Source organism: Mesorhizobium sp. B2-7-3, from assembly GCF_006440715.1.
GTDB classification, from domain to species: domain Bacteria; phylum Pseudomonadota; class Alphaproteobacteria; order Rhizobiales; family Rhizobiaceae; genus Mesorhizobium; species Mesorhizobium australicum.
In genome coordinates this window covers 54,962-108,627 of record NZ_VFTY01000012.1, presented here as the reverse complement: position 1 = coordinate 108,627, position 53,666 = coordinate 54,962, and the positions used below count along the sequence as shown (strand labels likewise).

Below are 53,666 nucleotides of genomic sequence, written 5' to 3'. Positions count from 1 at the left end.
TCGGGCGAGCAGCGTGTCGTTCACGGCTCCTGCATGGCCACCGTCGGTGCCGTGTCCAATCCGGACCACGGCAACATCAACGACGGCAAGGCCGGCCGCACGGTTTGGCGTGGCAAGCGTCCGCACAATCGCGGCGTGACCATGAACCCGGTCGACCACCCGCATGGCGGTGGTGAAGGCCGCACCTCCGGTGGCCGTCATCCGGTCAGCCCGTGGGGCAAGCCGACCAAGGGCAAGAAGACGCGGTCCAACAAGGCGACCGACAAGTTCATCCTGCGCTCGCGCCATCAGCGCAAGAGCTAAGAAGAGGTAACGCCAAGTGACTCGTTCTATTTGGAAAGGCCCCTTCATCGACGGCTACCTTCTCAAGAAGGTGGATAAGGTTCGTGAAGGCGGTCGCAATGAGGTGATCAAGATGTGGAGCCGTCGCTCCACCATCCTGCCGCAGTTCGTCGGCCTCACCTTCGGTGTCTACAACGGCCAGAAGCATGTTCCCGTTTCGGTGAACGAGGACATGGTCGGTCACAAGTTCGGTGAATTCGCTCCGACCCGGACCTATTACGGTCACGGCGCGGATAAGAAGGCGAAGAGGAAATAATCATGGGCAAGGCCAAAGCTCCGCGCAGGCTTGCTGACAACGAAGCGCGCGCCGTGTTGCGCACGATCCGTATCAGCCCGCAGAAGCTGAACCTGGTTGCCGCGCTGATCCGCGGCAAGAAGGTCGCGACAGCGCTTTCCGATCTCGAATTCTCGGCCAAGCGGATTTCCGGCACGGTCAAGAAGACGCTGGAATCGGCAATCGCCAACGCGGAAAACAACCACGACCTCGATGTCGATGCGCTGGTGGTGGCGGAAGCCTATGTCGGCAAGTCGATCGTCATGAAGCGGTTCCACGCTCGTGGCCGTGGTCGCGCCAGCCGTATCGAGAAGCCGTTCTCGCACCTCACGATCGTCGTTCGTGAAGTCGAAGAAAAAGGGGAGGCCGCATAATGGGCCAGAAAGTCAATCCGATCGGTCTTCGCCTCGGCATCAACCGCACCTGGGATTCGCGCTGGTTCGCGAACACCGGCGAGTACGGCAAGCTGCTGCATGAGGACATCAAGATCCGCAAGTATCTTGAGAAGGAACTCAAGCAGGCCGCGATCTCGAAGGTCGTGATCGAGCGTCCGCACAAGAAGTGCCGCGTCACCATCCATGCCGCGCGCCCGGGTCTGATCATCGGCAAGAAGGGCGCCGACATCGAGAAGCTTCGCAAGAAGCTGATGGAGATGACGAAGTCCGAGACGCACCTCAACATCGTTGAAGTGCGCAAGCCGGAAATCGACGCGACCCTGGTCGCCCAGTCGATCGCCCAGCAGCTCGAGCGCCGTATCGCGTTCCGCCGCGCCATGAAGCGTGCCGTGCAATCGGCCATGCGCCTCGGTGCCGAAGGCATCCGCATCAACTGCGCCGGCCGTCTTGGCGGCGCCGAGATCGCGCGCATGGAATGGTACCGTGAAGGTCGCGTGCCGCTGCATACGCTGCGCGCCGATGTCGACTACGGCACGGCCGAGGCGAACACGGCGTATGGCATCTGCGGCGTCAAGGTCTGGGTATTCAAGGGCGAGATCCTCGAGCACGATCCGATGGCTTCGGAACGCCGCGCGACCGAGGGTGATGCCGCGCATGGCGGTGGTGGTGATCGCGAACGCGGTCGTCGTCGCGAAAACGCCTGAGACATTTAGGAATTTGGAGTTAGAACGATGCTGCAGCCAAAGCGCACAAAGTTCCGCAAGCAGTTCAAGGGCCGTATCCATGGTACCGCAAAGGGCGGCACCAACCTGGATTTCGGTGGTTTCGGGCTGAAGGCGCTTGAGCCGAACCGCGTCACCGCGCGTGAGATCGAGGCGGCCCGCCGCGCGATCACTCGCGAAATGAAGCGTGCCGGCCGCGTCTGGATCCGCATTTTCCCGGACGTGCCGGTCACGTCGAAGCCGACCGAAGTCCGCATGGGCAAGGGCAAGGGCGCGGTCGATTACTGGGCGGCGCGCGTCAAGCCGGGCCGCATCATGTTCGAGATCGACGGCGTCAATGAAGAAACCGCCCGTGAGGCGCTGCGTCTCGGCGCGGCCAAGCTCTCGGTCAGGACGCGCTTCGTACAGCGCATCGCAGAATAAGGACGGGCTGATCATGAAAGCCGAAGACATCCGGACCAAGACCCAGGACCAGCTGACCGACGACCTGGCCAGCCTGAAGAAGGAGCAGTTCAACCTGCGCTTCCAGAAGGCCACCGGCCAGCTCGAGAAGACCGCGCGCGTGAGGCAGGTTCGCAAGGACATTGCGCGTATCAAGACCATCGCTGCGGAAAAGTCCGCAGCCAAGAAGGCTTAAGGACGAAAACCATGCCAAAGCGCATTCTGCAGGGCACCGTCGTCAGCGACAAGAACGAGAAGACGGTTGTCGTCAAGGTCGAACGGCGCTTCACGCATCCCGTGATGAAGAAGACCGTGCGCATGACCAAGAAGTACAAGGCGCACGACGAGAACAACGCCCACAAGGTCGGCGACCAGGTGTTCATCCAGGAATCGAAGCCGATTTCGAAGGATAAGCGCTGGATCGTCGTATCCTCGGATCAGGCGTAAACAAACGAATTTTGGACAGACCGGGGAGGGGCTTCGAGCCCATCCCGTTAGAAAAGAAGAAGGCGGCCAGTCATGATTCAGATGCAAACAAACCTCGACGTGGCGGATAATTCCGGCGCGCGTCGTGTCATGTGCATCAAGGTGCTGGGCGGCTCGAAGCGGAAATACGCTTCCGTGGGCGACATCATCGTGGTGTCGATCAAGGAAGCCATTCCGCGCGGCCGCGTTAAGAAGGGCGATGTGATGAAGGCGGTCGTGGTTCGCACGGCCAAGGACATCCGCCGCCCGGACGGCAGCGTGATCCGTTTCGACAAGAACGCGGCCGTTCTCGTCGACAACAAGAAAGAGCCGATCGGCACGCGTATCTTCGGACCGGTTCCGCGCGAACTTCGCGCCAAGAACCACATGAAGATCATCTCGCTCGCGCCTGAAGTGCTGTAAGGAGCCGGACCAATGCAAAAGATTAGAAAAGGCGACAAGGTCGTCGTGCTGGCTGGCAAGGACAAGGGCCGTTCGGGCGAAGTCCTCTCGGTTCAGCCGAAGGATGACACCGCGCTGGTGCGCGGCGTCAACATGATCCGTCGTCACCAGAAGCAGTCCCAGTCCCAAGAGGGCGGGATCATCACCAAGGAAGCGCCGATCCAGCTGTCGAACATCGCGCTGGCCGACCCGAAGGATGGCAAGCCGACCCGCGTCGGTTTCGTCTTCCAGAAGGACGGCAAGAAGGTGCGCGTCGCCAAGCGCTCGGGAGAAGTCATCAATGGCTAAGGCTCAAACCAAGCAGGCGACTGCCAACAACACGCCGCGCCTCAAGCAGGTCTACAACGAGACCATCCGCAAGGCGCTGCAGGAGCAGTTCGGCTACGACAACGAGATGCAGGTTCCGCGCCTCGACAAGATCGTGCTGAACATGGGTGTGGGCGAAGCGACCGCCGATTCGAAGAAGCCTTCGGTCGCGGCCGAGGACCTGGCGATGATCGCCGGCCAGAAGGCCGTCGTCACCCGCGCCCGCAATTCGATCGCGGGCTTCAAGGTTCGCGAGAAGATGCCGATCGGCGCCAAGGTCACGCTGCGCAAGGAACGCATGTACGAGTTCCTCGACCGCCTCGTGAACATCGCGCTGCCGCGCGTCCGCGACTTCCGCGGACTGAACCCCAAGAGCTTCGATGGCCGTGGCAACTACGCCATGGGCATCAAGGAGCACATCGTGTTTCCGGAGATCAACTACGACAAGGTTGATCAGATCTGGGGCATGGACGTCATCGTTTGTACGACTGCGAAGACGGACGACGAAGCCAGGGCTTTGCTCAAGGCTTTCAACTTCCCCTTCCGCCAGTAACGGCAGCGAGAAAAGGAAAAATCTGAAATGGCAAAGACCAGCTCAGTCGAGAAGAACAACAGGCGCCGCAAGCTTGCCGACCAGTACGGTCCCAAGCGCGCTGCGCTCAAGGCGATCATCATGGATCAATCCAAGCCGATGGAAGAGCGCTTCCGCGCTCAGCTCAAGCTTGCCGCCATGCCGCGCAACTCGGCCAAAATCCGCATCCGCAACCGCTGCGAAGTCACCGGCCGCCCGCGTGCCTACTATCGCAAGCTCAAAGTATCGCGCATCGCGCTTCGGGACCTCGGCAATAACGGCCAGATCCCGGGCCTGGTCAAGTCGAGCTGGTAAGGAGGACATAACATGTCATTGAGCGATCCTCTCGGCGATATGCTGACCCGCATCCGCAACGCCTATGGCCGCAAGAAGTCGAGTGTCTCGACGCCGGCCTCGCGTCTGCGCACCCGCGTCCTCGACGTGCTGAAGGCTGAAGGCTATATCCGCGACTACAGCCAGACCGATTTCGACAACGGCAAGTCCGAGATCGAAATCGAGCTGAAGTATTTCGACGGTGCCCCGGTCGTGCGCGAAATCGCCCGCGTTTCGAAGCCCGGCCGCCGCGTTTACGTCTCGGCCAAGTCGATTCCGCACGTTGCCAACGGCCTCGGCATTGCCATCCTTTCGACACCGAAGGGCGTGATGGCCGACCATGAAGCACGCGAACAGAACGTCGGCGGCGAGATCCTCTGCCAGATCTTCTGATCCGGCAGCTTATCGCACGTGGAATTCGGTCTTCGGATCGTTCCCGAAGACAGAGACCTGAAACAAGAGAAGTGACGAGGACAACCTGATGTCTCGTATTGGAAAGAAACCCGTTTCGCTGCCGCAGGGCGTGACCGCGACCGTCAATGGCCAGACCGTGACGGCGAAGGGCCCCAAGGGCGAGCTGAAGTTCGTGGTGAACGACGAAGTCCTGGTCAAGATGGAAGGCAGCGAAATCGCTGTCCAGCCGCGCGACCAGACCAAGACCGCCCGCTCCAAGTGGGGCATGTCGCGCACGCAGATCGTCAACATCCTGCAGGGCGTGAAGGACGGTTTCGAGAAGAAGCTGGAGATCACCGGCGTCGGCTATCGCGCCGCCTTGCAGGGCAAGAACCTGCAACTGGCCCTTGGCTTCAGCCATGATGTCGTCTACGAGACGCCGGCCGGCATCACGATCACCGTGCCGAAGCCGACCGAAATCACCGTGGCCGGCATCGATAAGCAGCAGGTCGGCCAGGTCGCGGCGGAGATCCGCGAATACCGCGGTCCCGAGCCCTACAAGGGCAAGGGCGTCCGCTACGCTGGCGAGAAGATCGTCCGCAAGGAAGGCAAGAAGAAGTAATCGGCTTGGTCCTGAAAAGTTGCAGACTTTTCGGACAGGGACCAAGCCACGGAAGTTAACGCCGCGGGGAGCGGTCGCGGGAGGCGCTTCGCCTACCGCATATGGCGGCCCCCGTTTTTTGAAGGCAAGGAACTGTCATGGCTATCAAGGAATCCATCCAGCGCCGCGCGCAGCGCGTGCGCCGTCAGATCAAGAAAGTCGCCGGCGAGCGTCCGCGTCTGTCGGTTCATCGCACGTCGAAGAACATCTACGTTCAGGTCATCGACGACGCCAAGGGCCACACCATTGCCGCCGCCTCGACGCTCGAGAAGGACCTCAAGGGGTCGCTCAAGACCGGCGCTGACACTGCCGCCGCCGCTGCGATCGGCAAGCTGATCGCCGAGCGCGCCACCAAGGCCGGCGTCAAGGAAGTCGTCTTCGATCGCGGCGCCTACATCTATCACGGCCGCGTCAAGGCGCTGGCTGAAGCGGCCCGCGAAGGCGGTCTCAGCTTCTAAGCATGACCCCGAAAAGTTGCAGACTTTTCGGATAAGATCATGCAAGGGAAGAAATAGTTTTCACCGTCGGCGACCCAAAGCGGCGCCGGCAATCAGCAACCCGTGCTTCCGGAAAAGAACAAGGAACAGGATATGGCACAGGAACGTAGGGATGGCGGCCGCGGCCGCGATCGTGAAGAACGCGATGACGGCATGGTGGACAAGCTTGTCCACATCAACCGCGTCGCCAAGGTCGTCAAGGGCGGCCGTCGCTTTGGCTTTGCCGCGCTCGTCGTCGTCGGCGACCAGAAGGGCCGCGTTGGCTTTGGTCACGGCAAGGCGCGCGAAGTGCCGGAAGCTATCCGCAAGGCAACCGAATCCGCAAAGCGCGACATGATCTTCGTGCCGTTGCGCTCGGGCCGCACGCTGCACCATGACGTCGAGGGACGTTGGGGCGCTGGCCGTGTTCTGCTGCGCGCTGCCAAGCAGGGTACTGGCATCATCGCCGGCGGCCCGATGCGCGCCGTCTTCGAGACGCTCGGCATGCACGACGTGGTTGCCAAGTCGATGGGTTCGTCGAACCCGTACAACATGGTTCGCGCCACCTTCGACGCGCTGAAGAGCCAGATGCATCCCAAGGATGTGGCTGCCGCGCGTGGCATCAAATATTCGACCCTTCAGGCCCGCCGCGGCACCGCCGTTGCGGCTGAAGAATAGTCGATCTGACCAGGGATTTTGACCATGGCCAAGAAAGCAACCAAGACCATCACCGTTGAGCAGATCGGTTCGCCGATCCGCCGCCCGAAGGAACAGCGCGCAACGCTGGTCGGCCTCGGCCTCAACAAGATGCACAAGCAGCGCACGCTGGAAGATACGCCTTCCGTGCGCGGCATGATCGCTGCCGTCCAGCATCTCGTCCGCGTCGTGGACGAGGGCTGAGCAAGAGCGCAGGAGAACCCAGATGAAACTCAATGATCTGCGTGACAAGGACGGCGCGACGCACTCCAAGAAGCGTCTCGGCCGCGGTATCGGCTCCGGCTCGGGCAAGACCGCCGGTCGCGGCGTCAAGGGCCAGAAGGCGCGCTCCGGCGTCGCCGTCAACGGCTTCGAGGGTGGCCAGATGCCGCTCTACAGGCGTCTGCCGAAGCGTGGCTTCAACAACATCTTCGCCAAGAGCTTCACCGTCGTCTCGCTGGCCCGTATCCAGGAAGCCGTTGATGCCAAGAAGCTTGACGTCAAGGCGACCGTGACGGCCGAGGCGCTTGTCGCCGCCGGCGTCATCCGTCGCGTCAAGGATGGCGTGCGCGTGCTGTCCGATGGCGAACTCAAGGCCAAGCTCGCCTTCGACGTCGCCGGCGCCTCCAAGGCCGCGATCGAGAAGATCGAAAAGGCCGGCGGTTCGGTCAAGCTGCCGGAAAAGGCAGCCGCCGAGTAACGGCAATTTGAAGAGCGGTCGGCAAGAGTGGTATCCGTTTTTGCTTGAGATCGCGCTTTGACCTGCTCAATTTAGCGGCCGCGTCGACGCGGCCGCTTGCATGTTTACAGCCCGGAGCTTATCTCGTGAGCTTCGGTGAAACGCACCGCCTGACCTCACGGGCCATCAAGCGTTACCAAGCGGAGAATCAGGCATGGCTTCGGCTGCTGAACAACTAGCCTCGAATCTGAATTTCTCGGCCTTCGCCAAGGCGGAGGACCTTAAGAAACGCATCTGGTTCACCATCGGCGCGTTGCTCGTCTATCGTCTCGGCACCTACATCCCGCTTCCCGGCATCAATCCCGACGCTTTCGCCCAGGCCTTCTCCTCGCAGAGCAAGGGCGTGCTCGGCATGTTCAACATGTTCGCCGGCGGTGCCGTGCAGCGCATGGCGATCTTTGCACTCGGCATCATGCCCTACATCTCCGCTTCCATCATCATGCAACTGATGACCTCGGTCATTCCCTCGCTGGAAGCGCTGAAGAAGGAAGGCGAGCAGGGCCGCAAGGTCATCAACCAGTACACGCGCTACGGCACCGTGCTCCTGGCGCTGGTACAGGCCTATGGCATTTCGGTGGGACTGGAGAACGGCAACGGCATCGTCAGCGATCCCGGCATGTTCTTCCGCATCTCCACCGTCGTCACGCTGGTCGGCGGCACCATGTTCCTGATGTGGCTGGGCGAGCAGATCACCGCGCGCGGCATCGGCAACGGCATTTCGCTGATCATCTTCTCCGGCATCGTCGCCGGCTTGCCGCATGCCATTTCCGGCACGCTGGAACTCGGCCGTACCGGCGCCCTGTCGACCGGCCTGATCCTGGCGATCATCGTGCTGGCCATCGTCGTCATAGCGCTTATCGTGTTCTTCGAGCGCGCCCAGCGCCGCCTGCTGATCCAGTATCCGAAGCGCCAGGTCGGCAACCGCATGTTCCAGGGCGATACCTCGCATCTGCCGCTTAAGCTCAACACCTCGGGGGTCATCCCGCCGATCTTCGCGTCGTCGCTGCTTCTACTGCCGGCCACCGTCGCCGGCTTCTCGCAGACCACCAACATGCCGGCCTGGGCCAGCACCATCCTGGCCTCGCTTGGCCACGGCCAGCCGCTCTACATGGCATTCTATGCGGCGATGATCGTGTTCTTCGCCTTCTTCTACACAGCGATCGTGTTCAACCCGAAGGACACCGCCGACCAGCTCAAGAAGCATTCGGGCTTCATCCCTGGCTATCGTCCGGGCGAGCGCACCGCCGACTATATTGATTACGTCCTTACCCGCATCACCGTCGTCGGCGCCATCTATCTGGTGCTGGTGTGCCTGCTGCCGGAGTTCCTGATCTCGGCGACTGGCGTACCATTCTACCTCGGTGGCACATCGCTTCTGATCGTGGTCAGTGTCACGCTTGATACGGTTGCGCAGATTCAGGGTCACCTGATCGCGCACCAGTATGAAGGCCTGATCAAGAAGTCGAAGCTGCGCGGGGGGAAGAAAGCCAGATGAGGTTGATTTTGCTTGGGCCGCCAGGAGCGGGCAAGGGGACACAAGCACAAAGACTGGTAGAAAAACACGGCATACCCCAGCTCTCGACGGGTGATATGCTGCGTGCCGCCGTTCAGGCCGGTACCGAGGTCGGCAAGCGTGCCAAGGCGGTGATGGATGCCGGCGAGCTGGTGTCCGACGCCATCGTCAACGCCATCGTCGCCGAGCGTATCGATCAGGATGACTGCGCCAAGGGTTTTATCCTCGACGGCTATCCGCGCACGCTGGTGCAGGCGGATGCGGTTGAATCGATGCTTTCAGAGCGTGGCATTGGTCTCGACACCGTCATCGAACTGGTTGTCGACGACAGGGCCCTGGTTGGTCGAATCGTCAAGCGCGCCGATGATGCAAAGGCCGCCGGCCAGCCGGTGCGCAAGGACGACAATCCCGCCGTGTTCGAAGAGCGGCTGCGGGAGTACTACAAGAAGACCGCTCCGCTGACCGGCTACTATTACGCCAAGGGCAAGCTCAAGACTGTGGACGGCATGGCCAGCATCGACGCCGTAACGGCCGAGATTGAAGCCGTGCTCGCCGCGGCCGAGAAGGCGCGGTAAGGGAATTTAAAGATTAAGCTTGACGGAGACGGCTTGCTGCGGTATGGCGGCCCGTCTTCCTATCAGATGCGCGCTTTGCCTGTCCGCAAGGGCAGGGCAGTCGCTTTGAACTGGAAACTCCCGCAAGGGCCGGCCTCCACCGGACGCGGGGCAATCTGAATAATGCCGGCTTGTCCGGCCCACATGGAGAAGAGAAGAACATGGCTCGTATAGCCGGCGTCAACATTCCGACCAACAAGCGCGTCGTCATCGCGCTTCAGTACATTCACGGCATTGGCAAGAAGTTCGCCCAGGAGATCGTCGACAAGGTCGGCATCCCGGCCGAGCGCCGCGTCAACCAGTTGACCGATGCGGAGGTGCTGCAGATCCGCGAGACCATCGACCGCGACTATCAGGTCGAAGGCGACCTGCGCCGCGAAGTGTCGATGAACATCAAGCGGCTCATGGACCTTGGCTGCTACCGCGGCCTGCGTCACCGCCGCTCGCTACCGGTTCGCGGCCAGCGCACGCACACCAATGCACGTACCCGCAAGGGCCCGGCCAAGTCGATCGCCGGCAAGAAGAAGTAATAAGAGTGAGTGATTGGTAGTGGGTGGTGAGGACGTCATCGCTACTCACTAATTCACTATTCACTTCCAGGTGGAGCCGCTGGCATTACGGCGGTGTAGAGATCAACTGAAAGGACTGTCATGGCCAAGGAAGCCGCTCGTGTTCGCCGTCGCGAACGCAAGAATATTTCGTCGGGCGTTGCCCACGTCAATTCGACCTTCAACAACACGATGATCACCATCACCGACGCGCAGGGCAATTCGATTGCCTGGTCGTCGGCCGGTGCCCAGGGCTTCAAGGGTTCGCGCAAGTCGACCCCGTTCGCCGCCCAGATGGCTGCCGAGGACGTTGCCAAGAAGGCCCAGGAACACGGCATGCGCATGCTCGAAGTCGAGGTCTGCGGACCGGGCTCCGGTCGTGAATCGGCGCTGCGCGCCCTGCAGGCGGCCGGCTTCACCATCACCTCGATCCGTGATGTGACGCCGATCCCGCACAATGGCTGCCGCCCGCGCAAGAAGCGTCGCGTCTAAGCAATTTATCGAACGCCGCGTGAGCGCCCAAGGGCGTTCCTCCACGGTATTCCAGGTCGCCCGCCACGATTGGATGGTGGCGGGTCAACGGAAGGAAAGCATCATGATCCAGAAAAATTGGCAGGAACTGATCAAGCCGAACAAGATCGAGTTCTCGTCGAAGAAGAAGACGCTGACCACGCTGGTCGCCGAGCCGCTCGAGCGTGGCTTTGGCCTGACGCTTGGCAACGCGCTGCGCCGCGTGCTTCTGTCTTCGCTGCGCGGGGCGGCCGTCACCGCCGTGCAGATCGACGGTGTTCTGCATGAATTCTCGTCCATCGCCGGCGTGCGCGAGGACGTGACCGACATCGTCCTGAACATCAAGGAAATCGCAATCCGCATGGAAGGCGATGGCCCCAAGCGCATGGTCGTTCGCAAGCAGGGCCCGGGTGCGGTTCTTGCCGGCGACATCCAGACGGTTGGCGACGTCGAGATCCTCAACCCCGACCACGTCATCTGCACGCTGGACGAAGGCGCTGAAATCCGCATGGAATTCACCGTCGACACCGGCAAGGGCTACGTGCCTGCCGAGCGCAACCGCGCCGAGGACGCGCCGATCGGCCTGATCCCGGTGGACAGCCTCTATTCGCCGGTGAAGAAGGTCTCCTACAAGGTCGAGAACACCCGCGAGGGCCAGGTTCTCGACTATGACAAGCTGACCATGACCATCGAGACCGACGGTTCGATCTCGGGCGAGGACGCGGTGGCTTTCGCCGCCCGCATCCTGCAGGACCAGCTTGGCCTGTTCGTCAACTTCGACGAGCCGCAGAAGGAAGTCGCCGCCGAAGCCGTCACCGAGCTCGCCTTCAACCCGGCGCTGCTCAAGAAGGTCGACGAACTCGAGCTTTCGGTGCGTTCGGCCAACTGCCTGAAGAACGACAACATCGTCTATATCGGCGATCTCATCCAGAAGACCGAAGCCGAGATGCTGCGCACCCCGAACTTCGGCCGCAAGTCGCTGAACGAGATCAAGGAAGTGCTGGCGGCGATGGGCCTGCACCTCGGCATGGAAGTGCCGGACTGGCCGCCGGAAAACATCGAAGACCTCGCCAAGCGTTACGAAGACCAATATTGAGCATGAATTCCAAGGATCGGCGGCGTGAGCCGCTCGATCCGACGGTCATGCGGAAAACCCTCGGAGGCCGTGGCCTCTTGAACAACTGAAGAAGGAAAAGAGCCATGCGCCACGGTTTCAAAGGCCGCCGCTTCGCCCGCAGCATAAGCCACCGCAAGTCGATGTTCGCCAACCTGGCGGTGTCGCTGCTCGAGCACGAGCAGATCGTCACCACCTTGCCGAAGGCGAAGGACCTGCGTCCGATCGTCGAGAAGCTGGTGACGCTCGGCAAGCGCGGCGACCTGCACGCGCGCCGCCAGGTGATCGCGCAGATCGGCAATGAGGGCGTCGTCAAGCGCCTGTTCGACACCATCGCCCCGCGCTATGCCACCCGCAACGGCGGCTATCTGCGCATCATGAAGGCCGGCTTCCGTCACGGCGACAATGCCGCGATGGCGGTCATCGAGTTCGTCGATCGCGACACCTCGGCCAAGGGCGCCGGCGACCGCGCCCGCATCGAAGCCGAAGCCACCGACGCGGATGCCGCGGCCGCATAAGGCTCGGTCTTTCCGAATTGAATTGAAGGGGCCTGCGGGCCCCTTTTGCGTCTGCCGATGTTTTACCGTCCGCTGGCAAGCGCCAGATACTGGCTTCCACTCAACAGCTTCCAATTGAATGCGCCCGGTACCTCTTCAGTCTTCGGGCTGGGGTAAGAATAGATACTGTCGAGGACGGCCCGAGAATCGATCTCCCTCATCGATTGCGACGTGGAGGACGCGCCCAAATACGCTTCGGTGTCCTGATCGCCGATGAAGTCAGTAGCCACATGAAAATGAATCTGAATCAGTCCGGCGCAGATATTCATCCCGATGTCATGGCCAGACGTAGCGTAGAAAACTTTAGCCTGATCTGGAAGCCAAAGGCCGGCCCCCAGGAACTCTGATGGCTTTGTCTTTCCGCTGAGCCCATCTAGAGCAAGCGCAAAGCAATCGGTGACAGTCTCCGACTTGCCTTTGAGATAACCGGCCTCTTCGATTTGAAACCAGTTCATCTGGTGCGGTGGCTCGATATCAAAGGAAATTTCGAGCTTTCCGAACGTCCAATAGTCCGGGTCAGCATGCTCAGGCGTGCCGAGCACCTCGACAATCTCGGCCATTGTCATGTCGGGGCGGATCGGCCCCAAGCTGCCGGTCTTCAAAAAGTCACGGAATGACAGGAGTTGTTTTTTCATGTGAGCTGACGAGGTTTTCGGCTTCAGGTTCAGCTTTAGCTGCTTTTACTGCTTAAAATAATCGGATTTCAGCGGCTTAGCCTTTCATTTTGCACATTCGTCGGGACAATGCGCCCGAACTCGCTTGGAGGATTCGCAATGCGCGCCAAAAGACTGTCCCTTGTTCTGCTCTGCGCCTTCATTGTGTTCGCAGCCGCACCGGCAGTTCGGCAGGCGCAGGCCGAAGACGTCGCCAAGCCCGCCGATCCAGGCCTCTCCGATGTGTTGACGGACTTGCTGCATGGCGTCGAAGGCGAGAATGCCACTTCAGGTCCGGACAAGCGCGTGCCTTTCGGCCGCGAGGAGGTCCAGCTTTCATTCGCGCCGCTGGTCAAGCAAACGGCACCCGCGGTGGTCAACGTCTATGCCTCGCAGACCGCCAAGGTGACATCGCCTTTCGAAGGCGATCCGTTCTTCGAGGAATTCTTCGGCCGTGCCCAGCCGCGTGCGCAGTCTTCGCTCGGCTCGGGCGTGCTCGTCGATCCGAGCGGTGTCATCGTCACCAATTTCCACGTCATCAAGGATGCCGACGAGGTCAAGGTAGCGACCGCCGACGGCCGCGAATTCACCAGCAAGGTGATGCTGAAGGACGAAACGCTCGATCTTGCCGTGCTCAAGATCGAATCCGACAAGCCGTTCCCGGTCATCGCCATCGGGGATTCCGACGCGCTCGAGGTCGGCGACCTGGTGCTGGCCATCGGCAACCCGTTCGGTGTTGGCCAGACCACCACCAGCGGCATCGTTTCCGCGCTTGCCCGCAGCCATATCGGCGTTTCGGATTCGGGTTATTTCATCCAGACAGACGCCGCCATCAACCCCGGCAATTCCGGCGGCGCGCTGATCAACATGGGCGGCCAGCTGGTCGGCATCAACACCGCCATCTACAGCCGCAGCGGCGGCTCGATCGGCATCGGGTTCGCCATCCCCGCCAATATGGTGCGGGCTTTCGCCGATGCCGCCAAGGCCGGTCTCGATTTCTTCGAGCGGCCCTATATCGGCGCCGAATTCGAAGCGGTGACGCCGCAGATCGCCGAATCGCTGGGCATGGAAAAGCCGACCGGGGCGCTGGTCTCCTCGGTCGACGCGACGGGTCCCGCCGGCAAGGCAGGGCTGAAGCCGGGCGATGTCGTGCTGCAGATCAATGGCAAGCCGGTCGAGAGCATTGAGGCGCTCGACTACCGCATGGCGACGCTGTCGATCGGCACCAAGGCGAATTTCGCGATCCTGACCAAGGGCCAGCAAGCGGCGATGGACATTGCGCTGGAGCGCGCGCCGGAGGGGGCAAAAGCCTCGGAAGTGACGCTGCATGGCCGCAGCCCGTTCTCGGGCGCGAAGGTCTCGGAACTGTCGCCGCGGCTTGCCCAGAAGCTTGGCTTGCGTACCGACCTCAAGGGTGTGACGGTGATCGATATCAATCGCGATTCGCCGGCCGCCGATTTCGGCTTTCAGCCAGGCGACATCGTGCGCGAGGTCAACGGCACCACCATCGACACCGCCGCAGTGCTGGCGCAGGTAGCCCAGCAGGATACGCGCTGGTGGCGCTTTACCGTCGAGCGCGGCGGGCAGATACTGCGCCAGGTTTTGCGTTACTGAGTTCGACCCTGAAGGGATCGCGCTCCAAACTTGGAGCAGGTCGGCGTTTCACCAAAACGCCGACCTGCCCTATATCCTTGTTTTGACGCAATCCCGGACGGAAAATGCTTCACACTTTTCCTGGAATTGCTCTGAGGGAGTGCATGGCCGATCTGTTCAGCGTTGACGAACCGGAAAAGGTGCCGCCCGGACGGCCGCTGGCCGACAGGCTGCGTCCGAGGAATCTTGGGGAGGTCGTTGGCCAGGAACATCTGACGGGACCCGATGGCGCGCTGACTCGGCTGATCGGCTCCGGTTCGCTGGGATCGATGATCTTCTGGGGGCCGCCAGGCACCGGCAAGACCACGGTGGCGAGGCTGCTTGCCGGCGAGACCAGCCTTGCATTCGAGCAGATATCGGCGGTCTTTTCCGGCGTCGCCGACCTGAAGAAAGCGTTCGAGGCGGCCAAGCTGCGCCGTGCCAACGGCCGCCAGACGTTGCTTTTCGTCGACGAGATTCATCGCTTCAACCGCGCTCAGCAGGATTCATTCCTTCCCGTCATGGAGGATGGGACGGTCGTGCTGGTGGGCGCCACCACCGAAAACCCGTCCTTCGAACTCAACGCGGCCTTGTTGTCGCGCGCGCGGGTCATGGTCTTTCATTCGCTGGGTGAGGACAGCATCGCCAAGCTGATGACGCGGGCGGAAGAGGCGGAGGGCAGGGCGCTGCCGCTTGATGATGAAGCACGCACGATGCTCATTCGTATGAGCGATGGCGACGGACGCGCATCGCTGACCCTGGCGGAAGAGGTCTGGCGCGCGGCCAAGCCGGGCGAGATATTCGATCCCGAAGGGCTTCAGCGCATCGTCCAGCGCCGTGCGCCGATCTACGACAAGGGCCAGGACGGCCATTACAACCTGATCTCGGCGCTGCACAAGTCGGTGCGCGGCTCGGATCCCGATGCCGCCCTCTACTATCTCGCGCGCATGTTCGATGCCGGGGAGGATCCGCTCTATCTCGGCCGCCGGCTGGTTCGCATGGCGATGGAGGACATCGGGCTGGCCGATCCGCAGGCCCTGGTCGTCGCCAACGCGGCCAAGGACGCCTATGACTATCTCGGCTCTCCGGAGGGCGAACTCGCCTTTGCCGAGGCCACCGTCTATCTCGCCACCGCGCCCAAATCCAATGCCGTTTACACTGCCTTCAAGGCTGCCACGCGGGCCGCCAAGGAACATGGCTCGCTGCTGCCGCCGAAGCACATTCTCAACGCGCCGACCAAGCTGATGAAGGAAGAGGATTACGGCGCCGGCTACCGCTACGACCATGATGAGCCAGATGCCTTTTCAGGCCAGGATTATTTTCCGGAAAAGATGGGCCGCCAGACCTTCTACGATCCGCCCGAGCGTGGTTTCGAGCGCGACATCAGGAAGCGGCTCGACTACTGGGCAAAGCTGCGCAAAGAGCGGGAATAGCCGACTTGCGGAGCGCGGTGGTCTTGTCGGTGCGAAACGAGGCCTCGCCCTGGGGGATTTCCACTTCGGTTCTCCTGCATGGGCTGCTCGCCGCCAGCGTCATGTTGATACCATCGCCGAAACGCCCGAGCGGGCCAGAGGAGGAGCGCGTGTCGGTCGCCATCCTGACGCCACAGCAATTCGAGGTTTCGACAAGGCCGCCCGCACCTCCCATCGAGGAGGCACCCCGCGCACCCATGCCCGAGGCACCGGCGCCTGCTCCAAGCGCTCCTCGATTTCCCGCCACGCCCGCCATGATCCGCCCAACGCGGATGCTGTCGGCCAAGACCCTCGCCGATCCGCGCAGCAAGCAGGCCCGCGCCGATCTCAAGACCTTCGCATCCGATGAGCGCATGGTGCAGCTTTGCAATCTGGAGGCCATGGACCAAATCCGCCAATGGCATGCGGATTTCCAGCCGGAGCGGGTGGTGCCCTACGCGACCGCGGAGGAGAAGATCACCGGCACGACGATCGCCGCTAATGGTGCGGCCTTTCGCAGCCGTAAAAACTGGTACAGTCTGAAGTTCAAATGCCAGCTCGCCAAGGACGGCGAAAGCGTCATTGGCTTTGAATTCCAGGTCGGCGATCCCGTGGCCAAAGATAAATGGGACGAGCTTGGCTTGCCGGCAGTGCATTGACGGCCCGGCAAACTCCACCAGGCAACCAGCTCGGCCAGATACCATGGCCGTTGTGCGGTGACCCAAAAAACCTTATCAAGGCGCACGGTCGGGCGGTGGCCGTTGCCATGATTGGGCACCTCATCCGCAACAGGATCGCGCTTCGCGCGTGGAAAAATGACAAAAACCCTTCGCAAATCCCTTCGCAAATTCGCCATTGCCATCCCGCTTCTCGCCCTTGGCTTCTATTTCATCCCGATCCTGACGACGATCTTCATCGTCTGTGGTCTGATCGACGTGTTGCGCAACGACAGGAAGGATTTGGCGCTGTTCAGCGGCTACTTCCTTGGCAACGGGCTCTTCACCTGGTTGCTGTCGCCCTTCAACCTGCTGGTCGATCTCCTGTGCTACAGAAATCCGGGCGTGTGGAAGCTGGAGCAGTTTCCCGCCGACTATCAGCGCGAGGTCAATGAGGTCCTTGATGTCTTCAAGGCGCGCAAGGATGAGATCATCGCCGACATCGACGCCAATTTCGGCGCCGGCCGGCGCGGCATGTATGTCTACCAGTGGTACGGCAAGCACAGGATCGACAACGTCGAGGAATTCAACAAGGACTTCAAATACATCAAGACGATTGCCGTTTCCGTCTTCAGTAAGCGCGAATCGACCTCCTGGCATTTCGGACCGCTGCGGCTCAGCCTGCGTATCCTCTACAATCTGATCCCGGTGAAAGCGGAGATTTTCGTCGAATGCGGCAACGTCAAGAACTACTGGTACGACAATCCGCAGTTCATTTTCGACGACACGCTGCTGCATCGCTCGGTCAACGAGTATGATGGCCGCCGCTATTGCGTGTTCATGGATATTATCAGGCCGTCCCCGGTGCCCCGCCTGATCGCTGGCATGCTTGCGGTCGTCTCGGTGAGCGTCGAGCGCATCAACTCGACGTTCTACAAGAACTGGAAGATGATTGGCTCGACAAAGCCAAAGAAGGTCGAAACCACCTAAGTCTGAAGGTCTGTCGATACTGCCGGCAGAGCCGGCAGTATCCTGAATGCGTCACGGCAGTGATTGCGCTACGAGTGATTGCGCTACGTGAGTTGGAAGCCCGGTTCTTGATAGGTCGACTATCTCTGCCATCCCGAAGCTGCGTCACCTCGCTCAAGGGATTGACGCCGGCGTCCTCGCGGGGGCAGTAACGTTCTATGTTCAATCTTCTTCTCGTAGCCGTCGGCGGCGGCATCGGCGCCGGCATCCGTCATCTGACCAGCATGGGCGCGCTGCGCCTCGTCGGTCCCAACTATCCCTGGGGCACGATGGCGATCAACATCGTCGGCTCGTTTGCGATGGGGCTGTTCATCGCCATCCTTGCGCGTCGCGGCGGGTCCGGAGAGGTCAGGCTGTTCGTTGCTACCGGCATTCTCGGAGGCTTCACCACCTTCTCCGCCTTTTCGCTCGACTTCGCCGCCCTGTGGGAACGAGGCTCGACACTGCCGGCATTCGGATATGCGCTTGCCAGCGTCGTTGGCGCGATCATTGCCCTGTTTCTGGGACTTTGGCTCGCAAGAACCGTTTCATAATGTTATTGCCGCGCCAAATGCAGGCCAAGAGCCCTGCTCGGGAAACGGATAAGCGAAGAAGACATGGCAGGCGTTGAACAGATCACTGTGGAGGCCGGCGAGGCGGGCATGCGGCTCGATCGCTGGTTCAAGACGCATTTCCCGGGCCTTGGCTTCGGCCATCTACAGAAGCTGCTGCGCTCCGGCCAGATCCGCGTCGATGGCGGCCGGGTCAAGGCCGACACCCGCGTCGAGCCGGGGCAGATGGTCCGCGTTCCGCCGCTCGAGGTGGACAAGAAGGGCGAGAGCGCGCTCACCGGCCACTCGATCCGCAACCAGGGCGACGCCGATGTGCTCGCCAAGATGCTGATCCACGAGGATCCCAAGGTCTTCGTCTTCAACAAGCCGGCGGGCCTCGCCGTTCAGGGCGGCTCCGGCGTTACCCGCAATGTCGACGACATGCTGGAAGCCTGGCGCAGCCAGAAAGGCGAGAAGCCGCGGCTGGTGCACCGGCTCGACCGCGACACGTCGGGCGTGCTGGTGGTGGCCCGCACCAGGCTGGCCGCGATGAAGCTTTCAGAGGCGTTCCGGGCGCGGGAAACCAAGAAGACCTACTGGGCGCTGGTCAAGGGCGTGCCGCCCAAGCGCGAGGACAAGATCTCGACCTGGCTGATCAAGGAGGCTACGCCGGACGGCGACCGCGTGCGCATCGCCGCGCATGGCGAAAAAGGCGCCGACCATGCCGTGTCCTATTATCGCATTATCGAGCAGGCGGCGCAGACCATGACCTGGCTGGAGATGGAACCTTATACCGGCCGCACACACCAGCTTCGCGTCCATGCCGCCCATATCGGCTGCCCGATCATCGGCGACCCGAAATACTTCGAGGCCGACACCAACTGGGATTTTCCTGGCGGCATACAAAACCGCCTGCATCTGCACGCGCGCCGCATCATTATCCCGCACCCGGACAAGGGCGTCATCGACGTCACCGCTCCGATGCCGCCGCATATGCGCCAGAGCTGGAACCTGATCGGCTTCGACGACGCCAGCGCGGAGGACTAACCGTGAGCGGCGCCACCGATGCGCTCGATCGGCGCGACGCGGTCGACATGGCCGCAGCCGCCATCATGGTCGGCCTGACCTTTTCCTGGGGGCTGAACTACGTCGCCGCCAAGATCTCCTATGCAGGCTATGATCCCGTCTTCCTATCGATCGCGCGTTCGGTCATCGGTGGTTTCTGCGTCTTTCTCTGGTGCCGCTGGCGCGGCATTGCGCTGTTCAGCAGGGATGGGACATTGCCGGCGGGCATTGCGGTCGGCGTGCTTTTCGGCGTTGAGTTCCTTTGTCTCTACGTTGGCCTGGAGCATACGACCGTGGCGCGCAATACGCTGCTGGTCAACTCAATGCCGTTCTGGATGCTGATCGGCGGCCATTTCCTGCTCGGCGAACAGATCACCATGCGCAAGTCCCTCGGCCTGCTGTTGGCCTTCGCCGGTCTTGCCACGGTCTTTTCCGACAAGCTCGGCGGTAGCGGAGACATGCTGTTCGGTGATCTCCTGAGCCTCGGTTCGGGGTTTTTCTGGGCACTGACCAATATCCTTATCAAACGATCAAAACTGGTCGAGGCGAGTGCGGAAAAACTGCTGCTCTATCAACTCGCCGGCGCGGCGATCGTTGGCATGATGGTGCTACCTCTTGCCGGCCCACCGGTGCGCGATCCGTCCCTGTTGCCGACATTGGCGCTGCTTTTCCAGGCGGTCTATATCGTCGCTTTCACCTATGTGCTCTGGTTCTGGCTGCTGCGCCGCTATCCGGCTTCAGGCTTGTCCAGCTTCACCTTCCTGTCGCCGGTCTTCGGTGTCCTGTGCGGTGCGATCATCTTGAACGAGCCGCTGACCATTCGCATTTTTCTTGCACTTGGCTTGATTGCGGCCGGCCTGATCATCGTCAACCGGCCGGCACGCAAGCTGATACCGGTGTAAGAAAGGCACTTCATGCGTGATATCCTCAACGACCTTGAAGCGGGCAAGTATCTTTCCGATCCGGATCCGGTGCGTCGCGCCCAGATCCAGATGAAGATGCCGCTGCCCAAGCGCTTCTATAAGGAGGTCTCGGTCGCGTCGGCGGAAGGTGGCTTTGCCGTCCATCTCGACGGCAAGCCGGTGCGCACGCCGGGCAAGGCAATGCTGGCGCTGCCGACCGAGGCGGCCGCGACGCTGGTTGCCGGCGAGTTCGCGGAACAGGGCGAGACGATCAATCCGATGACGATGCCGGTGATGCGGCTGGTCAACACCGCAATCGATGGCGTGGCCAGCGATCCGCAGGCGGTGCTGGAAGACATTCTGCGTTTTGCCTCGTCGGATCTGCTCTGTTATCGCGCCGATGCCCCGCAAGGGCTGGTCGAGCGGCAGAACGAGCGGTGGGATCCCGTCATCGACTGGGCTCGCGCAGCACTTGGGGCCCGTTTCAACCTTGCCGAGGGCATCATCCATGTCGAGCAGCCACGCGAAACCATTGCCGTGCTGGGCAGCCATCTGGCGCAACGCGCCGAACCGCTGCGCCTTGCCGCCATCCATGTCATGACATCGTTGACCGGCTCGGCATTGCTGGCGTTGGCGGTCGATTTCGGCGAGCTCGACGGCGAGGAGGCCTGGGCCGCCGGCCATGTCGATGAGGACTGGCAGATCGCACAGTGGGGACAGGACGCCGAAGCCGTCGCGCGCCGCGCCGCTCGCAAACGGGACATGATGGCCGCCGTCAGCTTGCTCGAAGCGCTGCGGGCCTGAGGGCTTCGCTCCGCCTTCGCACTGCACCTAATACGAAAGTCATAATCCCATCGTCGCGGTGCCCTTTCCCCGCCCTTTCTGCCATTTTTCCTGTGTTGGCTGCGTCTTTGAGTCCGCGTTCGGAGGAGAACGCGGACGTCGGCGCGCAGCATCGAGGTCTCACGGGAGGATAGCTCTATGGCAATGGCATCGACCGCCGGCGGAACGAGCCGCGGCATGACGCGGGAGGAGAAGAAAGTCATCTTCGCTTCCTCGCTCGGCACTGTTTTCGAATGGTACGATTTCTATCTCTACGGCTCACTGGCGGCTTTCATCGGCTCGACCTTTTTCAGTCCGACCATTCCCGAGGCAACGCGCAACATCTTCGCGCTGCTGGCCTTTGCCGCAGGCTTCCTGGTTCGCCCGTTCGGCGCGCTGCTGTTCGGTCGCATCGGCGACCTCGTCGGCCGCAAATACACGTTCCTGGTCACAATGACGATCATGGGCCTGTCGACCTTCCTGGTCGGTCTGCTGCCCGGCTATGCAACCTTGGGCATCGCGGCTCCGGTGATCCTTATCGTCCTGCGCATGCTGCAGGGTTTGGCGCTGGGCGGCGAATATGGGGGCGCGGCGACCTATGTCGCCGAACATGCACCCGATGACCGCCGTGGCTTCTACACCTCGTGGATCCAGACGACCGCGACGCTCGGCCTGTTCCTGTCGCTGATCGTCATCCTGATCGTGCAGGGATCGCTGAGCAAGGAGACCTACGCCGCCTGGGGCTGGCGCATTCCGTTCATCGTCTCTTTCCTGCTGCTCGCCGTTTCGATCTGGATCCGGTTGTCACTCTCGGAGTCTCCGACCTTCCAGAAGATGAAGGACGAAGGCAAGGGCTCAAAGGCGCCGCTCTCGGAAGCCTTTGGTCAGTGGAAGAACGCCAAGATCGCGCTCCTGGCGCTGCTCGGCCTCACAGCCGGTCAGGCCGTGGTTTGGTACAACGGCCAGTTCTACGCGCTGTTCTTCCTGCAGAATGTGCTGAAGGTCGACGCGCAGTCGGTCAACATCATGATCGCCATCGCGCTGGCTATCGGCTCGATCTTCTTCGTCGTCTTCGGCTGGCTCTCCGACAAGATCGGCCGCAAGCCGATCATCATGGCTGGCCTTGCGCTGGCCATTGTCTGTACCTTCCCGCTGTTCAAGGCGTTGACCTGGGCCGCTAATCCGGCGCTCGCCAAGGCTCAGCAGAGCACTCGGGCAACGGTGACGGCAGCTCCCGGCGACTGCAAGTTCCAGTTCAATCCGGTCGGCACGGCGAAGTTCACGACGTCCTGCGACATCGCGACTTCGTTCCTGACCAAGAACTCGGTTCCCTATGAAGTGGTGTCGACGGCTGCGGCCGGGACGCCTGCGTCAGTCAAGATCGGTACAGAGACAGTGGCGTCCTACGATGCGGTCGCCGCCGGCGATCAGGCCAAGGCTAAGGACGCCGCCTTCGTCAAGGCAGTCAACATGTCCTTGCAGGACGGCGGCTATCCGTTGAAGCGAGCGGCGATCAAGGTCGCGGACCAGAAACTTGATGCCTTCATCGCAGCCAATCCTGAACTTAAGCTCGACGCAGCCGCCATCCGCGGCGGCGAAAAGGCAGCGGTGCCGACCGACCAGGCGGTTAAGGACAAGCTCTTGACCGCCGATGAGGCAGCGGGCGCACCCGAGGTCACCGTCTACAACATACCGGGCGGCGGCGCCTTTGCCATGTTCGCCGATCCGGCGGCGGTTAACTGGCCGATGACGATCGGCATCCTGTTCATCCTGGTCCTGTTCGTGACCATGGTCTATGGGCCGATCGCGGCGATCCTTGTCGAGATGTTCCCGACTCGCATTCGCTACACGGGCATGTCATTGCCCTACCACATCGGCAATGGCTGGTTCGGCGGCCTGCTGCCGGCGACGGTGTTCGCGCTCAGCGCCTACAAGGGCGACATCTACTACGGCCTTTGGTATCCGGTGGTCATCGCGGCGATGACGCTGATCATCGGCATGATCTTCGTCAAGGACACGCTCGGCACCGACCTGCACGCCAAGGAATAGTCGGTAGGCCAGAACGAAAAGCCCGGCGCGAGCGATCGCGCCGGGCTTTTTTATTCAAGATCGACGTGGAAGGGTTCAGCCCTTCCGCCGCGGGTCTTCTTCCTCGACGGCGGCCTCGTGGTACCAGCCATCGAAATCGGCGTGCTCGCCGCGAAGCGCGGCAAGCTCTGCCGCGAATTTGGCCTTGGCGCCTAAATTTAAGGCAGACCTGCGCGCTGCCAGCGGGAACATCAGGATTTTCGCCGACGGACGCGATTGCGTGACTTGCATTGCCGGTCTCCCTGCTTTTTCAGACGCTCGTTGATTCAGCTTGCATCAAAATAGGTCCTGCGATTCATTTAGGCAATATGCCTATGAAAAGATCATGACTTGCCTATGATTTAAGCAATATTGCCGCCTGGGTCATCCGCAAGCATTGCTGATGCGGCTCATTAAAATAATCGCCTGGGCACGATCATTTTGCCGCACCCTGCGAGAGCCGAGTGGCACACGAATTGCTTTTTATCCATCGGCAGGCCGGCCTGTTTCGGCCATGCATCGACATCCGCCTGCTTGCGGTGTCCAAGCAACGAGAGGCTCTAGAATGACCAAATACAAGCTCGAGTATATCTGGCTCGATGGATACACCCCGGTCCCGAATCTTCGCGGCAAGACGCAGATCAAGGAATTCGCTGAGTTCCCGACGCTCGAGCAACTGCCGCTGTGGGGTTTCGACGGATCCTCGACGCAGCAGGCCGAGGGCCACAGCTCCGATTGCGTGCTGAAGCCGGTCGCGGTCTATCCCGATCCGGCCCGCACCAACGGCGTGCTCGTCATGTGCGAAGTCATGATGCCCGACGGTGTTACGCCGCATGCATCCAACAAGCGCGCCACCATCCTCGACGACGAAGGCGCCTGGTTCGGCTTCGAGCAGGAATATTTCTTCTACAAGGACGGCCGTCCGCTCGGCTTCCCCGAGAGCGGCTATCCCGCACCACAGGGGCCGTACTATACCGGCGTCGGCTACTCGAATGTCGGCTCCGTTGCGCGCCAGATCGTCGAGGAACATCTTGATCTCTGCCTCGCGGCCGGCATCAACCATGAAGGCATCAACGCCGAAGTGGCGAAGGGGCAGTGGGAATTCCAGATATTCGGCAAGGGTTCCAAAAAGGCCGCCGACCAGATGTGGATGGCCCGCTATCTGATGCAGCGCTTGACCGAAAAGTACGGCATCGACATCGAATATCACTGCAAGCCCCTCGGCGACACCGACTGGAACGGCTCGGGCATGCATGCCAATTTCTCGACCACCTATATGCGTGAAGTCGGCGGCAAGGCCTATTTCGAAGCGCTGATGGCGGCTTTCGACAAGAACCTGATGGACCACATCGCCGTCTACGGCCCGGACAACGACAAACGTCTGACCGGCAAGCACGAGACCGCGCCGTGGAACAGGTTCAGCTATGGCATCGCCGATCGCGGCGCCTCGATCCGCGTCCCGCATTCGTTCGTCAAGAACGATTACAAGGGCTATCTGGAAGACCGCCGTCCGAACTCGCAGGGCGACCCCTACCAGATCGCCTCGCAGATCCTGAAGACGATCGCTTCGGTGCCGGCGAGCGCAGAGATTTCGGCCGCCGCCTGATCCGTTTTATGGCGCGCTTCAATGCGCGGCAGATGGATGTTCTTGCAATACAGGCCTGGGCGGAAGCGCCCGGGCCTTTCTTTTTACCGACCCGACATGACGCCACGCGCGGTCAGCGTCGTCACCGACTGCCCCGGAGCGGCGAATTCCCCCAAAAAAAGTCAGGTTGAAAAACAACGAGCGGTTTCACCGAAACGAGCGGCTTTGGCTGACGCTCCTTGCCGCTACTCGTCTCGTGCGGTTCCAAGTTTTCATTGAAAAAGCCCGGAAAACAGCCTGTTTCAGCTCGGTTCGTACGCGGCGGTCCTTTATATAAGCCACTGTTCATACATTGAAATCGGCGATTTATGCCTCCGTGTGGCGGCGTTGACAGGCTACGCCGCGGCATGCGTATTCGTGGCCTTGGGGTTACGCCAAGCGATGCTGTTCGAACGGGGCGGGGGTTTCGTGAACGACGGCATTGGCGGGGGCGCCGGACGAGCGGGCATTGCAGCCTGAGGCAGTGTGCCGCTCGCTCCTGGCGATTGATTGCGTCCCCCAAAAAAGCAAGTTGACCATCGTTGCGTGGCTGGCCGCACGCAATCCATCGATGAGCCTTTGGATCAGCAAAAAGCCCTTGAAGGGGGAAAACCTTCAAGGGCCTTGAAACATTATTCGAGCGGAATCCTAGACCGAATAGTACATGTCGTACTCGACCGGATGCGGGGTCATTTCGAAGCGCATCACTTCGGCCATCTTGAGCTCGATATAGCTATCGATCTGGTCGTCGTCGAAGACGCCGCCGGCCTTCAGGAAGCCGCGGTCCTTGTCGAGGCTCTGGAGCGCTTCGCGCAGCGAACCGCAGACGGTCGGGATCTTCTTCAGTTCCTTCGGCGGCAGGTCGTAGAGATCCTTGTCCATCGGCTGTCCCGGATGGATCTTGTTCTTGATGCCGTCGAGACCTGCCATCAGCATGGCGGCGAAAGCGAGGTAGGGGTTCGCGCCCGGATCGGGGAAGCGGACTTCGACGCGCTTGGCCTTTGGTGAGCTGCCGAACGGGATGCGGCAGGAAGCCGAACGGTTGCGCGCCGAATAGGCGAGCAGCACCGGCGCCTCGTAGCCCGGCACCAGGCGCTTGTAGGAGTTGGTCAGCGGGTTGGTGAAGGCGTTGATCGCCTTGGCATGCTTGATGATGCCGCCGATGTAGAACAGGCAGCTCTCCGAAAGACCGGCATATTCATTGCCGGCGAAAGTCGGCTTGCCGCCTTTCCAGATCGACTGGTGAACGTGCATGCCCGAGCCGTTATCGCCGAAGATCGGCTTCGGCATGAAGGTGGCCGTCTTGCCATAGGCATTGGCGACCTGGTGCACGACGTACTTGTAGATCAGCATCTTGTCGGCGTTGCGGACAAGCGTGTCGAACTTGATGCCGAGCTCGTGCTGGGCGGCTGCCACCTCGTGGTGGTGCTTTTCGACGCGCACGCCCATTTCGGCGAGTACGGTCAGCATTTCGGAGCGCATGTCCTGCGCCGAATCGATCGGCGGCACCGGGAAATAGCCGCCCTTGATGCGCGGGCGGTGGCCGAGGTTGCCGGTCTCGTAATCGGTGTCGTCGTTCGACGGCAGTTCCGTCGAATCGAGCTTGAAGCCGGTGTTATAGGGATCGGCCTTGTATTTCACGTCGTCGAATACGAAGAACTCGGCTTCCGGGCCGACATAGATGGTGTCGCCGATGCCTTCCGACTTCATGTAGGCCTCGGCCTTTTTGGCGGTACCGCGCGGGTCGCGGTTGTAGGATTCGCCCGAGACCGGATCGAGAATGTCGCACAGGATGACCATGGTCGACTGCGCGAAGAACGGGTCCATGTGGACGGTGTCCGGATCGGGCATCAGCACCATGTCGGACTCGTTGATGGCCTTCCAGCCGGCGATCGAGGAGCCGTCGAACATGACACCGTCGGCGAACATGTCTTCCTCGACCTCGACGACATCCATGGTGACGTGCTGCAGCTTGCCCTTCGGGTCGGTGAAGCGCAGGTCGACGAATTTCACGTCGTTGTCCTTGATCTGCTTCATGATGTCTTTGGCTGTCGTCATGTCATGTAATCCCTGTGTGCTGACGTTTTTTGATGGATGACGTTTCTTAGAGGATGACCGGTTCGGATCAAACCGCGTCCATTCCGGTTTCGCCGGTGCGGATGCGCACCACTTCCTCGATGTTGGAGACGAAGATCTTGCCGTCGCCGATCCGGCCGGTCTGGGCCGCCTTGCGGATAGCCTCGATCGCGCCTTCCACGGCATCGTCGCCGAGCACGACCTCGATTTTCACCTTGGGCAGGAAGTCGACGACATATTCGGCGCCGCGGTAGAGCTCGGTATGACCCTTCTGGCGGCCGAAGCCTTTGGCCTCGGTCACCGTAATGCCTTGCAGTCCGGCCTCCTGAAGCGCTTCCTTCACTTCGTCCAGCTTGAATGGCTTGATGATCGCTTCGATCTTTTTCATGTAAAAAGTGGCCTCCACTGCCAAAAAAACGGGTTGTGAGCCCCCGCTTGCGCCTCAATCAAGCACGAACTGTGCCAGTCGGAGGGAACAGAAGCGGTGTCATACGATTTCCAAGTCATGTCACCCCCATATGCAAGTTCGCGTCATTCGCTGCATCGGAAGCGGCATAGATGGCTGCAGCCTACCCGGCACGACTGTGCATGTCTGCCCAATATTCGGGCAAATTGCTCATCCTGCGGGCAGATCGGTGCCTGCAATCCTCGCGCCGATCGACGTGCTCATGACAGCGCCAACTCCTCCCCGTTTGCGTCGAGCCGAAAACTGGACAATGCTTGATCGAATGCGGATCGGCAATCCATGAGCCACGAACTTCTTACCTCCGCCGAGATGGGCGAGGCGGATCGGCTGACAATTGCAGCAGGTCCAACCGACGGCGTTGGATTGATGCGCCGTGCCGGGCAGGCCGTCGCGACCGAAGTGCTCAGCCGCTATCCCTCGGCAGCGCATGTCCATGTGTTATGCGGCCCGGGCAACAATGGCGGCGACGGTTATGTCGTCGCTCGCATTCTGGCCGGCAGCGGTGTCGACACCACGGTCTGGACGTCTGGCCCGCCGAGGCCGGGTAGCGACGCGGCAGTCGCCGCCGCGGAATGCCCCATCAAGCCCCGACCGCTATCGGACTTTGATCCCGGTCCCCGCTCGATCGTGGTCGATGCGCTTTATGGGGCAGGGCTGTCCAAGCCGCTGTCCGGCGACGCCGCCAGGGCGGTCGATCTGGCCGCCAAGCTGCATTTGCGGGTTGTCGCCGTCGACCTGCCTTCCGGCATTTCCGGTGACAGCGGCAAAGTGCTCGGAACGTCGTTTTCAGCAGACCTCACAGTGACCTTCGCGCGCAAGAAACCCGGCCATCTGCTGCTGCCGGGCCGGGAAAGATGCGGCGAGATCGTGCTTGCCGATATCGGCATAGTGGCGGAGATCATCGCAAGGCTGCAGCCCCGCACGTTCGAGAACGGACCAGCGCTTTGGTTGCGCGATTTACCGGTGCCGGCAATCGATGCCCACAAATACAAGCGCGGTCATGTCGGCGTCTTTTCCGGCGGGCCGAGCGCCACCGGCGCGGCGCGGCTCTCAGCCCTTGCCGCTGCCCGAAGCGGGGCAGGGGCGGTGACGGTTCTGTCGCCGGGCAACGCCATGCAGGTCAATGCCGCGCACCTGACCTCGATCATGCTGCGCAAGGCCGACGAAGCTGCCGACATAGAAGCATTCGCCGGGGAGCGCCGGCCATCGGCCTTCGTTCTCGGGCCCGGCTTTGGCATCGGCGAAAAAACCCGGGCGTTCGCACTTGCGCTACTCGCGTCGGGCAAGCCGGCCGCGTCCACCGGAATTGACGGCCTGGTCTTCGACGCCGACGCGATCACCTCGTTTCGTGAGGCGCCGGATGTCTTGTTCGAAGCCGCCCGCAGGCCGGACGCGCCCGCGCTGGTGATGACACCGCACGAAGGCGAATTCGCCAGGCTGTTCGCGGATATCGCCGATGACAATGTCTCGTCCAAGCTGGACAAGGCACGCGCGGCGGCAGCGCGCGCCAATGCCGTCATCGTCTACAAGGGCGCCGACACGGTGGTCGCCGCTCCCGATGGCAGGGCGGCGATCAATTCCAACGGCGCGGCCTGGCTTGCCACCGCAGGATCGGGCGATGTGTTGTCCGGCATCACGGCCGGACTGCTTGCCCAAGGCATGCCGGCTTTCGAAGCGGCCTGCGCGGCGGTCTGGATCCATGCCGAGACCGGCAGAAGGTTCGGACCGGGGTTGATCGCCGAGGATTTGCCGCTGGCGATGGTGCCGGTGCTGCGCGAACTGGTGGCTGCCGGAAGAGGGCGCTGTTCAACCGCACTTGAGCGATGACCCCGACACCGTTCACAGCGGGATGTTGTCGTGCTTCTTCCAGGGGTTCTGCATATCCTTGTTGCGCAGCATGCGAAGCGCCCGGGCCATGCGGCGGCGGGTCGAATGCGGCATGATCACCTCGTCGACATAGCCGCGCTCGGCGGCCACGAAAGGCGACAGGAAGCGGTCCTCGTAAGCCTTTGTATGAGCCGCGATCTTTTCGGCATCGCCGATGTCCTTGCGGTAGATGATCTCGACCGCGCCTCTCGCCCCCATGACGGCGATCTGCGCCGTCGGCCAGGCATAGTTCATGTCGCCGCGCAGATGTTTTGACGCCATCACATCATAGGCACCGCCATAGGCCTTGCGGGTGATCACGGTGATCTTCGGCACGGTCGCCTCGGCATAGGCGAAAAGCAGCTTGGCGCCGTGCTTGATCAGCCCGCCATATTCCTGCGCCGTGCCCGGCAAAAAGCCTGGAACATCGACAAAGGTAACGATGGGAATAGAAAAACAGTCGCAGAAGCGCACGAAGCGCGCCGCCTTGCGGCTGGCGTCGGAATCGAGCACGCCGGCCAGCACCATCGGCTGGTTGGCGACAAAGCCAACGGTACGGCCTTCGACCCGGCCGAAACCGGTGACGATGTTCTTGGCAAAACTCTGCTGGATCTCGAAGAAGTCACCTTCGTCGGCGACCTTCAGGATCAATTCCTTGATGTCGTAAGGCTTGTTGGCGTTGTCGGGGATCAGCCGGTCGAGCGACATGTCATGGTCGGTGACCGACTGGAAGCATTCGATCTCGGGGATCTCCGACGTGTTGGAAGCTGGCAACAGGTCGATCAGCCGCCGCATCTGCAGGAGCGCCTCGACGTCATTGTCATAGGCGCCGTCGGCGATCGAGGACTTCGTCGTGTGCACCGACGCGCCGCCGAGGCTCTCGGCGGTCACCGTCTCATTGGTTACGGTCTTCACCACGTCCGGTCCGGTGACGAACATGTAGGAGGTGTCGCGCACCATGAAGATGAAGTCGGTCATGGCGGGCGAATAGACGTCACCGCCGGCGCATGGGCCCATGATGACCGAAATCTGCGGAATGACGCCGGACGCAAGCACGTTGCGCTGAAAGATCTCGGCATAGCCGCCGAGGGCTGCCACGCCCTCCTGGATACGCGCCCCGCCGGCATCGTAGAGGCCGATGATTGGCGCACGGTTGCGCAGCGCCATCTCCTGCACCTTGATGACCTTCTCGGCATGGGCTTCCGACAGCGAACCGCCGAACACGGTGAAATCCTTGGCGAAGAGGTAAACGGGACGGCCATTGACCGTGCCCCAGCCGGTGACGACGCCATCGCCGGCGATCTTTGTCTTCTCCATGCCGAAATCGGTCGAGCGGTGCTCGACATACATGTCGAATTCCTCGAACGAGCCTTCGTCGAGAAACACTTCGATGCGTTCGCGCGCGGTGAGCTTGCCCTTCTTGTGCTGCGCATCGATACGGGCCTGGCCACCACCCATGCGGGCGATGTCGCGCCGCCGCTCGAGTTCCTTCAGCACGTCCTTCATCGTTCGATCCCCAAAATCGGAAGCTGCGTTTGTGGTAATGATGCCGGTCGGGGAGTGCAAGCGTCGGCTTTTTGGCTGGTTTTTGCTGCACCGCAACATCGCGCCCCTTGCATTCCGGGGCGAACTCAGCCATATGCAGCCCATAGGCGCTTGGGCCGGGAGATTCCGGCCTTCTCGACAAATGAGACTGGTTGCGTCTGTTTTCCCTCTTTCCGGTATATCGGCCCTCTTCCGGTACATCACAAAGTGGCGAAAAAGCCCCGTGGCATGATGCCTGCGGGCACGACAGCGCAGCCGAGTGGACGCACGCGTCCGCCCGCCTTGTCGTTTCATATAAAATTTTCGACGGCAGGTTGCGCCCTGCCGCCATTGACGTTTGCGGCCAGAGGCCGCGTGAAAGAAGATTATTTTGACCAACGAAAACACATTGCCCGGCAACGACACCGCGGAACTCTCCGGTTTCGCGGCGCTGGGAATTACCGGTGCGCTGCTCAAGGCCACCCACAATGCCGGCTTCGCCGAACCGAAGCCGATCCAGATGCAGGCGATCCCGCCGCAGCTGGAAGGCCGTGACATTTTCGGCATCGCCCAGACCGGCTCCGGCAAGACCGCTGCCTTCGCGCTGCCGATCCTGTCGAAGATCATCGCACTCGGCACCAAGCGGCGCGCCAAGACGACCCGCGCGCTCATCCTGGCGCCGACCCGCGAACTCGCGGTGCAAATCGAGGACACCATCAAGATCCTCGCCAAGGGCGCGCATGTCTCGACGGCACTCGTGCTGGGCGGTGTCTCGCGCTTCAGCCAGGTGAAGAAGGTTGCTCCCGGCGTCGATATCCTCATCGCCACGCCCGGCCGGTTGACCGACCTGGTGCGCGAGGGCGACCTCATCCTCTCCGACACCAAATGGCTGGTGCTGGACGAGGGCGACCGCATGCTCGACATGGGCTTCATCAACGACGTCAAGCGCATCGCCAAGGCGACCGCGCCCGATCGTCAGACGGCGCTGTTCTCGGCCACCATGCCGGACGAGATCGCCGAACTCGCCAAGGGCCTCCTGAAGAACCCGGTCCGCATCGAGGTCTCGCCGCAAAGCACCGCGGCGGCCGAGATCGTGCAGGGCGTCGTCTTCGCCCGCACCAAGCAGAAGCGCCAGGTGCTGTCGACGATGCTCGCCGACGAAGCGATGAAGTCCGTCATCATCTTCTCGCGCACCAAGCATGGCGCGGACCGGGTGACCAAGGACCTGGAACGCGACGGCTTCAAGGCCGCCGTCATTCATGGCAACAAGTCGCAGAATGCCCGTCAGAAGGCACTGAATGATTTCCGTGATGGATCGGTGCGCATTCTGGTCGCGACCGACATCGCCGCGCGCGGCATCGACGTGCCCGGCATCAGCCATGTCGTGAATTTCGACCTGCCGGACGAAGCCGAAAGCTATGTCCACCGTATCGGCCGCACCGGCCGCAACGGTATGGATGGCATCGCCATCACGCTCTGCGATCCTTCGGAGAACAGCAAGCTGCGTCAGGTCGAGCGCATCATCCGCACCAAGCTGCCCATCGTTGCCGACCATCTCGGCAGCCCCGATCCCGCACGCAATCCTGCGGAAAAGAACGAGCGCTTCGAACCTGCCAACGATCGCGACCGCAATGGCCGTCGCGACGGCAGGCGGCCGGGCGGCGAGAAGAAGCCGAACAACGGCTTCGGCAAGAAGCGTTTCGGCGACAAGCCGGCCTTTGCCGGTGAGCGCAAGCCGGAAGGTGCAAAACCCTTCAAGGGCAACAACAAGCGCCGCTTCGGCGGCAAGCGTCCGGCCGCACGGGCTGCCTAACGAAACCTCGCGGCAACCGGCCAGTTCCTAACGGTTGCCTGGTGCCGACTACGAATGAAACGGCGGCTGAACATTGCTTCAGCCGCCGTTTTGTCTTCCAACCTCACTTCGCCACCGCTTCGATCCAGACGGCAATCCGTTGCGCCAGGAATGCGGTGGTGGATGGCGATAGCGCGTCGCCGGCAATGACATGGTTGTCTGGATCGCCAGTGCTTTCGATGGGCACCAGCTCATGCGCGGCACCCCAGCGCGCGGCGATCTCACGCGTGCGGTCGGGTCGCACGACCTTGTCTATATCCGAGAAGATGAACAGGGCGGGAATGGTCGCCTTCTCCACCGGCGCGCCATAGGCAAGGTCGGTCAGCGCCTGCATCGGCATCGTCGCGGCGATCGGATATCTGGTGGTCCAGAATTTCTCATGCAGCGCGTTGCGCGGCGCGAAGCTGCGTTCCTTGCCGGCGACGAGTTCCGCGATCTGCTTGCCCCAGGGCATGGTCAGGATCTCGGCGCCGGATGCTTTCACGCCGAAATTGGGCGAGATGAATGCAATGGCCGCCACACCCTCGGACGCCCCGGGCTGCGTCGCCGCCCAGGCCGCCAGCGCGCCGCCGGTCGACGTCGAGATGACGATCACCTTGTCGCCGATTGCCCGGCCGATGGCGAGCGCCTCCTCATAGTCGTTGATCCAGGCGTTGACGCTGCCTTGCGTCATCGCCGCGCCGTCCTGCCCGTGGCCGGTGAGGCGGGTGTAGAACAGGTTGGCGTCGAGCTGGTCGGCCACGTCGTCGGGCAAGGGTCGGCTCTCGCCCTTCGATGCGGAAAAGCCGTGGATGTAGACGATCGACAGCGGTGTCTTTGCGTGCACCATTGGGTTGGCCCAGACGATCTCCTTCTCCAGCCCGTCGCGGATACCGGGTACGGCAGCCTCCACTTTTGCCACATAGGCCTGTGGGTCGTCGCCGATGGCGGAAGGATCGAAATGGATCGTGGTGTCGACGGGTACGCGTGGACCCAGTAGGAAGGTCAGTGCAAGGACGGCGATCAGGCCCAGCACAGCAAGCACGATCCGTCGCCCCATCGCAGACTCCACGCAACAACATTCAAACTATGGTGGTGGCCATGAACAGGCAACGGCCGTTCAGGCGGCCAAGCCACCAATCCTGTGGGCATTATTTGTTGGGCGGTTTGCGCTCATAATGCAGCGGGCGCGCTTTCCAGCTGGTCGTCAGGCTGATCACCCATCGGCATAGCGGCCTTGGCAGCATGCCGAGAATTTTCAACGGCCAGCTCGTTCTGTACGGGAACGTCACTTCGAAGCCGCCGGATTTGATTCCCCGCACCATGCGGCGCGTCGCGCGGCCGACCGGCATCAGGCCAGGCATCGGCAGCATGTTCTTTTCGGTCAATGGCGTGTCGACAAAGCCGGGGTTAATCACCTGGACGCGGATGTTCATCTTGTCGAAATCATATTTCAGCGACTCGGCCAGGATGTTGATAGCCGCCTTGGTACCGCCATAGGCCGCCGTGGTCGGCCAGCCGAAATAGGCAGTCACCGAGCCGACCAGAACGACATGCCCACGCGCGCGCACCCGCATATGCTCGACGACAGGCACCAGCCCATTGATGATGCCGAAATAGTTGACTTCGAAGGAGCGGCGGAAATCCTTGACGACGAGGGACTCTCCGGGTGTCGAGATGTAATTTCCGGCATTGAAGATGGCGAGCACGATCGGCCCGAGGTCGTTCTCGATCGCCGCCACCGTTCTTGCCATGCGCGGCTCGTCGGTGACGTCGCAGGGAAAGGACACGACCTTGCCCGGCATCTGCGCGGTCTCGACGATGAGCGTGTCGATCGGATCGTTGTCCAGCGCTGTCACAGCCACCGCATAGCCTTGTGACGCCAGATCCCTGGCCAGCGAGCGGCCAATGCCGCTGCTGCCGCCGGTGACCCAGGCTACGCCGTGTTTCGGATCGGCCCGATAGAGTGTCATGCTGCGCCCTGCCGAGTTGTTATGTCTTGCTCTAGCGGTGGAGAAATCGAATGAAAAGAGTGCTTCTCGACGCCGGGTGCAAATGAACTGTCCGGTGTCCACCGGTCCCCGGCGACATCCATACACCGCAGCGCCGGAAATGCGACTGGACCAGACGAATTCTTGCCTTGAAACCGAAGCGTTGGGTTTCTAGGGTTTCGGCGCACGCATACAAGGAATCCCGAATGCCCCGTTCAGTGATCGACGCGATCGGCAACACGCCCCTGATCCGCCTCAACAAGGCTTCCGAAGAAACCGGCTGCGAGATCCTGGGCAAGGCCGAGTTCATGAATCCGGGGCAGTCGGTTAAGGATCGCGCCGGCCTGTTCATCATCCGTGATGCCGAACAACGCGGCCTGTTGCAGCCGGGCGGTGTCATCGTCGAGGGAACCGCCGGCAACACCGGCATCGGGCTGACGCTCGTCGCCAAGGCGCTGGGCTATCGCACCGTCATCGTCATTCCGGATACGCAGAGCCAGGAAAAGAAGGACACGATCAGGCTGCTCGGCGCCGAGCTGATCGAAGTGCCGGCCGTGCCTTACAGGAATCCCAACAACTACGTGAAACTGTCGGGACGGCTGGCGGAGCAGATGGCCAGGAGCGAACCGAACGGCGCGATCTGGGCCAACCAGTTCGACAATGTCGCCAACCGCGATGGCCATATCCGCACCACGGCCGAGGAAATCTGGGCCCAGACCGGCGGCAAGGTCGACGGTTTTGTCTCGGCGGTGGGGTCGGGCGGAACGCTGGCCGGTGTCGGGCTCGGATTGAAGGCCAAGAGCAAGAACGTCAAGATCGCGCTCGCCGACCCTCTCGGCGCCGCGCTCTACAGTTTCTACACCAGCGGCGAGCTGAAGTCAGAAGGCAGTTCGATTACCGAAGGCATCGGGCAGGGGCGCATCACCGCCAACCTCGAAGGCTTCACGCCTGACTTCTCCTACCAGATCAGGGATGAGGACGCGCTGCCGATCGTCTTTGACCTGATCCAGGAGGAAGGCCTGTGCGTCGGCGGCTCGACCGGCATCAACATCGCCGGCGCGATGCGGCTGGCTGCGGAATTGGGTCCGGGCCACACCATCGTGACGATCCTTTGCGACTACGGGACGCGCTACCAGTCGAAGCTATTCAACCCCGAATTCCTGCGCGAAAAGCAACTGCCGGTACCAGGCTGGATGGAATTGCAGAGCAAGATTTCAGTGCCCTTCGAGAAGGTCACGTGATGGCGCACCGGACCGAAGCGCTGTTTCGCGACGACGCCTATCTCCGCACGGCGGATGCCACGGTCGTCGCCATCAATGAGCGCGGCGGCATCATCCTCGACCGGACGATCTTCTATGCCACTTCCGGCGGCCAGCCGGGCGATAGCGGCACGTTGGAGCGTGCCGACGGCAGCCGCGTCGCAATTGCCGCCACGATCACTGGCGAGACCAAGGACGAGATCATCCATGTGCCGTCACCGGAGCAGGCCTTGCCGGAGGTGGGCGAGACGGTGAAGCTCGCCATCGACTGGGAGCGCCGGCATCTGCTGATGCGCATGCACGCGGCTTGCCACCTGCTCACCGTTGTCTGCCCGTTCCCGATCACCGGGGCGGCGGTTTCCGAGGACGACAGCCGTGTCGATTTTGACATTCCAGACGCCAGCTTCACCAAGGAAGAGGTGACCGCCGGCATGATGGATCTGGTGCGGGCCGATCATCCCATCTTCACCAAGCTGATCAGCGACGAGGAATTGGCCGCGAATCCTGGCTTGGTGAAGTCCAAGAACGTCCGACCGCCTGTTGGCACCGGCAAGATCCGTCTGGTCTGCATCGGTGACAATGCCTCGGTGGACAGCCAGCCCTGCGGCGGCACCCATGTGAGGAGCACCGGCGAAATCGGCGAAATCCACATCGGCAAGATCGAAAAGAAGGGCCGGGAGAACAGGCGCTTCCGCATCCGCTTCGGCCCGATGCCGGCGAACTGAACAGACAGACACCATCAAAAGGCGGCAGGAGAAAAGAATGACCGAAGACAGTCCTTTTACCGTCGATGCGGACTGGCTGCAGGAACGCCTCGGCCAGCCGGGCCTGACGATCATTGACGCCTCCTGGTATCTGCCTGCACAAAAGCGCGACGCGCGCGCCGAGTATGATGCGGCTCACATTCCTGGCGCCCGTTTCCTGGACCAGGACGCGGTTTCGGATCCTGACGCTGCCTTGCCGCATACACTGCCACCCCCGCAGCATTTCGCCCAATATGTCGGCGCGATGGGCGTTTCGGCCGATGACACCATCGTCGTCTATGATGGCCCGGGCTTTTTCTCCGCACCGCGGGCATGGTGGATGTTCCGGATCATGGGTGTCTTCCAGACCTATATTCTGGACGGCGGCTTTGATGGCTGGAAGGCGACCGGCCGGCCGGTAACGGCCGAGCCGACGAAGATCGCGCCAAGCGTCTTTCATGCCGATTTCGACGCCGGTCGCGTCGTCGGTCTGGCCGATATGCGCCGGATTGTCGATACAAAGACAGCACAGATCGCCGATGCCCGTGGGCCGGGCCGCTTCACCGGTAGCGAACCCGAGCCCCGCGCTGGCATCCGCTCCGGCCACATGCCGGGCGCGCGCAATGTGCCGTACTCCGCACTGTCGGAAAACGGCAGGCTGCTGCCGAAGGACCGTTTGCGCAAGGTGATAGAGGACGCCGGTATCGACCTATCCAAACCCGTGGTCACATCCTGCGGCTCCGGCGTCACCGCCGCGGTGGTCACGCTGGCGCTGGAGACGCTTGGCCATACCGACAACAGGCTTTATGACGGCTCATGGACCGAGTGGGGCGGATTGTCCGATACACCAGTCGTGACCGGCCCAGCGACCACCGGCCCTGCAACGACCGGCCCAGCAACGACCGGCAAGGAATGAATTGATGGAAAACGGCGTGCTGCAGGACATTGAGGTCACGGTGACTTTTCTCGAAATGCATGCCCCACCGCCCGTCTCGCCACCGGTACCCTACAACCGCCAGGTCGCGCTGCTGAAAACCAGGGACATTCCCTTGCACTTCTATCGCTACCTGATGGACCGGGTGGGACGCAAATGGCACTGGGTGAATGTTCTGAGGCTGAATGACGATGAGCTGTCAGCCGGAATCCACCGTGAGGATCGCGACATCAGGGTGCTCTATCTCGACGGTGCGCCGGCCGGCTTCTTCGATCTCAAGCCGCATCTGCCCGAGGAAGTCGAACTCGCCTATTTCGGCATGATGGAACATGCCACCGGTCAAGGCATCGGTCGCTGGTTCCTTGGTTCGGCGATTGCCGCAGCATGGTCGTATGGGCCGAAAAGGGTGACGGTGCAGACCTGCACGCTCGACCACCCGGCCGCGCTACCGCTCTACCAGAAGCTCGGTTTCAAGCCGGTGGCGCAGAAGAAGGAAGTCGTGCATCCCCTGCCTTTCGCCGAGCGCTCGGCCAGCGTCATGCGGCCGTAAGTTCAGCCGGAATCCGCCGCCGCTTCGATGATTCATCAAGGGATTGTCGAACTGATTAGCCGATTAACGATTTCGGTGGCCCTCCCGAAGCTCGAAGGGAGGATCCGACATCGGATCGGCTCATGCACGCTTGGCAGGAATCGGGTGGGAAGCACGGCGGCGAGCGCATAGTTTCCGGTCGCCAGTACCGGAGATCTTACGATGACCATCCAATTCACAGCTCTGCCGACCGAAAATGTCAGGGCGCTGCAGCGCGGCGGCCCCGATGCCTATGGCCGTACGCCCGAGCGGAAAATCTCTGACGGCGACGGGATGCCTTGCCGTCATTGTCTCAGGAATATCGCCGCCGGCGATGTCTATCTCATCCTCGCCTACCGGCCATTTCCAGACCCTCAGCCCTATGCAGAAACCGGGCCGATCTTCCTGCATGCCCAGGAATGCGAGCGTGCCGTCGGGACAAGGGAGCCGCCGGAGATCCTCGACAGCCCGGACTATATCGTGCGCGGCTATGGCGGCGATGATCGCATCGTCTACGGCAGCGGTGGCATTATCCCGACCGGAGCAATTGCCGCACGAGCCGAGACTTTGTTGGAGCGTGAGGACATTGCCTATGTGCATGTCCGCTCGGCGCGCAACAATTGCTATCAGTGCCGCATCGAGCGCGCATAAGATCAAGGGATTGGCGGCAGAAAGTCTCTGTCGCACTGCTGTCGCATAGACGCGCTAGAAAGCCAGTGTCGATCGATTGGCCGCACCGCGGATGAACCGGCGGCAATCTTGATATCGAGGAAGCGGGGCTTTGGCTCCGCTTTTTTGTTGCCCGCGTTCGGCCCTAACGTCTTTCGCCGCAAAAAAGCCCGCCGGCATGGCCGACGGGCTTCGACTGTTTGCCTGGAGGGGGCTTAGTTGAACTTGTACTTCGCGCCGATACGCACGGTATGGAAGGAAGCCTTGGAAGTGATGGAGTCGTCGGGGAGGCCGAGATCCGACGAGAAATCCTTCTTGGCAAACTGCGAATAGCGGTATTCCAGACCGAGCGTGACGTTGCTCGACACTGCCGTTTCCAGGCCACCACCGACTGAGAAGCCGCTGGAACCCCAGTCGATGATATCACCGACCGGATCGGAAGCGTTCAGATCGAAACGCTGCCAGCTATAGCCAGCCAGTGCATAGGCAAGGGTCGATTCGTTCATCTTCATGCCGACGCGGCCCAGCACATCGAAGCCGTAGTCCGTATCCAGATTGATCGAGCCGCCTGGGATGTCGAGCTGGCTGGTCATGCCCGAATAACGAGCATCGACCATGACACCCGCAACCCAGCTGCCGAAGTCATGATCATAGCCGACGTTCAACTCGCCAAGCACGCCTTCACCACCAAGGCCGTTGAACTTGGCACCGAGAAGCGGCGGGATTTCGAGCTGGTGCACCGATGCGCCGGCGCCCAAGCCACCACCGATATAGAAGCCGGTCCAGTTGTAGGCGGGTGTTTCAAACGAAGCGGCGGCTCCGTTCTGCGCACCGAAGCGATAGCTGGCGGCAACCTGGAATGTGTGACGCGACGTGTCGAGATTGAGTGCGCCGTCCGGCGAAGGAATGCCAGCTTCGGAAAGGAGATCGTCCTTGGTGCCGAAGCGGGTGTAGCGGTATTCTGTTTTGATCGTCCAGTTGCTGTTGATCGCGGTTTCGAGACCACCGCCGACGAAATATCCGCTCTGGTCCCAATCGAAGCCGAAACCGGCATTGGTATCGAGCTTGTACTTCTGCCAGGAATAGCCGCCCATGACGTAGCCCAGCGTAGTCGGCGTGATCAGGTAACCAGCACGCAAACCGGCATCGAAGCCGTATGTCTCCTGAATAGACGCGTCGAAAGGGCCGACATCCAGCGACGTTTCAATGTTGCCAACATGGACATCGACAAGCCCACCCAGAAGGAAGCGGGGCGACACCATATAGTCGTAACCAGCGGTAAGTTCGCCGTAGACCCCTTCACCGCCGATGCCATCCAAAGACAGACCGGGGATGAAATCGCTGCTGAGCTTGTGCGAGTTGGCTCCGGCGCCGATACCGAAGCCAACATAAACGCCACTCCAGTTAAAACCGGATGCCTCGACCGGTTGCACAACATCAGCGGCATGCGCGACTGACATAATTGCCACCGCCGATACTGCACTAAGAAGAATAGATTTCGCTGAAACGCGAAGAAACATAGCCCGTACCCCTAATCAATAAGCCCAAGATGTTCCTAGCAGGGAGTCGGCCAAGACGGGTATGACAAAAATGCAACAATAGGGGGTAAAGTGCCCTTACGGCACACGCTTCGATGGTCCTCTGGGAAGCGGGTTTGGCGCATCATTGCCCAAAGCAAAAAGCCCGCCGGAGTGAACCGGCGGGCAAGAGTGTGAGTTGACTTTTTCTGGGTATATTCCGGGTATATTAAGCCGCCAGCACTGCTTTCGGCTCGACCAGTTCGTAGCCGAGCGCTTCGGCGACCGCGCGGTTGGTGATCTTGCCCTTGTGGACATTCAGGCCGTTGCGCAGGTGATGGTCATCGACCAGAGCCTTCAGGCCCTTGTCCGCGAGTTGCAGACCATAGTGCAGCGTCGCGTTGTTGAGCGCGTGGGCCGAGGTGACCGGCACGGCACCTGGCATGTTGGCAACGCAGTAGTGGATCACGCCGTCGACCTCGTAGGTGGGCTCGGCATGGGTGGTGGCGTGCGAGGTCTCGAAGCAGCCGCCCTGGTCGATGGCGACATCGACCAGTACCGAGCCCTTCTTCATGCCGGACAGCATTTCGCGGCTGACGAGCTTCGGTGCGGCGGCGCCCGGGATGAGCACGGCGCCGACGACGATGTCGGCCGAGAAGCATTCTTCCTCGAGCGCCTCGACGGTCGAGTAACGGGTGTGGACCCGGCCGGCGAAGAGGTCGTCAAGCTGGCGCAGGCGCGGGATCGAGCGGTCGATGATGGTGACATCGGCGCCAAGGCCGGCGGCCATACGGGCCGCGTGCAGGCCAACGACGCCGCCGCCAAGCACGGTGACCTTGCCCGGCAGCACGCCGGGTACGCCGCCGAGCAGCACGCCGCGGCCGCCATTGGCCTTCTGCAGCGCCGTGGCGCCGGCCTGGATCGACAAGCGGCCGGCGACTTCCGACATCGGGGCCAGCAGCGGCAGGCCGCCACGATCGTCGGTCACGGTTTCGTAGGCGATCGCCGTCACGCCCGAGGCGAGCAGGCCCTTGGTCTGCTCCGGATCCGGAGCCAAATGGAGATAAGTGTACAGGATCTGGCCTTCGCGCAGCTGTGCCCATTCATTGGGCTGCGGCTCCTTGACCTTGACGATCATGTCCGACTTGGCGAACACGTCGGCGGCCGTCTTGGCGATGATGGCGCCGGCGGCGCGGTAGGCGTTGTCATCGGCGCCGATGCCGGCGCCCGCGCCGGTCTCGACCAGCACTTCATGGCCATGGGCGACATATTCGCGTACCGAGCCCGGCGTCAGGCCGACACGGTATTCGTGGTTCTTGATTTCCTTGGGGCAGCCGATGCGCATTTTCTTCTCCTGATCCGGGCCCTTTTGGGCTCACTCCCTGTAGTGCTGGAGTGAACCATGAATCGGCGTGCAGGTGTTTGCGAATGCGCTTGCGCGAACAGGCCGGTTTCGATATTTGTTGCAAAAAATAAACGGATTTTCGCAGGAATCACGAAAAATGCCGCTCGACAGGATTGATATCGCCATTCTTGAGACTTTGCAGAAGGACGGGCGGATGCCGAACGCGGCCCTTGCCGAGAAGGTTGGCCTGTCGCAGTCGGCCTGCTCGCGGCGGCTCGACAATTTGGAGAAGTCCGGAACCATCCGCGGCTATCACGCCCGGCTGTCCAACGCGGCCCTTGGCCACCAGATGACGGCGATCGTCCACATATCGCTCTCCGGCCAGTTCGAAAAGACGCTGTCGGATTTCGAGGCGGCGATCAAACGCTGCCCCAACGTGCTGTCGTGCCACCTGATGTCGGGCGAGTACGACTATATCCTGAGGATCGCGGCCAAGGATCTCGTCGACTACGAGCGCATCCACAAGGAATGGCTGTCGGCGATGCCGCATGTGACGAAGATCAATTCGTCCTTCGCCCTGCGCGAAATCGTCGACCGGACGGCAATGGGTCTGAAGCCGGAGATGGCCTAGAGCCCTATACCGTGGCCGCCTCCGTCACGATCCGATCCATCGGGATGTCGTGCGGCTGCGGATAAATGGTGGCGATGCGCTGCAATTCGTAGCCGACACCGATGACCAGTGGCTTGAACGGCATGGCGGCCAGCGTACGGTCGAAGAAGCCGCCGCCATAGCCCAGGCGATAGCTTGCCGGATCAATGCCGACAATGGGCGAGATGACGATGTCCGGCAGCACCGGATCACCCTCTGCCGGAATCGGGATGTTCCAGACGCCCTTTTCCAACCGGTCGCCCGGTTTGTAGGCGCGGAAGATCAGCGGTTGCCCTTTCTCGACAACGATGGGCAGCGCGGTGCGACCGCCACGCTCATTGACGGACGCCATCCAGGGCCGCAGATCCGGCTCGCCGCGAAACGGCCAGTAAAGGCTGACCATGCGGCCCGCGATCTCGCCGACAAGTGCATCCAGCCCGCCGGCGATGCGTTGCGACATTGCTGTTCGGGCGTCGGCGGAAACTTCAAGCCGGGCGGCGATTAGCCTTTCGCGCTCGGCTTTGCGCCAACGCCGCACGTCGGTCCAGTCGCTGAGTGGTGCCTGGAACGCAGGGTCGAGCTCGTGCATGAAGCAGGGCGGCGAAGAGTATTGCGCCGGGCCCTGGTTGTCATGATCGTTAGCCATGCCTCACCTCATCTCATGTTCGATGACGCTATACCTCGCGATACGATAGAACATGTGCATTCACGACATGGAACGACGAGTCTCAAGCACTGTCCTGCCATTGTTGCATTGCACAAGATACCTACATCTAGGGCAGGCAATCTTGCCCATCAGGGGTGAATCAAATGAGCGATGCCAGACATCATGTCGTCGTCGTCGGTGCCGGGTTCGGCGGTCTCGAATTCACCCGCGCACTGGCCGGTGCACCGGTGCGCATTACCATGATCGACAAGCGCAACCATCATCTGTTCCAGCCGCTGCTCTATCAGGTGGCAACCACGGCGCTGGCAACCTCGGAGGTTGCCTGGCCGATCCGCCATCTCCTGCGCAAGCGCAAGGATGTGACGACACTGCTCGCCAATGTCACGGGTGTCGACCGGTCCGGCAAACGCGTTCTGCTCGACGACGGCAGCGCCGTCGCCTACGACACGCTGGTGCTCGCCACCGGCGCGCGCCATGCCTATTTCGGCCATGACGAATGGGAGCCTTTCGCGCCGGGCCTGAAGACTTTGGAGGATGCCACCACCATTCGGCGCCGCATTCTTCTGGCCTTCGAGCAGGCGGAGCGGGAATCTGACCCTGCCAGGCGCCAAGCGCTGCTGACCATTGTCATCGTCGGCGGCGGGCCGACCGGGGTCGAACTCGCCGGAACCATTGCCGAACTGGCACATGACACGCTGCGCGGCGAATTCCGCAACATCGATACGCGCCAGACGCGGGTGGTGCTGATCGAGGCCGGCGACCGCATTCTGGCCAATTTCGCGCCAAAGCTCTCCGACTACGCTCGGAAGGCGCTGGAACGGCTTGGCGTTTCGGTCGAGCTCGGCCGGGCCGTTACGCGCTGCGATGCCGACGGCGTGGTTTTTGGCGACACGATTCTGCCGGCCCGCACGATCCTGTGGGCAGCCGGCGTTGCCGCTTCGCCAGCCGCCGAATGGCTGGAAGCGAAGGCGGATCGGGCGGGCAGGGTGTTGGTCGAGCCTGATCTCAGCGTGCCCGGCAGCCCGGAGATTTTTGTCATCGGCGACGCCGCTCACGTGCTGCGGCCCGACGGGCGGCCCGTGCCCGGCGTCGCGCCTTCCGCCAAGCAGGAGGGACGGCATGTTGCCGCGACGGTGAAGGCCAGGCTTGCCGGCGACACCAGCCCGCGGCCTTTCCACTACAAGCACGCCGGCGATCTGGCGACGATCGGCAAGCGCGCCGCCGCCATTGATTTCGGCTGGATCAAGCTCACCGGTTGGCTTGCGTGGTGGCTTTGGGGCATTGCACATATCTATTTCCTGATCGGTTTTCGCAATCGGCTTGCGGTTTCGCTGAGCTGGCTATGGATCTACGTCACAGGCCAGCGCAGCGCCCGGCTGATCACCCAGGGCGACGACGACAAGACCTGACTTTCTTCACCGCGCCTTTCATCCGGCCGTCATCTGTTGCTGATGGATTGGCGTGCCAATGCGCGCGACTTCTTGAGTGGACTTGAGCTGATTTCAGCGCGAAGTTCGCTTCGGGGCAGGACTCGTCAGGTCGTTGAAGAAGGAGAAAACATGTCGCAACTGCTCCATCCCGTCTCTCGCCGTGGTCTCCTAGCCGGGGCCGCCGCCACAGGGGCGCTGATCGTGCTTCATCCCTTCTCCGCCCGGGCGCAGGCCAACCAGGCGCATCTAAGGATCATGGAAACCACCGATATCCATGTGAACGTGCTGCCTTATGACTACTACGCCGACAAAGCCAATGACACGATGGGCCTGTCGCGCACGGCCTCCCTCATCGACGCGGTGCGCAAGGAAGCCGCCAATTCGATGCTGATCGACAATGGCGACCTTTTGCAGGGCAACCCGATGGGCGACTACATCGCCTATGAGAAGGGCCTGAAGGAGGGCGATCTCCATCCGATCATGAAAGGCATGAACCTGCTCGGCTACGAGTGTTCGACACTGGGCAATCACGAATTCAACTATGGCCTGTCCTTTTTGGACAAGGTGCTGGCCGGCGCCAATTTCCCGTTCGTCTGCGCCAACCTGATCCGGGGTACCGAGCTTGCCGCCAACCCGCGCGACGACAAGCTCTACCTCAAGCCTTACGTAATCCTGGACAAGAAGATCAAGGACGGGTCAGGCTCGGAACAGCCGATCAGGGTCGGCATCATCGGTTTCGTGCCGCCGCAGATCATGGTCTGGGACCTCAAGAACCTCGAAGGCAACGTCAAGACACGCGACATTGTCGAAGCGGCGAGGGCGTGGGTGCCGCGGATGAAGGAGGAGGGCGCCGACATCGTCATCGCGCTCTCGCATTCCGGCATCGACGTCAAGCAGGGTGACATGATGGAGAATGCCTCGTTCTTCGTCGCCGGCGTCGAAGGCATCGACGCGGTCTTCACCGGCCACCAGCATCTGGTCTTCCCCGGCAAGAAAGATTTCCAGGCGCTCGAGGGCGTCGACGCACAGAAGGGGACGCTGCAAGGCAAGCCCGCCGTCATGGGCGGGTTCTGGGGCTCACATATGGGCCTGATCGACCTGATGCTGGAGCGCGACGGGTCGAAGTGGAAAGTGGTCTCGGCGACATCGGAGGCACGGCCGATCTTCGAGCGTGTCGACAACAAGAACAAGCCGACCGTCCCGGACGACAAGCGCATCATCGCCGCTCTCGAGCAGGACCACCAGGCGACGCTCGCCTATGTGCGCCGCCCTGTCGGCAAGACGTCCGCGCCGCTCTATTCCTATTTCGCGCTGGTCGCTGACGACCCGTCGGTGCAGGTCGTCAGCCAGGCGCAAACCTGGTACCTGAAGGACATATTGAAAAGCACACAGTGGAAGGACGTGCCGTTGCTGTCGGCGGCGGCCCCGTTCAAAGCCGGTGGACGCAACGGCGCCGATTACTATACCGATGTGCCGGCGGGCGACATCGCCATCAAGAACGTCGCCGACCTCTACCTCTATCCCAACACGGTGCGCGCCGTGGAAATCACCGGGGCTCAGGTCAAGGAATGGCTGGAAATGTCGGCCGGCATCTTCAACAAGATCGAGGCCGGGAAGGCCGACCAGGTCCTGATCAACACTGATTTTCCGTCCTACAATTTCGACGTCATCGACGGCGTCACCTACAGGATAGATCTGTCGCAGCCGCCGAAATACGATGCCAAGGGCGGCATCGCCAATGCCGGTTCCAATCGCATTGTTGAGCTTATGTTCGACGGAAAACCGATTGATCCGGCAGCGAAATTCGTTGTCGCGACCAACAATTACCGGGCTGGCGGCGGTGGCAATTTCCCCGACATCAATGCCGCGAAGATCATCTACGAGGCGCCGGACACCAACCGCGACGTCATCGTCCGCTACATCGTCAGCCAGGGCACCATCAACCCGTCGGCCGACGACAACTGGTCGTTCGCGCCGTTGCCGGGAACCAGCGTCGTCTTCGACACCGGCGTCAAGGCAAAGGACGTCATCGCCGATGTGAAGTCGCTGAAGATCGAACCTGCCGGCGAGGGCGAAGCTGGCTTTGCCCGATATCGCATCCTTCTCTGATCAGCCGTCAAAGCTGGATGCGGTCAGCCTTGGAGGGGCCGGCGGCACGAATCGCCTGGCATGACAAGATCCAGCGCATCGATGGAAATGCCGCCCGCAAAAGGAAGTCGACGTGCGTACCCAGCTACGCCTTGTAGACCACCTGGCGCACATCGATGTAGCTGGCTCGGAAGCCGGCTTCGCAATAGTGCAGGTAGAACTCCCAGAGTTTCTTGAAACGATCGTCGAAACCGAGCGGTACGATTTTCTCCCAGGACCCTCGGAAACGCTGGCGCCATTCGGCAAGCGTACGGGCATAGTCCTCGGGGAAAACGCGTTCGCGCAGATGGGCAAGGCCGTGCGCGGCGCCAAGTGATTTCAAGATGGACGGCGTCGGCAGCATGCCGCCCGGGAAGACGTAGCGCTGGATGAAATCCGGCCTGGCGCGATAGGTGTCGTAGGCGGCTTCGTTGATGGTGATGATCTGCAGCCCAGCCATGCCGCCGGGCTTCAGGCAGTCCTTCATCTTGGAGAAGAACACCGGCCAGTATTTCTCGCCGACCGCCTCGAACATCTCGATCGAGGCGATGCGATCGTAGGTGCCCGTTTCGTCGCGGTAATCCTGCAACTTGATGTCGACCTTTTCGGTAAGGCCGGCCTTGGCGATGCGCGCCTTGGCGAAGTCGTGCTGCTCGCGGCTGATGGTCAATCCGGTAACCCGGCAACCGATTTCGCGTGCCGCGAATTCGGCAAAGCCGCCCCAGCCGCAGCCAATCTCCAGCACATGATCTTTCCCGCCTATGCCGGTGTCCCTGGCCAGCGCCCGGTATTTGGCGGCCTGGGCGCTCTCGAGATCGTTGACGCCATTGGCGTAAAGCGCCGAGGAATAGGTCATGCTCGGGTCAAGCCATTCCTTGTAGAAGGCGTTGCCGAGATCGTAGTGCGCCGAGATATTACGCTTCGATCCGGTGCGTGTGTTCTCGTTGAACCAGTGACGGATGCGCTGGACTGTGTTGATGAGCCAGCTGGCGCCGCCGGCAACCCTTTCACCGAAGGCGGAGTTGACCACGAATAATTCCAGGAAGCTGGTGACGTCAGGGCTTTCCCAATCGCCGTCCATATAGGATTCGGCAACACCAATTGTGCCGCCGGAAAAGGCGCGGCCCGGCAGGCGCCAGTTCTTGAGCACCAGTTCGGCATCGGGCCCCGGCGCCTTTCCGCCGACGAGAACGGCGCGGCCGTCCGGCATCCAGACTTTCAGCGAACCGCGCGGCAGGTTCATCGCCGCCGACAGCACCATGCGCGCCTTGGCCGGCAGGCCCTTGACGATCTCGGCGAAATTGAACTCGTCGAGCCTGACCGCGTCGCCCGGCGCTATGCCATGATGTTCCCCGTGTGTCATTCCAAGCCCCTGGATCTCCGTGGTGCCGGCGCGATCGCCGAGCCGCGGTTCTCTTGGTTCATCCGCCGGGTTCGAACGCCATTGCCTGGTCCCGGTAGCTTGCGGATCCGGCGACAGGCGGGCTCGAACGAAGCGCGCGCCCCTTAGCCAGAGCTTCAGCGCTTCCCGATGAATGCCTGCGCCAATCTTCCACGCCATGAGGCGGAACTTCAAGAGGCATGCCAAGAGCTGGACTGTGCCACGCGGGCGGCTGGCATCCGCCGCCTTGCGGCAGGCTGCTGCCCGAAATCGAAAACGTCTATGGCAGCCGCGGCGCTAGTGCGATAGCTTTAGCCATGCGTTATGTGATTGTCATTGCCGCCATCGCGTTCTTCCTGATCTGGGACGGTCTCTACAATCAGGGCCGGTATCTCGACGTCACGGTCAGGGAACTCTCCCATGTCGTGCGCTACGTCACCGGAAAAGCCTGATATCCCCTCTTGAGATAGCAGCCTGGCGCCTCATTTGAGGTGCTCACCGGTGTGAGACGAGGTCCAGCCCGATCGAGGCGCGTCGCAAGGACGCGTGGCGCCATGACCGGTTGACGCAAAGAGACCGCCGTCACAAAAGACCCCGACATTTCAGATCGAGGAGGCGGGATTGATCCGGCATATCGTTTTCTTCAGCGCGCGCCGCAAGGAAGATGTGGAAGCAGTTCGCACCGGACTGCTGGCGCTTGGGGACATTCCTCATTCCAGTCTCTTCGAGGTCACGTTGAACACCAAGGTCGACCCGCTGTCGGATGAAGTCGATGTCGTCGTCTACGCGGAATTTGCCGATGACGCGGCGCTGGCAGCCTACAAGTCGCATCCGCTCTATGCGCAGACCACCAGCAAGGTCAAACCATTGCGCGAGCTGCGCTATTCCGCTGATGTCGTGGCTGGAAGCTGATCCCGTGCCGGGATAGCCTCATGTCAAGTCCAGTTGCGGCGGAAGGGAAAGTCCACGGCTGTTTCAGGTGGTTGTTGCGGGGCCGCCGCCGGCGGCATTGCGATCAAGTCTTGAACCGATCTTCCGAATGATGCACATCGCGCTTCCATGACCTCGTCAGGCATTCATCCGCTCGATCATCTGGTTCTGCCGACGCAGAGCCTCGATGTGGCGCGTGCCCGGCTCAACGCCCTTGGCTTCGTCGTCGCTCCGGCCGGAATCCATCCGTTTGGCACGGAAAACTGCTGCGTTTTCCTCGCCGACGGCACCTATCTGGAGCCGCTTGCGATCGGCCGTGAACAGGCTGCGATAGAGGCGGCTGCCGAGGGCAATGTCTTCGTTGCGCGCGATCGCCTCTATCGCGAAAGTCGTGGCAACGGGGGATTTTCCGCGGTGGTCCTCGGCACGGACAATGCCGATGACGACCATGAACGCTATGTCGAAGCGGGTCTGTCGGCGGGAGACAAGCTGAGCTTCTCCCGAGCCTTCACAGACACGGCGGGCAAAAGCGATACGGCGTCATTCAAGCTCGCCTTTGCCGCGGCTCCCGGCCAAACGGACGCATTTCTTTTTGCCTGTCAGCGCATCAACGCGCCGAGAGTAGACCGAGGAGCCTTGCAGGCTCACCCCAATGGGGTCGACGGAATTGTCGAGGTGGTTGCAATCAGCAGCGCTTCCGCCGAGCAGCATCGGCTGATTTCAGTGGCGGTCAATGATCAGGCCGCCGATGCGCACGACGGCGTTTTTCATCTGCCGAACGCGGTCTTGACCGTGCTGGACACCGCCGCTTTCACGGCGAGATTCGGCATACCGGCCGGTACGCCATCAGAATTGCACTTCGCCGCCGTGGTTTTTTCGATCCGCGACATTGGCGCCACCGCAGGTCTGCTTGCGGCCAATGCCGTCCAGCACGATATGTCGGGCAATGACATCATCGTGCGGCCGGCATCTGGGCAGGGCGCAGCCTTCATCTTTCGGGAGATCCCATGAGCAACCCCCTGGCGCCCAATTCGTCGGTAACCGTCGGCAACGTCGTCTTCGACAATGCGGGACCCCTGGCGCTGATCGCCGGCCCTTGCCAGTTCGAATCGCGCCAGCATGCCTTCGACATGGCCGGCACGCTGAAGGAGCTGACCGGTAGGCTCGGCATCGGCCTCGTCTACAAGACGAGTTACGACAAGGCCAATCGCACCTCGTTATCGGCAACGCGGGGTGCCGGCATGGATGCCGCGCTTCCCGTCTTCGACGAGTTGCGCAAGGAATTCTCGCTTCCCGTCCTGACCGATGTCCACACCGAGGAACAGTGCGCGATCGTGGCGCCGCATGTCGACGTGCTGCAGATTCCGGCCTTCCTGTCGCGCCAGACCGATATGCTGGTCGCCGCCGCGACGACGGGCAAGGTCATTAATGTGAAGAAGGGGCAATTCCTCGCGCCCTGGGACATGAAGAACGTCGTCGCCAAGATCACCGGCTCGGGCAATGCCAATGTGCTGACCACCGAGCGCGGCGCTTCTTTCGGCTACAACACGCTGGTGTCGGATATGCGGGCGCTGCCTGTCATGGCCGAGATCGGCGCCCCGGTGATCTTCGACGCCACCCATTCGGTGCAGCAGCCGGGCGGGCAGGGCGGATCGTCTGGCGGGGAGCGCCGCTTTGTCGAGACGCTGGCCCGCGCGGCCGTTGCCGTCGGCGTTGCCGGCGTCTTCATCGAGACCCACCAGGACCCCGACAATTCGACTTCCTCCGACGGTCCCAACATGCTGCCGCTAAAGGATATGCCGGCACTGCTGGAAAGGCTGATGGCCTTCGACAGGATTGCAAAGGGCTGAAAAGCCAATGTCGTAGCGGATAAGCCCCGGTTGTAGGCTCGTCCGGCAAATGAGCGCTTTGGCAAGAGGAAGCCAATGTCCGTCGCCCGCGTCACCGAAATCACCTCGTCGTCCAGGAAAAGCTTTCAAGACGCCATCGAGAAGGGAATTGCGCGCGCCGCGAAGACCCTGAAGAACGTCGAAGGCGCCTGGATCCAGGACCAGAAGATCGTCGTCGAGGATGGCAAGATCGCGGCCTATCGCGTCAATATGAAGGTGACTTTCATCCTCGCGGAGTGATTGGGCAGCCGCCAAAAAAGTCGGGAACTTTCGCCCGCGCCCCTCATTGTCAAAGTGCGGATTAACGACAACGAGGAGCAAACAATGACGACGCAAACAGGCCACACCGAAGCCATTGCCGCTTCGCGAGTCATCGGCACGACCGTCTACAACACCCAAGGCGACAGCATCGGCAGCATCGAGGACGTCATGCTCGACAAGACGTCGAACGGCATCATGTTCGCGGTGATTGGATTTGGCGGCTTTCTCGGCATTGGCGAGAAGTACCACGCCATCCCCTGGGCAAGCCTCGACTATGATGAGGCAAGGGGCGGCTATGTCATACCCTTCTCCAAGGAACAGCTGAAGGCAGCGCCTGCCCATTCCATCAACGAACTGGCCGGCGCGGATGGCGAGAGCGCGCGCGACGAGTCATACGAATATTACAAGGTCGCGCCCTACTGGCATTGACGCCACAATCGAAAAGGGGGTCGTTTCCACGGCCCCCTTTTTGATTCAAACGCAACGCTACTCGCTGATGTGCAAAGCCGGCAAAGACGCAATAGCCTTTGGCGGCGACTGCTGGTTGTCGCATGACGTCAGGAACGCCGCGGCGATCAGGAACAGACTGACAATACCGCTCACCTCAGACATGGCGAACCCCTCCTGTTTCGCCCCACGATAACATTCCTAACCCGAAATGCGCGTCCGGTGGCATGACTTATGATGACAGGAAATTGCGCTTCGTGAATCGGGCGGGCGGCACTATTCGATCAGGCCCCGATTGCCTTTTGCGTCGCTTTGGCTAAGACGGGCGCGACGTTTTCTCCAGATCAATCGAGGACATCGCAATGACCGCCATCATCGACATTGTCGGGCGTGAAATCCTGGACAGCCGTGGAAACCCGACCGTCGAGGTCGATGTTGTTCTCGAAGACGGTTCGATGGGCCGCGCCGCGGTGCCGTCGGGTGCCTCCACCGGCGCCCACGAAGCCGTCGAGCTTCGCGACGGCGGCGCCCGCTACCTTGGCAAGGGCGTGCTCAGGGCCGTCGAGGCGGTCAATGGCGAATTGTTCGAGGCGATCGGCGGCATGGAAGCCGAAAACCAGATCCATATCGATCAGACCATGATTGAGCTTGATGGCACGCCCAACAAGAGCCGGCTCGGCGCCAACGCCATCTTGGGCGTTTCGCTGGCGGTCGCGAAGGCCGCGGCCGATGCAGCCGGGCTGCCGCTCTACCGCTATGTCGGCGGCACCAAGGCGCATGTCCTGCCTGTGCCGATGATGAACATCATCAATGGTGGCGCGCATGCCGACAATCCGATCGACTTCCAGGAATTCATGATCCTGCCGGTCGGTGCGCCGACGCTGCGCGAAGGCGTGCGCTGGGGCTCGGAAATCTTCCACACGCTGCGCAAGAAGCTGAAGGATGCCGGCCACAACACCAATGTCGGCGACGAGGGCGGCTTCGCCCCGAACCTGAAGAGCGCGCCGGTGGCGCTCGACTTCATCATGGAATCGATCGAGAAGGCCGGATTCAAACCAGGTGAAGAGATCGCGCTCGGCCTCGATTGCGCCGCGACCGAGTTCTTCAAGGACGGCAACTATGTCTATGAGGGCGAGAAGAAGACGCGCGATCCCAAGGCGCAAGCCAAGTACCTCGCCAAGCTCGCGGCCGACTATCCGATCATCTCGATCGAGGATGGCCTTGCCGAGGACGATTGGGAAGGCTGGAAGTACCTGACCGACCTGATCGGCAAGAAGACGCAGCTCGTTGGTGACGATCTCTTCGTCACCAACACGGCGCGCCTGCGCGACGGCATCCGCATGGGCGTCGCCAACTCGATCCTGGTCAAGGTCAACCAGATCGGCTCGCTGACCGAGACGCTGGATGCCGTCGAGACCGCGCACAAGGCTGCCTACACCGCCGTCATGTCGCACCGTTCGGGCGAAACCGAGGATTCGACCATTGCCGATCTCGCCGTCGCCACCAATTGCGGGCAGATCAAGACCGGCTCGCTGTCGCGCTCCGACCGCATGGCCAAATACAACCAGCTGATCCGCATCGAGGAAGAACTCGGCAAGCAGGCGCATTACGCCGGCAAGTCGGTGATCAAGGGCTGATCCGGCCGCACATCGTTGATACGGAGAGGGCGGGACATCCCGCCCTTTTTCATTTCAGGCCGGCATGGCGGTCTCCCGTAACCGTCCGTTAAGCACAATCAGGCGAAAAAGACTTCGAGCCGTTTGAGTTCGCGGCACGGGGAATCGGTTATGTGGACGCGTCAGCACAAGCAGAGAAACACCGGCCGGCTGATCATTCCCTCGCTGTGCGTGCTGTTCCTGGCTTATTTCGGCTTCCATGCCTATCACGGTGAATTCGGCATCAATTCGAAATACAAGCTTGAGGCCGAGACGGTTGCGTTGCAGGGTCAGCTCGATGCGATCAAGGCACGCAGGATGGAACTCGAGCGGCGCGTCAAGCTCATGCACGACGGCACGCTGGAGAAGGACATGCTCGACGAGCAGGCGCGCAAGGCACTCAATCTGTCGCAGGCCGACGAGATCACCATCATGCTGCCGGCTCCGGCGAAGTAACCAATTTCAGGTTAATCACCAATATTTTCAATGATTTTAATTGCTTAGGCGCATGCCAGCTATGCAATTTCGACATGGCGGAACGCCTTTCTACGTGTTAGCCTCCCATAAATCGAAGGGGAGGGCGATCTCCCCGGAGCAGTTTGATCTTGCTCCAGTGTCCGCAAAGAGACGCCAACAGGGAGTGATGCATGGCCACCGCAGCCAGAAAAGCGCCTGCCAAATCGAAATCCGACGGCAAACCCGGTCTATCAGCACCCAAGCCTGTTGACTTCACCAAGGACGAAGAGCTTGCCGCCTACCGGCACATGCTGCTCATCCGCCGTTTCGAGGAGAAGGCCGGCCAGCTCTACGGCATGGGCTTCATTGGCGGTTTCTGTCACCTCTATATCGGCCAGGAAGCGGTCGTCACCGGCATGAAG

General features: G+C 61.5%; 64 protein-coding genes (2 of these 64 running past the window's edge). 52 read left to right on the top strand and 12 right to left on the bottom strand.

Going from position 1 to position 53,666, the window contains the following annotated elements; genetic code table 11:
• The 23 genes from rplB to rplQ form a co-directional block, all read left to right on the top strand.
• Positions 1 to 303 carry the final stretch of a 50S ribosomal protein L2 gene (rplB, locus tag FJW04_RS24675; RefSeq protein WP_015317983.1) on the top strand. Its footprint begins 531 nt before the window's first position, so 303 of the gene's 834 nt are visible here — the last part of the coding sequence; its start codon lies beyond the left edge, outside the window; its stop codon occupies positions 301 to 303.
• A gap of 16 nt (positions 304 to 319) precedes the next feature.
• Positions 320 to 598, top strand: coding sequence for a 30S ribosomal protein S19 (gene rpsS, locus FJW04_RS24670; protein ID WP_015317982.1), 279 nt, complete (start codon positions 320 to 322; stop codon positions 596 to 598).
• A 2-nt stretch (positions 599 to 600) separates the two neighbouring features.
• Positions 601 to 990: a 50S ribosomal protein L22 gene (rplV, locus tag FJW04_RS24665; protein ID WP_010909277.1), complete on the top strand. Its 390-nt coding sequence runs from the start codon at positions 601 to 603 to the stop codon at positions 988 to 990.
• On the top strand, positions 990 to 1,715 hold the full coding sequence (rpsC, locus tag FJW04_RS24660) for a 30S ribosomal protein S3 (protein WP_013895697.1): 726 nt from the start codon (positions 990 to 992) through the stop codon (positions 1,713 to 1,715). Before rplV ends, rpsC begins: the two co-directional genes overlap by 1 nt.
• Before the next feature lie 27 nt (positions 1,716 to 1,742).
• Positions 1,743 to 2,156, top strand: a complete 414-nt coding sequence (gene rplP / locus FJW04_RS24655; protein WP_006205460.1) for a 50S ribosomal protein L16 — start codon at positions 1,743 to 1,745, stop codon at positions 2,154 to 2,156.
• A 13-nt stretch (positions 2,157 to 2,169) separates the two neighbouring features.
• Positions 2,170 to 2,370, top strand: a complete 201-nt coding sequence (gene rpmC / locus FJW04_RS24650; protein ID WP_006205459.1) for a 50S ribosomal protein L29 — start codon at positions 2,170 to 2,172, stop codon at positions 2,368 to 2,370.
• A gap of 11 nt (positions 2,371 to 2,381) precedes the next feature.
• Positions 2,382 to 2,621, top strand: a complete 240-nt coding sequence (rpsQ, locus tag FJW04_RS24645; RefSeq protein WP_010909280.1) for a 30S ribosomal protein S17 — start codon at positions 2,382 to 2,384, stop codon at positions 2,619 to 2,621.
• 72 nt (positions 2,622 to 2,693) lie between these two features.
• The gene (gene rplN / locus FJW04_RS24640; RefSeq protein WP_006205457.1) at positions 2,694 to 3,062 is read left to right on the top strand and encodes a 50S ribosomal protein L14; all 369 of its coding nucleotides are present in this window, start codon (positions 2,694 to 2,696) and stop codon (positions 3,060 to 3,062) included.
• 12 nt (positions 3,063 to 3,074) lie between these two features.
• Entirely contained in the window at positions 3,075 to 3,389 is a 315-nt protein-coding gene (rplX, locus tag FJW04_RS24635; RefSeq protein WP_015317981.1) for a 50S ribosomal protein L24, read from the top strand.
• Entirely contained in the window at positions 3,382 to 3,960 is a 579-nt protein-coding gene (rplE, locus tag FJW04_RS24630) for a 50S ribosomal protein L5 (protein ID WP_023773630.1), read from the top strand. Before rplX ends, rplE begins: the two co-directional genes overlap by 8 nt.
• A gap of 27 nt (positions 3,961 to 3,987) precedes the next feature.
• Positions 3,988 to 4,293, top strand: coding sequence for a 30S ribosomal protein S14 (rpsN, locus tag FJW04_RS24625; RefSeq protein WP_013895695.1), 306 nt, complete (start codon positions 3,988 to 3,990; stop codon positions 4,291 to 4,293).
• Positions 4,294 to 4,305: 12 nt separating this feature from the next.
• Positions 4,306 to 4,704, top strand: coding sequence for a 30S ribosomal protein S8 (gene rpsH, locus FJW04_RS24620; protein WP_006205453.1), 399 nt, complete (start codon positions 4,306 to 4,308; stop codon positions 4,702 to 4,704).
• An 88-nt stretch (positions 4,705 to 4,792) separates the two neighbouring features.
• Positions 4,793 to 5,326, top strand: a complete 534-nt coding sequence (gene rplF, locus FJW04_RS24615; protein ID WP_013895694.1) for a 50S ribosomal protein L6 — start codon at positions 4,793 to 4,795, stop codon at positions 5,324 to 5,326.
• 137 nt (positions 5,327 to 5,463) lie between these two features.
• The gene (rplR, locus tag FJW04_RS24610; RefSeq protein WP_015317978.1) at positions 5,464 to 5,823 is read left to right on the top strand and encodes a 50S ribosomal protein L18; all 360 of its coding nucleotides are present in this window, start codon (positions 5,464 to 5,466) and stop codon (positions 5,821 to 5,823) included.
• Positions 5,824 to 5,955: 132 nt separating this feature from the next.
• The gene (gene rpsE, locus FJW04_RS24605; protein ID WP_006333394.1) at positions 5,956 to 6,519 is read left to right on the top strand and encodes a 30S ribosomal protein S5; all 564 of its coding nucleotides are present in this window, start codon (positions 5,956 to 5,958) and stop codon (positions 6,517 to 6,519) included.
• A gap of 24 nt (positions 6,520 to 6,543) precedes the next feature.
• A complete protein-coding gene (gene rpmD / locus FJW04_RS24600) occupies positions 6,544 to 6,741 on the top strand; it encodes a 50S ribosomal protein L30 (RefSeq protein ID WP_006205449.1) in 198 nt (65 codons plus the stop codon).
• 22 nt (positions 6,742 to 6,763) lie between these two features.
• Positions 6,764 to 7,237, top strand: coding sequence for a 50S ribosomal protein L15 (gene rplO, locus FJW04_RS24595; protein ID WP_015317977.1), 474 nt, complete (start codon positions 6,764 to 6,766; stop codon positions 7,235 to 7,237).
• Positions 7,238 to 7,430: 193 nt separating this feature from the next.
• Positions 7,431 to 8,771: a preprotein translocase subunit SecY gene (gene secY, locus FJW04_RS24590; protein WP_015317976.1), complete on the top strand. Its 1,341-nt coding sequence runs from the start codon at positions 7,431 to 7,433 to the stop codon at positions 8,769 to 8,771.
• On the top strand, positions 8,768 to 9,364 hold the full coding sequence (locus FJW04_RS24585) for an adenylate kinase (RefSeq protein ID WP_140717279.1): 597 nt from the start codon (positions 8,768 to 8,770) through the stop codon (positions 9,362 to 9,364). Before secY ends, FJW04_RS24585 begins: the two co-directional genes overlap by 4 nt.
• A gap of 200 nt (positions 9,365 to 9,564) precedes the next feature.
• Positions 9,565 to 9,933 carry a 30S ribosomal protein S13 gene (gene rpsM, locus FJW04_RS24580; RefSeq protein ID WP_006205445.1) on the top strand — a complete coding sequence of 123 codons (369 nt, stop codon included), beginning with the start codon at positions 9,565 to 9,567 and terminating at the stop codon, positions 9,931 to 9,933.
• A 120-nt stretch (positions 9,934 to 10,053) separates the two neighbouring features.
• The gene (rpsK, locus tag FJW04_RS24575; RefSeq protein WP_006205444.1) at positions 10,054 to 10,443 is read left to right on the top strand and encodes a 30S ribosomal protein S11; all 390 of its coding nucleotides are present in this window, start codon (positions 10,054 to 10,056) and stop codon (positions 10,441 to 10,443) included.
• Between the two features lie 103 nt (positions 10,444 to 10,546).
• On the top strand, positions 10,547 to 11,557 hold the full coding sequence (locus FJW04_RS24570) for a DNA-directed RNA polymerase subunit alpha (protein WP_006205443.1): 1,011 nt from the start codon (positions 10,547 to 10,549) through the stop codon (positions 11,555 to 11,557).
• A 104-nt stretch (positions 11,558 to 11,661) separates the two neighbouring features.
• On the top strand, positions 11,662 to 12,093 hold the full coding sequence (gene rplQ, locus FJW04_RS24565; protein ID WP_015317974.1) for a 50S ribosomal protein L17: 432 nt from the start codon (positions 11,662 to 11,664) through the stop codon (positions 12,091 to 12,093).
• A 62-nt stretch (positions 12,094 to 12,155) separates the two neighbouring features.
• Here rplQ and FJW04_RS24560 read toward each other — a convergent pair whose 3' ends face one another.
• A complete protein-coding gene (locus tag FJW04_RS24560; protein ID WP_015317973.1) occupies positions 12,156 to 12,767 on the bottom strand; it encodes a hypothetical protein in 612 nt (203 codons plus the stop codon).
• A 138-nt stretch (positions 12,768 to 12,905) separates the two neighbouring features.
• On the opposite strand from FJW04_RS24560, the gene FJW04_RS24555 reads away from it, so the two are divergent.
• From FJW04_RS24555 to FJW04_RS24515, 9 genes are all read left to right on the top strand, one after another.
• Positions 12,906 to 14,399 (top strand): DegQ family serine endoprotease, encoded by a 1,494-nt coding sequence (locus FJW04_RS24555; RefSeq protein ID WP_140619541.1) that lies wholly within the window; start codon positions 12,906 to 12,908, stop codon positions 14,397 to 14,399.
• 143 nt (positions 14,400 to 14,542) lie between these two features.
• The gene (locus FJW04_RS24550) at positions 14,543 to 15,850 is read left to right on the top strand and encodes a replication-associated recombination protein A (RefSeq protein WP_140717277.1); all 1,308 of its coding nucleotides are present in this window, start codon (positions 14,543 to 14,545) and stop codon (positions 15,848 to 15,850) included.
• Between the two features lie 149 nt (positions 15,851 to 15,999).
• Positions 16,000 to 16,527 (top strand): DUF930 domain-containing protein, encoded by a 528-nt coding sequence (locus FJW04_RS24545; protein ID WP_224622065.1) that lies wholly within the window; start codon positions 16,000 to 16,002, stop codon positions 16,525 to 16,527.
• 156 nt (positions 16,528 to 16,683) lie between these two features.
• Positions 16,684 to 17,514 (top strand): aspartyl/asparaginyl beta-hydroxylase domain-containing protein, encoded by an 831-nt coding sequence (locus FJW04_RS24540; RefSeq protein ID WP_140717275.1) that lies wholly within the window; start codon positions 16,684 to 16,686, stop codon positions 17,512 to 17,514.
• 197 nt (positions 17,515 to 17,711) lie between these two features.
• Positions 17,712 to 18,086: a fluoride efflux transporter CrcB gene (gene crcB, locus FJW04_RS24535; RefSeq protein WP_140717273.1), complete on the top strand. Its 375-nt coding sequence runs from the start codon at positions 17,712 to 17,714 to the stop codon at positions 18,084 to 18,086.
• Positions 18,087 to 18,149: 63 nt separating this feature from the next.
• A complete protein-coding gene (locus tag FJW04_RS24530; protein WP_015317967.1) occupies positions 18,150 to 19,130 on the top strand; it encodes an RluA family pseudouridine synthase in 981 nt (326 codons plus the stop codon).
• A 47-nt stretch (positions 19,131 to 19,177) separates the two neighbouring features.
• The gene (locus tag FJW04_RS24525) at positions 19,178 to 20,050 is read left to right on the top strand and encodes a DMT family transporter (RefSeq protein ID WP_181173049.1); all 873 of its coding nucleotides are present in this window, start codon (positions 19,178 to 19,180) and stop codon (positions 20,048 to 20,050) included.
• Between the two features lie 12 nt (positions 20,051 to 20,062).
• Positions 20,063 to 20,854: an ATP12 family chaperone protein gene (locus FJW04_RS24520; protein WP_140717271.1), complete on the top strand. Its 792-nt coding sequence runs from the start codon at positions 20,063 to 20,065 to the stop codon at positions 20,852 to 20,854.
• 177 nt (positions 20,855 to 21,031) lie between these two features.
• Positions 21,032 to 22,921 (top strand): MFS transporter, encoded by a 1,890-nt coding sequence (locus tag FJW04_RS24515; RefSeq protein ID WP_140717269.1) that lies wholly within the window; start codon positions 21,032 to 21,034, stop codon positions 22,919 to 22,921.
• A 75-nt stretch (positions 22,922 to 22,996) separates the two neighbouring features.
• Here the strand turns inward: FJW04_RS24515 and FJW04_RS24510 are convergent, their stop codons facing one another.
• Positions 22,997 to 23,191 (bottom strand): DUF2735 domain-containing protein, encoded by a 195-nt coding sequence (locus tag FJW04_RS24510; protein ID WP_140717267.1) that lies wholly within the window; start codon positions 23,189 to 23,191, stop codon positions 22,997 to 22,999.
• Positions 23,192 to 23,504: 313 nt separating this feature from the next.
• Here FJW04_RS24510 and FJW04_RS24505 point away from each other — a divergent pair, with 313 nt between their 5' ends.
• A complete protein-coding gene (locus FJW04_RS24505) occupies positions 23,505 to 24,545 on the top strand; it encodes a glutamine synthetase beta-grasp domain-containing protein (protein ID WP_015317962.1) in 1,041 nt (346 codons plus the stop codon).
• 666 nt (positions 24,546 to 25,211) lie between these two features.
• On the opposite strand, the gene glnA is transcribed toward FJW04_RS24505, so the two are convergent.
• Positions 25,212 to 26,621 (bottom strand): type I glutamate--ammonia ligase, encoded by a 1,410-nt coding sequence (glnA, locus tag FJW04_RS24500; protein ID WP_015317961.1) that lies wholly within the window; start codon positions 26,619 to 26,621, stop codon positions 25,212 to 25,214.
• Between the two features lie 67 nt (positions 26,622 to 26,688).
• Positions 26,689 to 27,027, bottom strand: coding sequence for a P-II family nitrogen regulator (locus FJW04_RS24495; protein WP_006205430.1), 339 nt, complete (start codon positions 27,025 to 27,027; stop codon positions 26,689 to 26,691).
• A gap of 357 nt (positions 27,028 to 27,384) precedes the next feature.
• Between FJW04_RS24495 and FJW04_RS24490 the strand changes: the two genes are divergently transcribed.
• On the top strand, positions 27,385 to 28,932 hold the full coding sequence (locus FJW04_RS24490) for an NAD(P)H-hydrate dehydratase (RefSeq protein WP_140717265.1): 1,548 nt from the start codon (positions 27,385 to 27,387) through the stop codon (positions 28,930 to 28,932).
• Positions 28,933 to 28,944: 12 nt separating this feature from the next.
• On the opposite strand, the gene FJW04_RS24485 is transcribed toward FJW04_RS24490, so the two are convergent.
• Positions 28,945 to 30,477 (bottom strand): acyl-CoA carboxylase subunit beta, encoded by a 1,533-nt coding sequence (locus FJW04_RS24485; RefSeq protein WP_140619559.1) that lies wholly within the window; start codon positions 30,475 to 30,477, stop codon positions 28,945 to 28,947.
• 409 nt (positions 30,478 to 30,886) lie between these two features.
• Here FJW04_RS24485 and FJW04_RS24480 point away from each other — a divergent pair, with 409 nt between their 5' ends.
• A complete protein-coding gene (locus tag FJW04_RS24480) occupies positions 30,887 to 32,308 on the top strand; it encodes a DEAD/DEAH box helicase (protein ID WP_015317958.1) in 1,422 nt (473 codons plus the stop codon).
• A 103-nt stretch (positions 32,309 to 32,411) separates the two neighbouring features.
• Here FJW04_RS24480 and FJW04_RS24475 read toward each other — a convergent pair whose 3' ends face one another.
• Both FJW04_RS24475 and FJW04_RS24470 read right to left on the bottom strand, forming a co-directional pair.
• A complete protein-coding gene (locus tag FJW04_RS24475) occupies positions 32,412 to 33,386 on the bottom strand; it encodes an alpha/beta fold hydrolase (RefSeq protein ID WP_140717263.1) in 975 nt (324 codons plus the stop codon).
• A gap of 91 nt (positions 33,387 to 33,477) precedes the next feature.
• Entirely contained in the window at positions 33,478 to 34,299 is an 822-nt protein-coding gene (locus tag FJW04_RS24470) for an SDR family oxidoreductase (RefSeq protein ID WP_140717261.1), read from the bottom strand.
• Between the two features lie 224 nt (positions 34,300 to 34,523).
• Between FJW04_RS24470 and FJW04_RS24465 the strand changes: the two genes are divergently transcribed.
• The 5 genes from FJW04_RS24465 (at position 34,524) to FJW04_RS24445 (ending at position 38,472) form a co-directional block, all read left to right on the top strand.
• A complete protein-coding gene (locus FJW04_RS24465) occupies positions 34,524 to 35,558 on the top strand; it encodes a cysteine synthase A (protein WP_140717259.1) in 1,035 nt (344 codons plus the stop codon).
• Entirely contained in the window at positions 35,558 to 36,301 is a 744-nt protein-coding gene (locus FJW04_RS24460) for an alanyl-tRNA editing protein (RefSeq protein ID WP_140717257.1), read from the top strand. Before FJW04_RS24465 ends, FJW04_RS24460 begins: the two co-directional genes overlap by 1 nt.
• A 37-nt stretch (positions 36,302 to 36,338) precedes the next feature.
• Positions 36,339 to 37,235 carry a 3-mercaptopyruvate sulfurtransferase gene (sseA, locus tag FJW04_RS24455; RefSeq protein ID WP_140717255.1) on the top strand — a complete coding sequence of 299 codons (897 nt, stop codon included), beginning with the start codon at positions 36,339 to 36,341 and terminating at the stop codon, positions 37,233 to 37,235.
• Between the two features lie 4 nt (positions 37,236 to 37,239).
• Positions 37,240 to 37,803, top strand: coding sequence for a GNAT family N-acetyltransferase (locus FJW04_RS24450; RefSeq protein WP_015317952.1), 564 nt, complete (start codon positions 37,240 to 37,242; stop codon positions 37,801 to 37,803).
• A gap of 201 nt (positions 37,804 to 38,004) precedes the next feature.
• Positions 38,005 to 38,472, top strand: a complete 468-nt coding sequence (locus FJW04_RS24445) for a DUF1203 domain-containing protein (protein ID WP_140664374.1) — start codon at positions 38,005 to 38,007, stop codon at positions 38,470 to 38,472.
• 233 nt (positions 38,473 to 38,705) lie between these two features.
• On the opposite strand, the gene FJW04_RS24440 is transcribed toward FJW04_RS24445, so the two are convergent.
• Together FJW04_RS24440 and ald are read right to left on the bottom strand one after the other, a co-directional pair.
• Positions 38,706 to 40,010 (bottom strand): outer membrane beta-barrel protein, encoded by a 1,305-nt coding sequence (locus tag FJW04_RS24440; protein WP_140717253.1) that lies wholly within the window; start codon positions 40,008 to 40,010, stop codon positions 38,706 to 38,708.
• Positions 40,011 to 40,236: 226 nt separating this feature from the next.
• Positions 40,237 to 41,352 (bottom strand): alanine dehydrogenase, encoded by a 1,116-nt coding sequence (gene ald, locus FJW04_RS24435; RefSeq protein ID WP_015317949.1) that lies wholly within the window; start codon positions 41,350 to 41,352, stop codon positions 40,237 to 40,239.
• A gap of 157 nt (positions 41,353 to 41,509) precedes the next feature.
• Between ald and FJW04_RS24430 the strand changes: the two genes are divergently transcribed.
• Positions 41,510 to 41,983: an Lrp/AsnC family transcriptional regulator gene (locus tag FJW04_RS24430; protein WP_015317948.1), complete on the top strand. Its 474-nt coding sequence runs from the start codon at positions 41,510 to 41,512 to the stop codon at positions 41,981 to 41,983.
• 4 nt (positions 41,984 to 41,987) lie between these two features.
• Here the strand turns inward: FJW04_RS24430 and FJW04_RS24425 are convergent, their stop codons facing one another.
• Entirely contained in the window at positions 41,988 to 42,647 is a 660-nt protein-coding gene (locus FJW04_RS24425) for a 5-formyltetrahydrofolate cyclo-ligase (RefSeq protein ID WP_015317947.1), read from the bottom strand.
• A gap of 164 nt (positions 42,648 to 42,811) precedes the next feature.
• On the opposite strand from FJW04_RS24425, the gene FJW04_RS24420 reads away from it, so the two are divergent.
• Together FJW04_RS24420 and FJW04_RS24415 are read left to right on the top strand one after the other, a co-directional pair.
• A complete protein-coding gene (locus tag FJW04_RS24420) occupies positions 42,812 to 44,077 on the top strand; it encodes an NAD(P)/FAD-dependent oxidoreductase (RefSeq protein WP_140619574.1) in 1,266 nt (421 codons plus the stop codon).
• Positions 44,078 to 44,227: 150 nt separating this feature from the next.
• Positions 44,228 to 46,207, top strand: a complete 1,980-nt coding sequence (locus FJW04_RS24415) for a bifunctional 2',3'-cyclic-nucleotide 2'-phosphodiesterase/3'-nucleotidase (protein ID WP_140717251.1) — start codon at positions 44,228 to 44,230, stop codon at positions 46,205 to 46,207.
• 124 nt (positions 46,208 to 46,331) lie between these two features.
• On the opposite strand, the gene FJW04_RS24410 is transcribed toward FJW04_RS24415, so the two are convergent.
• On the bottom strand, positions 46,332 to 47,588 hold the full coding sequence (locus FJW04_RS24410; RefSeq protein ID WP_140619578.1) for a cyclopropane-fatty-acyl-phospholipid synthase family protein: 1,257 nt from the start codon (positions 47,586 to 47,588) through the stop codon (positions 46,332 to 46,334).
• A gap of 335 nt (positions 47,589 to 47,923) precedes the next feature.
• On the opposite strand from FJW04_RS24410, the gene FJW04_RS30630 reads away from it, so the two are divergent.
• From FJW04_RS30630 to FJW04_RS24385, 6 genes are all read left to right on the top strand, one after another.
• A complete protein-coding gene (locus tag FJW04_RS30630; RefSeq protein ID WP_023773660.1) occupies positions 47,924 to 48,058 on the top strand; it encodes a hypothetical protein in 135 nt (44 codons plus the stop codon).
• 169 nt (positions 48,059 to 48,227) lie between these two features.
• Complete coding sequence (locus FJW04_RS24405) at positions 48,228 to 48,518, top strand: Dabb family protein (RefSeq protein ID WP_015317942.1); 291 nt, start codon at positions 48,228 to 48,230, stop codon at positions 48,516 to 48,518.
• A gap of 147 nt (positions 48,519 to 48,665) precedes the next feature.
• Positions 48,666 to 49,547 (top strand): VOC family protein, encoded by an 882-nt coding sequence (locus FJW04_RS24400; RefSeq protein ID WP_140717250.1) that lies wholly within the window; start codon positions 48,666 to 48,668, stop codon positions 49,545 to 49,547.
• On the top strand, positions 49,544 to 50,386 hold the full coding sequence (gene kdsA / locus FJW04_RS24395) for a 3-deoxy-8-phosphooctulonate synthase (protein ID WP_140717248.1): 843 nt from the start codon (positions 49,544 to 49,546) through the stop codon (positions 50,384 to 50,386). Before FJW04_RS24400 ends, kdsA begins: the two co-directional genes overlap by 4 nt.
• Before the next feature lie 75 nt (positions 50,387 to 50,461).
• Complete coding sequence (locus tag FJW04_RS24390) at positions 50,462 to 50,665, top strand: dodecin family protein (protein WP_015317939.1); 204 nt, start codon at positions 50,462 to 50,464, stop codon at positions 50,663 to 50,665.
• A gap of 84 nt (positions 50,666 to 50,749) precedes the next feature.
• A complete protein-coding gene (locus FJW04_RS24385) occupies positions 50,750 to 51,115 on the top strand; it encodes a PRC-barrel domain-containing protein (protein ID WP_015317938.1) in 366 nt (121 codons plus the stop codon).
• A gap of 57 nt (positions 51,116 to 51,172) precedes the next feature.
• On the opposite strand, the gene FJW04_RS30625 is transcribed toward FJW04_RS24385, so the two are convergent.
• The gene (locus FJW04_RS30625) at positions 51,173 to 51,298 is read right to left on the bottom strand and encodes a hypothetical protein (RefSeq protein ID WP_140717246.1); all 126 of its coding nucleotides are present in this window, start codon (positions 51,296 to 51,298) and stop codon (positions 51,173 to 51,175) included.
• A 197-nt stretch (positions 51,299 to 51,495) separates the two neighbouring features.
• Between FJW04_RS30625 and eno the strand changes: the two genes are divergently transcribed.
• The 3 genes from eno to pdhA all read left to right on the top strand — a co-directional run.
• A complete protein-coding gene (gene eno / locus FJW04_RS24375; protein WP_015317936.1) occupies positions 51,496 to 52,770 on the top strand; it encodes a phosphopyruvate hydratase in 1,275 nt (424 codons plus the stop codon).
• 150 nt (positions 52,771 to 52,920) lie between these two features.
• A complete protein-coding gene (locus tag FJW04_RS24370; RefSeq protein WP_140619588.1) occupies positions 52,921 to 53,244 on the top strand; it encodes a septum formation initiator family protein in 324 nt (107 codons plus the stop codon).
• Between the two features lie 191 nt (positions 53,245 to 53,435).
• On the top strand, positions 53,436 to 53,666 hold the 5' portion of the coding sequence (pdhA, locus tag FJW04_RS24365; RefSeq protein WP_015317934.1) for a pyruvate dehydrogenase (acetyl-transferring) E1 component subunit alpha. Its footprint extends 807 nt past the window's final position; only the first 231 of its 1,038 coding nucleotides appear in the window; it begins with the start codon at positions 53,436 to 53,438; its stop codon lies off the right edge, out of view.

What these genes read in the sequence shown, in the direction of transcription:
- FJW04_RS24420 (WP_140619574.1), top strand. Translation starts at nt 42,812, where the DNA reads ATGAGCGATGCCAGACATCATGTCGTCGTCGTCGGTGCCGGGTTCGGC.
- FJW04_RS24410 (WP_140619578.1), bottom strand. Translation starts at nt 47,588, where the DNA reads ATGACACACGGGGAACATCATGGCATAGCGCCGGGCGACGCGGTCAGG.
- FJW04_RS24465 (WP_140717259.1), top strand. Translation starts at nt 34,524, where the DNA reads ATGCCCCGTTCAGTGATCGACGCGATCGGCAACACGCCCCTGATCCGC.
- eno (WP_015317936.1), top strand. Translation starts at nt 51,496, where the DNA reads ATGACCGCCATCATCGACATTGTCGGGCGTGAAATCCTGGACAGCCGT.
- FJW04_RS24495 (WP_006205430.1), bottom strand. Translation starts at nt 27,027, where the DNA reads ATGAAAAAGATCGAAGCGATCATCAAGCCATTCAAGCTGGACGAAGTG.
- rplP (WP_006205460.1), top strand. Translation starts at nt 1,743, where the DNA reads ATGCTGCAGCCAAAGCGCACAAAGTTCCGCAAGCAGTTCAAGGGCCGT.
- FJW04_RS24385 (WP_015317938.1), top strand. Translation starts at nt 50,750, where the DNA reads ATGACGACGCAAACAGGCCACACCGAAGCCATTGCCGCTTCGCGAGTC.
- rpsQ (WP_010909280.1), top strand. Translation starts at nt 2,382, where the DNA reads ATGCCAAAGCGCATTCTGCAGGGCACCGTCGTCAGCGACAAGAACGAG.
- FJW04_RS24475 (WP_140717263.1), bottom strand. Translation starts at nt 33,386, where the DNA reads ATGGGGCGACGGATCGTGCTTGCTGTGCTGGGCCTGATCGCCGTCCTT.
- rpmC (WP_006205459.1), top strand. Translation starts at nt 2,170, where the DNA reads ATGAAAGCCGAAGACATCCGGACCAAGACCCAGGACCAGCTGACCGAC.
- FJW04_RS24520 (WP_140717271.1), top strand. Translation starts at nt 20,063, where the DNA reads ATGCGTGATATCCTCAACGACCTTGAAGCGGGCAAGTATCTTTCCGAT.
- rpmD (WP_006205449.1), top strand. Translation starts at nt 6,544, where the DNA reads ATGGCCAAGAAAGCAACCAAGACCATCACCGTTGAGCAGATCGGTTCG.
- FJW04_RS30625 (WP_140717246.1), bottom strand. Translation starts at nt 51,298, where the DNA reads ATGTCTGAGGTGAGCGGTATTGTCAGTCTGTTCCTGATCGCCGCGGCG.
- rplE (WP_023773630.1), top strand. Translation starts at nt 3,382, where the DNA reads ATGGCTAAGGCTCAAACCAAGCAGGCGACTGCCAACAACACGCCGCGC.
- FJW04_RS24585 (WP_140717279.1), top strand. Translation starts at nt 8,768, where the DNA reads ATGAGGTTGATTTTGCTTGGGCCGCCAGGAGCGGGCAAGGGGACACAA.
- FJW04_RS24415 (WP_140717251.1), top strand. Translation starts at nt 44,228, where the DNA reads ATGTCGCAACTGCTCCATCCCGTCTCTCGCCGTGGTCTCCTAGCCGGG.
- ald (WP_015317949.1), bottom strand. Translation starts at nt 41,352, where the DNA reads ATGCGCATCGGCTGCCCCAAGGAAATCAAGAACCACGAATACCGTGTC.
- FJW04_RS24555 (WP_140619541.1), top strand. Translation starts at nt 12,906, where the DNA reads ATGCGCGCCAAAAGACTGTCCCTTGTTCTGCTCTGCGCCTTCATTGTG.
- FJW04_RS24390 (WP_015317939.1), top strand. Translation starts at nt 50,462, where the DNA reads ATGTCCGTCGCCCGCGTCACCGAAATCACCTCGTCGTCCAGGAAAAGC.
- glnA (WP_015317961.1), bottom strand. Translation starts at nt 26,621, where the DNA reads ATGACGACAGCCAAAGACATCATGAAGCAGATCAAGGACAACGACGTG.
- FJW04_RS24450 (WP_015317952.1), top strand. Translation starts at nt 37,240, where the DNA reads ATGGAAAACGGCGTGCTGCAGGACATTGAGGTCACGGTGACTTTTCTC.
- kdsA (WP_140717248.1), top strand. Translation starts at nt 49,544, where the DNA reads ATGAGCAACCCCCTGGCGCCCAATTCGTCGGTAACCGTCGGCAACGTC.
- rplF (WP_013895694.1), top strand. Translation starts at nt 4,793, where the DNA reads ATGTCTCGTATTGGAAAGAAACCCGTTTCGCTGCCGCAGGGCGTGACC.
- FJW04_RS24460 (WP_140717257.1), top strand. Translation starts at nt 35,558, where the DNA reads ATGGCGCACCGGACCGAAGCGCTGTTTCGCGACGACGCCTATCTCCGC.
- rpsM (WP_006205445.1), top strand. Translation starts at nt 9,565, where the DNA reads ATGGCTCGTATAGCCGGCGTCAACATTCCGACCAACAAGCGCGTCGTC.
- FJW04_RS24370 (WP_140619588.1), top strand. Translation starts at nt 52,921, where the DNA reads ATGTGGACGCGTCAGCACAAGCAGAGAAACACCGGCCGGCTGATCATT.
- FJW04_RS24440 (WP_140717253.1), bottom strand. Translation starts at nt 40,010, where the DNA reads ATGTTTCTTCGCGTTTCAGCGAAATCTATTCTTCTTAGTGCAGTATCG.
- rplO (WP_015317977.1), top strand. Translation starts at nt 6,764, where the DNA reads ATGAAACTCAATGATCTGCGTGACAAGGACGGCGCGACGCACTCCAAG.
- rplQ (WP_015317974.1), top strand. Translation starts at nt 11,662, where the DNA reads ATGCGCCACGGTTTCAAAGGCCGCCGCTTCGCCCGCAGCATAAGCCAC.
- FJW04_RS24560 (WP_015317973.1), bottom strand. Translation starts at nt 12,767, where the DNA reads ATGAAAAAACAACTCCTGTCATTCCGTGACTTTTTGAAGACCGGCAGC.
- crcB (WP_140717273.1), top strand. Translation starts at nt 17,712, where the DNA reads ATGTTCAATCTTCTTCTCGTAGCCGTCGGCGGCGGCATCGGCGCCGGC.
- FJW04_RS24525 (WP_181173049.1), top strand. Translation starts at nt 19,178, where the DNA reads ATGGCCGCAGCCGCCATCATGGTCGGCCTGACCTTTTCCTGGGGGCTG.
- rpsC (WP_013895697.1), top strand. Translation starts at nt 990, where the DNA reads ATGGGCCAGAAAGTCAATCCGATCGGTCTTCGCCTCGGCATCAACCGC.
- FJW04_RS24470 (WP_140717261.1), bottom strand. Translation starts at nt 34,299, where the DNA reads ATGACACTCTATCGGGCCGATCCGAAACACGGCGTAGCCTGGGTCACC.
- FJW04_RS24505 (WP_015317962.1), top strand. Translation starts at nt 23,505, where the DNA reads ATGACCAAATACAAGCTCGAGTATATCTGGCTCGATGGATACACCCCG.
- FJW04_RS24550 (WP_140717277.1), top strand. Translation starts at nt 14,543, where the DNA reads ATGGCCGATCTGTTCAGCGTTGACGAACCGGAAAAGGTGCCGCCCGGA.
- rpsH (WP_006205453.1), top strand. Translation starts at nt 4,306, where the DNA reads ATGTCATTGAGCGATCCTCTCGGCGATATGCTGACCCGCATCCGCAAC.
- FJW04_RS24530 (WP_015317967.1), top strand. Translation starts at nt 18,150, where the DNA reads ATGGCAGGCGTTGAACAGATCACTGTGGAGGCCGGCGAGGCGGGCATG.
- FJW04_RS24540 (WP_140717275.1), top strand. Translation starts at nt 16,684, where the DNA reads ATGACAAAAACCCTTCGCAAATCCCTTCGCAAATTCGCCATTGCCATC.
- rpsK (WP_006205444.1), top strand. Translation starts at nt 10,054, where the DNA reads ATGGCCAAGGAAGCCGCTCGTGTTCGCCGTCGCGAACGCAAGAATATT.
- rpsE (WP_006333394.1), top strand. Translation starts at nt 5,956, where the DNA reads ATGGCACAGGAACGTAGGGATGGCGGCCGCGGCCGCGATCGTGAAGAA.
- FJW04_RS24425 (WP_015317947.1), bottom strand. Translation starts at nt 42,647, where the DNA reads ATGGCTAACGATCATGACAACCAGGGCCCGGCGCAATACTCTTCGCCG.
- FJW04_RS24515 (WP_140717269.1), top strand. Translation starts at nt 21,032, where the DNA reads ATGGCAATGGCATCGACCGCCGGCGGAACGAGCCGCGGCATGACGCGG.
- rplV (WP_010909277.1), top strand. Translation starts at nt 601, where the DNA reads ATGGGCAAGGCCAAAGCTCCGCGCAGGCTTGCTGACAACGAAGCGCGC.
- FJW04_RS24570 (WP_006205443.1), top strand. Translation starts at nt 10,547, where the DNA reads ATGATCCAGAAAAATTGGCAGGAACTGATCAAGCCGAACAAGATCGAG.
- FJW04_RS30630 (WP_023773660.1), top strand. Translation starts at nt 47,924, where the DNA reads ATGCGTTATGTGATTGTCATTGCCGCCATCGCGTTCTTCCTGATCTGG.
- FJW04_RS24430 (WP_015317948.1), top strand. Translation starts at nt 41,510, where the DNA reads ATGCCGCTCGACAGGATTGATATCGCCATTCTTGAGACTTTGCAGAAG.
- FJW04_RS24485 (WP_140619559.1), bottom strand. Translation starts at nt 30,477, where the DNA reads ATGAAGGACGTGCTGAAGGAACTCGAGCGGCGGCGCGACATCGCCCGC.
- FJW04_RS24490 (WP_140717265.1), top strand. Translation starts at nt 27,385, where the DNA reads ATGAGCCACGAACTTCTTACCTCCGCCGAGATGGGCGAGGCGGATCGG.
- rpsN (WP_013895695.1), top strand. Translation starts at nt 3,988, where the DNA reads ATGGCAAAGACCAGCTCAGTCGAGAAGAACAACAGGCGCCGCAAGCTT.
- sseA (WP_140717255.1), top strand. Translation starts at nt 36,339, where the DNA reads ATGACCGAAGACAGTCCTTTTACCGTCGATGCGGACTGGCTGCAGGAA.
- FJW04_RS24400 (WP_140717250.1), top strand. Translation starts at nt 48,666, where the DNA reads ATGACCTCGTCAGGCATTCATCCGCTCGATCATCTGGTTCTGCCGACG.
- rplX (WP_015317981.1), top strand. Translation starts at nt 3,075, where the DNA reads ATGCAAAAGATTAGAAAAGGCGACAAGGTCGTCGTGCTGGCTGGCAAG.
- FJW04_RS24445 (WP_140664374.1), top strand. Translation starts at nt 38,005, where the DNA reads ATGACCATCCAATTCACAGCTCTGCCGACCGAAAATGTCAGGGCGCTG.
- rplR (WP_015317978.1), top strand. Translation starts at nt 5,464, where the DNA reads ATGGCTATCAAGGAATCCATCCAGCGCCGCGCGCAGCGCGTGCGCCGT.
- rplN (WP_006205457.1), top strand. Translation starts at nt 2,694, where the DNA reads ATGATTCAGATGCAAACAAACCTCGACGTGGCGGATAATTCCGGCGCG.
- FJW04_RS24510 (WP_140717267.1), bottom strand. Translation starts at nt 23,191, where the DNA reads ATGCAAGTCACGCAATCGCGTCCGTCGGCGAAAATCCTGATGTTCCCG.
- secY (WP_015317976.1), top strand. Translation starts at nt 7,431, where the DNA reads ATGGCTTCGGCTGCTGAACAACTAGCCTCGAATCTGAATTTCTCGGCC.